Origin of the sequence: Pseudactinotalea suaedae (assembly GCF_009733815.1) — a bacterium.
Taxonomy (GTDB): Bacteria; Actinomycetota; Actinomycetes; order Actinomycetales; family Beutenbergiaceae; genus Pseudactinotalea; species Pseudactinotalea suaedae.
The window spans coordinates 57,672-104,459 of record NZ_WNXY01000014.1 but is presented as its reverse complement, the minus strand read 5'-3'; the positions used below and the strand labels follow the sequence as shown (position 1 = coordinate 104,459).

Below are 46,788 nucleotides of genomic sequence, written 5' to 3'. Positions count from 1 at the left end.
CGGGGCGTTAGCGTGAGACATCGAGGGGTAGGTCCTTCAAGCAGAACGGTCGTAGAGGTACTTCCATCCTGCCGCCGGGACCTACCCCTCGCTCACACCCCCGTCACCAACCTCATGAGACGCAACACCTAGGACGCCTGAGGGGCCGGGCTGACCCGACCGGCAGCGAACTTGCGTCGGTTTGCCCAACTCAGGTCGCGGAGGTCGACGTCCTGAATGGGTTCGGCATACCAGGGGTCATCGCCGGGCGGTGCGAGTTGGTTGAACGTCTCCTGATCGAAGTCGGGCGATAGTTGCCAGTCGGGCTTGGTCCCAGTGATCGTTCGAGCCGATACCAGTCTCGAAGCAAGGATCGAGAAGTTCACTTCCTTCGACTCAAAGAGCTCTTTGACGGCGGAACGAAGGTGTTCCGCCCGATGGCGCAGAACGAAGTGGACCTGGTATCCGACGCCGGAACGGGCCTCGGCGTCGTCACCCTGCTTGAGGTGATCCAGGAAGTCGGTAAGAGAATCATCGACCAGGATAGTTGTCACCTCGTCGGACCAAACGGGCCTATCGGACCGATACACGTGGTCGATCTTGTTCTCCAACCTCATCCACGTCCGGATGCGGAGAGCTGGACTGTCGAGTCTCCAGATCACGGCTCGAACCGTCGCCGAGGGCGTCCCTCTGTCGAGCCCGACGAGCAGTTCACCTATCCAGGTGAGGAGCTGGTCCTGGACACTGAACGGTGCGTTGTCGTCCGATGGGAGGGCGTTGGCGATCTGGCCGAGAACTTCGGCCAGCTGAATCCTCTCTGCATCGGTGGTTGGTTGGTTTGTCGGGCTGAGGCACTTGCTAAGGACCAGGCCTCGAAATGCCTCCGGCCTTCCAACGAGAAGGCTCGCCAACGGTCCCCCGTCCCCACCGGTCGCCGATGTGACCGCGTCCTCGACCGTCGCGTCGCTGACATCGTGGTCGAGGATGCCCATTGCGAAGTATCGGTCAAAGTACTCCTTGTGCTGGACGCTCTGGCGCCGGCGGCTAGCGTGAACTGAGAGCTGCCCCTTCTTGTGGACCTTCGGGAACAGCGAGACCAACAGCTCCCGGGCGGTGGCCCGTCGCTCTGCAGGGACGACCCCGAGCAGTGGCTCGATGTCGAACGGCTCGTACTCGAATCTCGTGGTTCCGGTCTTCATTTCACCGGTGTGGCCGGAGACGAGCTCGGTGCGGTACCGCGGTATCGAGTTGAACATGGCCGGGAAGCTGACCCGGATGAGGGTCAGCAGCATGACGTCCTCGTCATCGATCTCGTCCGGAGGCAGGAGCGGGATGTGGTGCTGCAGTTGGCCGATGTATCGGTCGATCGCGCGCGGCGTCGTCAACAGGTCTGTGAAGCAGTCGACCAGTCCGCTGAGACGGCGGTCGGCCGAACCCTCGTCGTCTGCTTCCCTAGAGGCGTACGTAAGCCCAGTGTTCAGGCGCGAGATCTGCTGGTGTCGCAGCAGCGGAGGCACGAAGAGGGGGTACTGGACGATCTTCTCCATGAACCGCTCGGCCGAACCGTCGTGGGGACTGACCGCACCTGATGCAGTCATGCTCCGATATAGGGTCTCGTCGTCGTAAGCGAGTAGATACTGAACTCCGTCGAACCTACCCAAGAGTCGGACCACCTTCAGGAGAGTCAGCAGTTCCTCTCCGTGGAGCCGGTCGATATCGTCGACCACGACGAGGATCGGCTTCTTGAGTTCCTTCAGTTCCTCCGATGCCTTGTTGAACGCGACCTGCCACGACGGTGACTTTGCCAACGCCTCCCCTGCGAGCCGGATCGCTCCGGCGGCCGCGCCGCCGGCGACCGGAATCATGTTTGCCGCGGGCGCGGCGACCGAGGCTGTCAGCGCGAGCGCCTGTCGGACCTGCTTGCCCCTTTTCCTGGGAAGTGTCTCGGCGAGAGAGGAGTAGAACTCACCCAACAGCCCGGAGACGTCACTCGTCGCCCACGGGGTGAACCTAGCGGTGGCCCACTTGGGGTGCTCTCGTTGTAGTTCCTCGACGATCATGTTCACCAGTGAAGTCTTGCCGCTACCCCAGGGTCCGCTGAGGCCGAACACTGCGCTCGACTCGAACGAGTGGGTCGTGTGGATCAGCTCGGCGGCGCGCTGTGCGTACGCCAGACGCCCAAGGGTGTCGTGCTTCCCGGAACGGAGCGGTTCGTCGGTCCAGGTGGAGTCTGTCATGTGCATATAGTGCTCGACCGGAGCTTGGCCCGCTTTCGCGGACACGTTCGGTTGGTTGATCATGCCGCGGGGTTCGCGGCGGTGTTTTGGGCTTCGCACTCGGCCGGGGATCGGTTGCCCCGGGTGCTGTGGCGGCGGCGAGGGTTGTAGAAGCCTTCGATCCGCTCGAAGGTCGCCGAGGCCAGCTCTCTGCGCCTCTGCGAGGCGTGGCGGTCGAGCAGCTCGCGTTGCATGGTCGACCAGAACGACTCGATGAGCGTTGTCGATCGAGGACGCGACTCGGCCAACCGGGCCGAGCAGCCCGGCTTGGCGCAGCCGGTGCCCGAAGGCCCAGGAGGTGTACTGGCTCCGCGATCGGCGTGCACGGTCGTGCCGGGCGCTGAGCGGCGCGCCCCGCGGGCCATCTGCAGCGCGTCGACGACACGTCGGTGCGCAGGTGGTCCGCGATCGACCAGCCCACCATGCGGTGGGAGAAGGCATTGATGACCGCGCAGTAGTAGATCGAGCCTCGCGGGCGCGGTGCTCGGTGATTGTCGTGAGCCACAACCGGTCCGGGGCGTCAGCGGTGAACCCGCGACGCATAAGAGTCAGCATGGGTGGCCGGCGCTGGGCGCCAGTCAGGCCGCTTGCGTCGGTGGCAGATCCGCGCATCTGCGCCGCGCATCAGCCGGGCCACGGGTTTGCGGCCGCACCGCATCCCACTTCCCAGCACCAGCTCGGCCTGTACCCGCGGCGCCCTGTAGGTGCCGCGAGAGCCCAGATCGATCGCCGCGCTGGCGCGGCTCAGGTCGGCGTCGGCGTCGGCGACCGCTCGAACGCTGGACCGGCGATGCTGCCAGCCGTAGCCCGAGCGGGAGAGCCGCACGAACCGGCAGGTCCAGCCATGTCGAGGCCGTCGGCGGCGAGCTCGCGGGGGAGCCGAAACCTCATTCTAAGAGCACGTCCTCCCACGCGAAGTACGCGCTGGTCCGTTCCAGGATCTCGATCCTGGTCTCCAGCACCCGGTTGCGGCGGCGCAGCTCGATCAGCTCGCGATGCTCCGCAGTGGTCAGCCCCCCACGGCGGCGGGAATCGACCTCGTCTCGGTCCGTCCAGCAACGCCAGACACGACCCGCTGATCCCGAGATTGCGCGCTATCGCCGCGACCGGCTCCAGCCGCAACCAAATCCAGAGCACGACGCTGAAACTCCGGCGACATGGCAGCAGGCATCTTGACTCCTCTCCGGGGCGATCGTCGCCCAGGCAAGGCGTCCACGGAAGTGGGTCAGGCACCGCTATGGGTGCTCAACTGAGTACCTTGGTCGGCGCTTGGGACTTCGGCCATCACCACTGCCCAGTAGTCGAAGAATGGGCGGAACCCGTCACCGGGTTCGCTGGTAATTCCAGATGGCATGATCAAGTTCTCGCGTGTCGACGCGCAGGCGGTCGGCGACGCCGGTCAGCAGTGCAGCGGCCGCGTCACTGTCTCCAACCGCTGGCACCGCTTCCCTGACGAACTTCATCACCCATGTGTCTGGCTTGATGTCGCTCTGACCTAGGAGCATCCGAAGGTAGCGCCAGGTCACCGGCCCACAGCCCTTGACGCTGAGATACGCCGACCGAAGCCCTTCGGGAGCGGCGCGGAAGTCAGCGGCGGTCTTGACGTCCATGTCGAGGAGCGCTCGCGCGGCATCGACGACAACCTCCGCCTTGTAGCGCCGGGCCAATCGGCCATTGTTGGATACGACGCTCCGAAGATCGCTTGCTGAGGTCGTAGCCAACACGCTCAGGTCGTCGGTACTCCCTGCTCGCCAGGTGCGCCAGCGGTAGACAACGCCAACCACGCCGGTCTTGCGCTCTCGGTCACCGTATCGAGCACGGACCGAATAGATGGCATCGATCAACGCGAGCTCGATTGCGTCTGGATAGCCGCCTGGCCACTCGCCAAGATCTGTGTCGAGGGTCTCGATGACGTGCTGGTAGAGCAGGTCTTCTCGTGTGCCGACCATGTGAGTCTCCTTGCCAATCAGGGAAGCGAACCTGCCGCTCAAGCCAATGACGCGGGGTCCGTAAACCTGACGTCGCCGATGGAAAGCCGGCCGGCTGTGCAATCAGGCACCGCCTTCAGATCGAGATTGCTTCGCTGAGACGATCCGTCAAAGCCCGGTCTCGTTCGACAGTTGCGTGCTGGTACCTCAAGGCGACACTCACATCGCTGTGGCCGCCCCGGTGCAGCAGCTCGGCTAGCGTCGCGCCCTGCTGGGCATAGATGGTCAGGCCAGTGTGGCGCAGGTCGTGGAAGCGGAACGTCGGGCGCACGTCCTTACGGGCCTGCCGCCAGGAGTTGTCGAAGGCCGTCTGGGAGACCCGCTCGTCTCGCCGCCGGCCCCTCAGCACCGTGCTGGTTGGCATCGCTGACGTGAACGCATCCAAATGGGTCACCAGATCCGGCAGCAGGAACCTCGGGATCGCGATCGATCTCGCTGAGTCGGCTTTGGGGTCGGTGATCGCGTGCGCCTTGGCGTTCCACTGCCGCCGCACGTGCAGCTTTGCGCGCGCTGGGTCGTCCAGGTGTTCCAGATCGCGACGCTCCAGACCTAGCACCTCGCCCAGCCGCAACGCGCACCACGCCGCCAGCGGCACGGCGATCCGCAGGTGCGCGGGCATCGCCTCGGCCATCGCGGCCACCTCAGCCGGTGTCGCGACGTCGCCGTCTTCCTCGGCTGGCCGCACCCTGACGTGACCGACGGCCTCCGGGAAGCGGAACGCGGTCAGACCTCCGATCTCACGCTTGACCGCCGAGTTGATCATCGATCGCAGCACGATCGTGGTCGTGTGCGTCACACCGTTCGCCTTCGCCCCAGGGTGCCGTGCCGATGGCCGCACCCGGAGCTCGCTCAACAGCTCTGCGACCTGGTGCGTCGTCAGATCCACCAGCCGCACCTCACCCAGCGTCGGCAGCACGTGGTTGCGGAGCACCGAGGTGTAGCTGACCACGGTGGCGTGGGATCGCTTCGGGTTGGCGTCCATCTCGGCGAGCCAGGACTGCGCCCACTCCCCCACGGTCAACGACTCCACTGCCTCGCGCTCGGCGACAGCTCGCCGCTGCGCCCGAATCGCCGACGGCGGCACGAAAGCGCCGCGGACTGCCTCACCCTTGGCGATCGCTAGCGCCGCCTTCGCGTCTCCCAGCGCGTCGAACATCCCGAGCGCATGCGTCTCGCCGTCGACCGTGAGGCGGGCGCGATAGCGTCCGCGGTAGAGCGAGATCCCCCTGGGCAAGGTCCCCGGACGCGCCATCTGCGATCTCCACTCGCTCCGCTGTGACAGCTGTGTGACAACTTTGGTGCCATTTCGGGCCCATCTGTGCCAACTCCTGCGTACGGCGCCGATCGCTGCAAACGTTGTGATTGCAACGAAAAGCGCCGTGTACCAAGGGTACACGGCGCTTCGTCGTGGAGGTGGCGGGAATCGAACCCGCGTCCGATAGCTCTGAACCAGGACTTCTCCGGGTGCAGTCTGCTATTGAGTTTCTCGGCCCCAGCGATCACGCAGACAAGTCGCTGACAGGCTCAGTCATCTGAGTGTCCCCGCAGCCCCGATGACGAGGACTGCGAGCAGTGGCTTCCTAGATGACGCCAGGACCCGGGACGGAAGCTAGCCCGGACTGGCGGAGTCACACTCGCTCAGGCGGCGAGGGCGAACTCGGTGCGCTTGGAATCGGCACCTATGGGTTTGCATGGAGCGTTTACGAGATAACCATGCATCCTCGACCCGCTTCTACTGGTACGACAGCCATCGTCGAAACCGATCACCCCCCTGTTCAGTTATCAAGCACCGCTGGTCCGTGAACCCGCGACCCAGCCATGCTATCCCTTCAACAGCCCAGGCCCCCACCTCATTCCCGACGGCGACCGGTCGCCGTCGGGCGATCGCTCGCCGGGGGCGCGGCTCACCAGCCGCCGCCACCTCCGCCGCCGACACCACCGCCGGAGAAGCCGCCCCCGCTCGAGAACCCGGACCCGCCCGAGGAGGCCGGCGTCGCGCTCGCGACCGCGATGTCAGCGGCCGAGGCGAAGGAGTTGACCGTCTCCCCGAACCCCGAGGACCACAGCATCATCGCCGGGGTGTGACCGACGTACCAGGCCGGCGTGGGCAGGTCGGCCCCCTGCTTGGCGAGCTCGGCGAAGATCCCCACCCAGCGGTCCTCGAGCCCGAACGTCATGGCGTACGGCAGGTACTTCGAGAAAATGTCCTCGCCGGCCTCGAACCGGAGCGTGCGCGCCTCGGCGGTCTCGATGTAGAGCTTGAAGCCGAGCGCCTGCGCCAGCACCGCGCTGCCGTCGGCGGTGCGCGCGGGTGCGGTGGGCGCCGCGACCATGATCGCGATGCCCGCGAGGATCACCGGCACGCCGAGCAAGCCCCAGCCCACCAGGAACGAGAGCAGCAGCGTGGCCAGGATGCCGCCGGCCAGCACCAGGAACCCCATCCCCGCCCAGGACCGGCGCACCGTCTGGGGCGAGTGCTTGAACCAGCCGCGTTCGACCATCTCCTCGTACAGCTGCTCCTGGGTGTCGCTCACCCCCTCGGCGAACCGCTCTCCCAGCTTGCTCAGCCGCTTCTTCTCACCGCTGGTGCTGAAGATGCTCCGGAGCAGGGTGCGCTCGTACGGTCGCAGCTCGTCCCAGTCGGCGTCCAGGTTCCGGATCAGCCGCCAGTCCGGCTTCTTCGAGCCCTCGATCTCCTCGATGCGCAGGAACCCCCGGACCGCGAGGTCGAAGATGGTGGCGGTGACGTCACGCCGGTCGGCGCGCTCGTCGGTCAGCGTGCCCAGCTCGCCGGGCAGCACGTCGGCCGGCGGCGTGAACTGCACGGTGACAGGCGTCTTCCTGCGCGGGCCCACGGCAGCGGCACCCTCCGCCGTGGTCGGCTGCAGACCGGGCGTCAGCCCCTGGTAGGCGATGTCGCGTCCGCGGCGGCGCGCGAACGCGGCCACACCGCCGACCGCGACCAGCGCCAGCGCTCCCGAGACCGGGACGGCGGGCGTGCCCAGCCCGATGCCGTTGGCGAACGTGCGCCGCGGCGCCAGGATCGGCTCCACTCCCCCGAACGTCCCACCTGGGTAGGACGCCACGACGCTCATGCCCTGGCCCTCGCGCAACCGGTCCTGCTCGAAGGTCGCCACGTCGTCGGACACCCGGTACGAGGCGCACTGGTTGATCGACCCGACGCCGCCGGTGAAGCAGGCGATCTCCTCGGGCATCACCGGTCCGCGCAGGGCCACGGACACGTTGGAGATCGGCAGCTCGAAGCCCGAGCCGATGACGTTCCAGTAGATCTCGTCCTCGCCGGCCTCGCCGACCCCGGAGTTCGGCACGCCCGCCACCGTGTAGGTGACCACGTAGGTCTGCACACCCGAGACGTCGTCGATGTCCTCGTCGCCGATCCGGATCACCAGACCCGTGTCGCTCTCGTCGAGCTCGAGCTCGGTCGGCGCTCCGGTGGGTGAGGTCACCTCGACGCCGCTCACCTCCAGCACCCGGTAGTGGTCGGGGTCGCCGTCGATCTCCTGCCGGGTCACCAGCGTGAGGAACAGCCCGTGCCCGGGGGTACTCGCGAAGTCGAGGTCGATCTCCTGCCGCACGTCGAGCGTGCCGTCGGCCTGTGCGGTCGCCTCCACGGCGTACCGGGTGATCTCGCGGTCGCCCTGGTCGTCGGCGCTGGCGGTGGAGGCCGGCAGCACCAGCGCCACGGCCAGGAGCGCCAGCACCAGGGACAGCAGCAACGTCAGAGGCGCCCGTCGAGTCATGCCTGCCAGGCTAATCGGCCGCCGGTGGCCGGACCTCAGCCGTCCGACGGACAGAACTCCCCGAGCCGGCGGAGTCAGCCGTGGCGGCGCGCGCTCATCTCGCGCTGCGCCTCACGCTCGTCCTGCTGGCGCCGCAGCGTCTCCCGCTTGTCCCACTCCTGCTTGCCTCGCGCCGTCGCGATCTCGACCTTGGCGCGGCCGCCGATGAAGTAGAGCTCCAGGGGCACGATCGTGCGGCCCTTCTCGCGCGTCGTCTGGGCGAGCTTGTCGATCTCGAGCCGGTGCAGGAGCAGCTTGCGCCTGCGTCGCACCGGGTGGTTGGTCCAGGTCCCCTGCGTGTACTCGGGGATGTGGACACCCTCCAGCCAGGCCTCGCCGTTCTCGACCGAGACCCAGCCGTCCACCAGCGACGCCCGCCCCGCACGGAGGCTCTTGACCTCGGTGCCGGTCAGCGACAGCCCAGCCTCGTAGGTGTCGTCGACGTGGTAGTCGTGACGGGCCTTCTTGTTGCGCGCGACCACGTTCTTCACGGTGCGCGGATCGACCCCCGCGGGCACCTTCTTCTTCTTGGCACCGCCCTTGACGTTGCTCACAGCTCCCTCTCCTGCCCCGCCCCTGACGCGTGGCCGAACCAGCGTAGGTCAGGCCCGACGGCGGAACCCCACCTTTTCGCCGTCAGCGGCACGATGGTCTCGCCCTGCCTGGGTCAGGAGATGTACGGCATCGGGTTGACGGTCGCGCCGTTGCGCCACAGCTCCAGGTGCACGTGGCACCCGGTGACGTTGCCGGTGGCACCGGTGTAGCCGATCGCCTGCCCCTGCGAGACGCTCTGCCCCACGCTGACCGCGAACCGCGACAGGTGGTTGTACACGCTCACCCAGGAGTTGCCGCCGATGACCCCGTGGTTGACCAGCACCTGGTTGCCGTGGGTGCCGTTGCCCGCCGCGGGGCGCACCCCGACGACCGTGCCCGAGGCCACCGACATCTGCGACTCGCCGCAGCCCGACCGCAGGTCAACACCCTGGTGGAACCAGTAACCACCGGTGATCGGGTACCAACGCATGCCGTACGGCGAGGTCACGTGCAGCGATCGGCTCACCGGGGAGATGAACCCGCTCGACGACCCGCCGCCGCCTCCGCCTCCGCCACCGCCTCCGGAACCGCCGCCGCCAGCGCCGCCACCGGACCCGCCACCGCCGCCGCCGGAGCTCTGCTGTTGCTGCTGCTGACGCTCGATCTCAGCCTGCCGCTGCCGCTCCCGCTCGGCTGCCTCACGGGCAGCGATCGCGGCGATCTCGTCGGCGATCTCCTGCGAGAGACGCTCGTTCTCGGCCTCGAGCTCGGCCTGCTTGGCCGCGTAGTCCTCACGCGCCTGCTCGAGCTCGGCGGCCTTGGTCTCCTGCTCCGACTTCAGCTGGGTGATCTCCACGACCAGGTCGGATGCGCGCTGCCGGGCGACCTCGGCCACCTCGACGGCGGTCTGTGCCTCGATCTCGAGCTCGACGATGCGCTCCTCGACGGCGTCCAGACGCACCTGCCGGTTCCGGTTCACCGCCTGCAGGTTCTCCAGGTCGGTCAGCGTCTGGTTCTGCGTGCGGAGCGCCGAGCTCATCGCCGAGTAGTCCGACGCGAACTCCTCGGCCGAGCCGGCACCGAAGATCAGGGACAGCGTGCCCATCCCGTCGCCGCCCCGGTAGGCGGTACGCGCGACCTCGCCCATCGCGTACTCGGTGTCGTCGATCTCGGCCTCGCCCGCCGCGATCTCCACCTCGAGGTCGGTCTGCTGCTGGCGCGCGACCTCGAGCCGACCCTGGACCTCGTCCAGGTGGCGCTCGGACGCGGCGAGCTCCTCGTTGGCGACCACCAGCTCCTGCTGGGCCACCGGCAGCCGCCGGTTGATGTCGTCCAGCTCGAGGTAGGTCTCCGCGAGCGCGGTGTCGGTGCCCTCGAGCGCCGCAACCACCTCTTCGCGCTCCTGCTCGACCTGCTCCTGCTGCTCCTCGAGCTCGTCGAGGTCCGCCGCGGCGGGCCCGATCGTCGCCCCCAGGAGCAGGAGCGCGACGGCGGCGCTGGCCGTCGTGCGCATCCAGTGCCCGCGCTGCCTACGTGTCGCGGTCATGAGTTCAGCCCTACACCTTCGTATAACGGCTCAGGGTGACCAGCGAGCTGATCACGGCCAGACCGATCCCGACAGCGACCAGGATCGGTGCCACCGTGAGCACGTCCGCCGTGTCGACGAACGGCATGAACCGCACGGACTCGGCCAACCAGTCCTCGATGATGTAGCGCACGCCCAGCCACAGCCCGCCCACGGCCAGCACGGCACCCAGGAGCGCAGCGATCGCGCCCTCCAGCATGAACGGCAGCTGGATGAACAGGTTCGAGGCGCCCACCAGGCGCATGATCTCGGTCTCACGGCGCCGGCTCATCGCCGAGAGCCGGATGGTCGTGGTGATCAGCAGGACCGCCGTCACCGTCATCAGCACGGCGAGACCGACCGAGATCAACGTCGCACGGTTGAGCACGAGGAACAGCGGTTCCAGGATGCTGCGCTGGTCGATGACCTGCTGCACCCCCGGTCGGCCCGAGAGCTCGTCGTAGATCAGCTGGTACTGCTCGGGGTCCACCAGCTTCACCCGGAACGAGTACTGCATCTGGTCCTCGGTGATCCGCTGCGCCCACTCCTGGTCGCCGAACCGTTCCTGGAAGGCCTCCCAGGCCTGCGCCTTGGTCTCCAGGTAGACGGTCTGGACGTAGTCGGACAGCGCCTCGGACTCCAGCAGCGCCTGGATCTCGGCTCGCTGGTCCTCGGTGACCTCGCCGTCAGGGCACGCCACGGACGGCTCACCGGCCGGGCACAGGTAGACGTTGACCTCGACGCGGTCGTACCAGTCGTCCTTGGCCTTGTCGACCTGCATCTGCAGGAGCGCGGCGGCCCCCACGAAGGTGAGGGAGATGAACGTGACCAGCACGACCGAGACCGCCATCGCGACGTTGCGTCGCAGGCCGTTGCCGATCTGGGCGAGGACGAACCGCGCCCTCATGCGTCCGCCCGCGCCCCGTAGACACCGCGAGCCTGGTCGCGCACGACCTGGCCGTCGACGAGCTCGATGACCCGCTTGCGCATCTGGTCGACGATCTCGTCGTCGTGCGTGGCCATGGCCACCGTGGTGCCGGTGCGGTTGATGCGCTCCAGCAGCCGCATGATCCCGACCGACGTGGTCGGGTCGAGGTTGCCGGTGGGCTCGTCGGCCAGGATGATCGCGGGCCGGTTGACGAACGCGCGGGCGATCGCGACCCGCTGCTGCTCGCCGCCGGAGAGCTCGTTCGGCATGCGCCTCTCCTTGCCGGCCAGGCCGACCATCTCGATGGTCTCCGGCACGGCGCTCATCACCTGGTGGCGCGGCTTGCCGATGACCTGCATCGCGATGGCCACGTTGTCGAACACGTTCTTGTTGTTGAGCAGCCGGAAGTCCTGGAAGACCACGCCGATCTGGCGGCGCAGCTGCGGGACCTTCCACGAGGAGATGCGCGAGAGGTCGCGTCCTGCCACGAACACCCCACCGGAGGTGGGGCGCTCTTCGCGGTGCACGAGGCGGAGGAACGTGGACTTGCCGGAGCCGGAGGCTCCGACGAGGAACACGAACTCGCCGCGCTCGACCTCGACCGACACCTGGTCGAGTGCCGGTCGGTGCCCGCGGGCGTAGACCTTGGAGACGTTGTCGAACCGGATCACTGGGCTTCTCGGCCGGGATCGATGACGGGGAAGTGCGGGTGACCGGCCATCGCCCACGGTAGGCAGCAAACCTCGGGATGCTCGGCTGACACGCCGGGGTGAGGCACACCACTCAGGTGCCATGCGCCGTCGTCGAGATCGGACCTCCGGCTCGAGGTCGGACCGCCGGGGGTCCGATCTCGACCCGCGGGTCCGATCTCGTGGAGGAGCCGCGGGTCAGCAGCCCCGCCCAAGTCAGCTGGGTCAGCTGGGGTCGTCGGCGTGCTGGCGACGCCAGCGGATCCCGGCGTTGATGAAGTCGTCGATGTCGCCGTCGAACACGGCGGCGGGGTTGCCGGACTCGTGCTCGGTGCGCAGGTCCTTGACCATCTGGTACGGCTGCAGCACGTAGGAGCGCATCTGGTCGCCCCACGAGGCCTTGACGTCGCCCGCGAGCTCCTTCTTCTGCGCCTGCTCCTCTTCGCGGCGGCGCAGCAGCAGCCGGCCCTGGAGCACGCGCAGCGCGGCGGCGCGGTTCTGGATCTGGGACTTCTCGTTCTGCATCGAGACGACGATGCCGGTGGGGATGTGCGTCATCCGGACGGCGGAGTCGGTGGTGTTGACGCTCTGCCCGCCGGGGCCGGAGGAGCGGAACACGTCGACCTTGATCTCCGACTCGGGGATCTCGATGTGATCGGTCTGCTCGATGAGCGGGATCACCTCGACGGCGGCGAACGAGGTCTGCCGCCGGCCCTGGTTGTCGAACGGGCTGATCCGCACCAGGCGGTGGGTGCCCGCCTCGACCGAGAGCGTGCCGAACGCGTACGGGGCGTTGACCTCGAAGGTGGCCGACTTCAGGCCCGCCTCCTCGGCGTACGCGGTGTCCATGACCTTGGTGGGGTGACCCTTGCGCTCGGCCCAGCGCAGGTACATGCGCATGAGCATCTCGGCGAAGTCCGCGGCGTCCACGCCGCCGGCGCCCGCCCGGATGGTGACCACGGCGGCGCGTGCATCGAACTCACCCGCCAGCAGCGTGCGCACCTCGAGCTCCGACATGGCCGCGCGCAGCGACGCGAGCTCGGCGTCGGCCTCGGCGAGGACCTCCTCGTCGCCCTCTTCCTGCGCCATCTCCACCAGCGCGCCCAGGTCCTCGATCCGGTTGCCGATGTCGTTCAGCCGGTCGCGCTCGGACTGGGCATGGCTCAGCTCGCTCGTGACGAGCTGCGCGGCATCGGTGTCGTCCCAGAGGTCGGGTGCGGACGCCTGCTCGGAGAGCTCGGCGATCCGCCGCTCCAGCTCCTCCGGCTTGGACACGGCGAGGATCTGGCCGAGCGTTCCCCGAAGGGCCGCGATCTCGGCAGGAAAGTCGGTAGCCACGATTCGTTAGGTTACGCGAGCCTCCCCCACCAGCCCGCCACCGGCGCCCGCCCGAAGCGTTTCGACCGGCGGCGCCCGGACGCTTACGCTCCTGATCCGTGGCCCGACTGCTCGCCGATCTGACGCCGCTGCGCCGCAGCCCGGCGTTCCGGCGGCTGTGGTGAGGGCTGGGGATCTCGAACGTCGGCACGCAGCTGACGGCGGTCGCGGTGGGGCTGCAGGTGTACGCGCTCACGCAGGACACGTTCGCCGTGGGCGTGCTCGGGCTGTTCGCGCTGGTCCCGCTGGTGGTGCTCGGGCTGTACGGCGGCGCCCTCGTGGACGCGTTCGACCGGCGCCGCGTCGCGCTCATCGCCTCGAGCGTGCTGCTCGTGGTGACCGCCGGCATCGCGCTGCAGGCCTGGCTCGACCTGAGGTCGGTGTGGTTGCTCTACATCCTGGTCGGCCTGCAGTCGGCCGACTCTGCCGTGAACAACCCCGCGCGCATGGCGATCATCCCGCGGCTGGTGCCGCGCGAGCAGCTGCCCGCCGCGCTCGCGCTGCAGACGGTCGGCTGGAACATCGCGCTCACCGGCGGCCCGCTCCTCGGCGCCGCGCTGGTCGCGTGGCACTCCTTCGAGGCGGCGTACACGCTCGACGTCGCCCTCTTCGGGGCCTCCCTCTACGCGTTGTGGCGGCTGCCCGACCTGCCGCCCGAGCCGAGCGACGACGCCGCTCCCCCGCGCAAGGTCGTCGGGCTCGCCTCGGTGATCGAAGGACTGCGGTACCTGGGCACCCGGCCCAACCTGCGCATGACGTTCCTGCTCGACCTGAGCGCCATGATCCTGGCCATGCCCCGGGTGCTGTTCCCCGCCGTCGGGGTGCTGGTGCTGGGCGGCGGCGAGACCACCACGGGCTACCTGACCGCGGCGATCGCCGTCGGGGCCGTGCTGGCCGGGGTGCTCTCGGGCGGCCTGGTGCACCTGCGGCGCCAGGGCGTGGTGATCGTGATCGCGATCCTCGGTTTCGCCGCCTCGGTGATCGGGCTGGGGGTGCTGCTGACCTCCGTCGGCGCGCACCGCCCCGAGCACACGATCGGGTGGGCGCTGGCCGTCGCTGTGGGGCTGCTCGCGGTCGCTGGTGCGGCCGACTCGATCTCCTCGATCTTCCGGCAGTCGGTGCTCCAGGCAGCGACCCCGGACGCGCTGCGCGGCCGCCTGCAGGGCGTGTTCATCGTGGTCGTCGCCGGCGGGCCGCGCCTCGGCGACATCACCGTGGGCGCGCTGGCCTCACGATTCGGTGAGGGGCCGGCGGCGATCATCGGCGGGGTGGCGTGCGCCGTGGTCGTGATCGCCCTCGCCGCCACGGCGGGGCGGCGCCTGCTCCGCTACGACGCCGCCGACCCCCAGCCCTGAGCTCCGCTTTCACCGCACTTCGCCCAGTTCCGGATTTCAACGCACTTTCGACCAGTTCCCGATTTCAACGCACTTTCGACCCGTCTTGGATTTCACCGCACTCTTGACCGGTCGCCGGTCGGAAGTGCGGTGAAATCTCGACCGTGCCGAAAGTGCGGTGAAACTTGGACCGTGCCGAAAGTGCGGTGAAATCGGGACAGTGCCGAAAGTGCGTTGAAATCGGGCCCTCGGTGCTAGCCGCGGAGGCGGGTGCGCAGGAGGCGGCGGTAGGCGTCGACGCCGGAGCGCAGGGCGTCCTGGAACCGGGCGTCGACCAGGGGGCCGGTGAACTGCGTGATCGAGACCGGCAGGTTCGAGCCGACGACCGACCGCTGGTGCGTGAACCGGTCGAAGCCGTAGCGGCCGTGGTAGCTGCCCATGCCGGAGCGGCCCACGCCCCCGAACGGGACGCCTGGGGTGAAGGAGCTCAGCGCCCAGTCGTTGCGGGCCACACTGCCGGATCGGGTGCTCGCCACGAACGTGCGGAAGTCGACGTCGTCGGGGCCGTACCAGCTCGCGACCAGCGGCGCCGGACGCGCAGCGAGGCGGTCCAGCACCTCCGGCAGCGCCTCGTAGGTGTGCACGGCCAGGACCGGCCCGAAGACCTCCTCGTGGTCGATCCGCATCTCCTCGGTGACGCCGAGCACCACCACGGGCGGCATCACGCGGTCACGGCGCATCGCGTCCTCGCCTGCGGCGTCCGAGGAGACGGCCCGGATCACCTGGGCGCCCTTGGCGGCGGCGTCCTCGAGCAGTGCGTGAATGCGCTCGAACGCGGCGTCGTCGATCAGCGTGGTGGTCTGGCCGGTCTCGATCGCGTCCGGGACCGACTCGCCCCAGGCCGAGAAGATGTCCTGCACGAACAGCCGCGCTGCGGACGCCGGCACGTACACCTCGTCCGGGTTGATGCATGCCTGGCCGCTGTTCTGCAGCCGCGCGGCAGCCACCCGGGCCGCCGCCGACCGCATCGACTCGCGCTGGCGCGCGACCGTCTCGGAGATGACGACCGGGTTCTTGCCACCGAGCTCGAGCGTGACCGGGGTCAGGTTCGCCGCGGCGGCCGCCATCACCTTGCTGCCCACCTCCGCCGACCCGGTGAAGAACAGGTGGTCGAGGTCGAGCGCGGCGAACTCCTGGCTGACCTCGGCGTCACCGGTCACGACCGCGACCTCGTCGACGTCGAACGCGTCGTGCCAGGCGTTGGCCAGCACCTCAGCGGTGCGCGGCACCTTCTCCGACATCTTGATCATCACGCGGTTGCCCGCGCCGAGCGCCGTCAGCGCGGGGACCGCCGTGAGGGTCAGCGGGAAGTTCCACATCCCCATCACGCCGACCACGCCCAGCGGGCTCGGCACGACCTGGGCGCGCAGCCCACCGAGCCGCATCGCGGTCCCCAGCACGCGGCCGCCCGCGGGCCGGGGCCGCATCCAGCGGCCGAGCCCCGCGCGCTGGATCTCCGCTTCGGCCATGAAGGCGAGGACGTCGTTGACCAGCGTGGTGATCTCGCCCCGGAACCCGAAGTCGGCGGAGATGGCGTCCACCAGCGCGTCGGTGTTGTCGAGCACCGCGTGCGCGAAGCGGTCGATCCGATCGCGTCTCACGGCGGCCGACGGCGGCCCGTCACGGTGGAAGGCAGCCCGCTGCAGGGCGAGCACTTCCGACATCGGGGTGGACGTGGCAGTCGCACTCATGAAGACACCTTAGGCACGCTCGCTGGGAGTCGGCACCACGACGCCGAGCAAGCCGGCGTCAGCGCTGGTCAACGCTGGTCAGCGCTGGTCCTCGCGTCGATACCGCGAGCCGTCCACCGTGCGCCAGAGCAGCCCGGAGTCCACCAGCGCGCGGCGCAGCCCCACCGGGTCGTCACCGAGCACGCTCAGCGCCGTCGTGACCTCGCGCTCGCTCATCTCGGTCGTCGGCAGCTGGGCGGCGACGATCGCGAACAGCTCCTCGGCGTGCTCGCCGGAGGGAACACCGTGCAGGTACCCGTGGTGCGCCTCGGCGGAGAGCTCAGGTCGGTCCGCGATGACCGCACCCAACGGGGTCATGGCCACCAGAGCCTCGACGGCGTCGCTCGGGCCGGTCTGGTCGAGACCGATCTCGTCACCCACCAGGGCCAGCACACCCGCGTCCCGGCCACGGGCGATCGCCCTGCCCAGGGCGCGCATCTCCAGACCCGACGCCTCGGCGAGGGCGGTGAGCGTCGCCGTCGAGCCTGGCCGGCGCGGCAGCGCCGCCACCACGGCCGCGACATCCGGCTGGGCGAGCGCCGCGAGCTGACCGGCGGCACGTGACAGGGTTCGAACCTGGATCGGGGTCACCCGAGCACGGTACGGGCGCGCCCGGGCGCACGGCCAGCCGATTCGAGCCCGTCAGGCGACCGAGCTCTCCCAGCCGCCGCGGCGGTACGCGCCGGTCGTCAGGAGCACGAGGAACCCGACCACGGCCGAACCCAGGATCACGGTGCCCATCGCCGCGGTGCTCCCGCCCAGCACCACGACCAGCGGCGCCACCAGCGCGGCGACCCCGGACTGCGAGACGCCGATCAGGGCAGCTGCCGAGCCGGCGCGCTCGCCGTGACGCTGGAGGGCGAGCGTCGAGGCGTTCGGCGAGACCATCGAGGCGACCGCGAACATCAGCCAGAGCGGCACGATCAGACCGACCAGGCCACCGAACCCGGTCAGCGTCACGACGAACAGCGCGACCGCCAGCATGACCATCACGGGCGTCGCCAGCCGCAGCAGCCGGATCGGTGAGAACCGCCGCACCAGGGCCGCGTTGAGCTGGGCGCCCAGCACCAGGCCGAGACCCACGACGGCGAACAGCAGCGCGAACTGGCTCTCGGTGAGGCCGTAACCCACGCGGATGACGAACGGGGAGGCCGCGACGTAGGAGAAGACCGCGGCCATCGTCAGGCCGGGCAGCAGCGCGAACGCGAGGAACTGGCGGTCACGCGCGAGCACCTTGTACGACGTCGCGACCTGGCGGGTGCTCCGCAGACGCTGCGTGGGGGGCAGCGTCTCCGGCATGAACTTCCAGACGATGACGAGCAGCACGACGCCGAAGAGAGCGAGGAACGCGAACACCGCGCGCCAGCCCCAGACCTGGGCGATCGCGCCGCCGATCGTCGGGGCGAGCATCGGCGCGACACCGATCACGAGCATCAGGCGCGACAGCACCGCGGACGCCTCGGAGCCGGTGAGCCGGTCCCGGATGATGGCGATCGCGGTGACGCCTGCGGCGGCGTTGCCGAAGCCCTGGATGATGCGGAGCGCGATCAGCGGCACCACGTCCATGACGGCGATGCACAGCAGCGACGACACGATGTGCACGAGCAGGCCGATCAGCACCGGGGCGCGGCGGCCGAACCGGTCCGAGAGCGGCCCGATGATGAACTGCCCGAACGCCGCACCGATCAAGGTGGCGGTGATCGTGAACTGCGCGCTCGCCTCCGTGGTCGCGAGGTCGGCGGCGACCTCGGGCAGCGACGGCAGGTAGGTGTCCGTGGTGAAGGCACCGATCGCGCACATCGAGCCGAGCAGGAGGACCAGCTTGAAGGTCCACATGCGACTGCGGGGTGCGACGACGGCGACCGCGTCGACGGGGGCGACGGGAGTGGGGTCGGTCGGGCGGGCGGAGATCGTCGTCATTCGGCGCAACTTCGTGATCGAAACGTTTCGTGTCGTCCGCGATTGTGACAGGCCGGAGCCCGCCGGGTCGAATCGTTACGGTCCGACGCGCCGTGGGTTCACATGATGTTCACGAGCGGTGTGTCGGTGGTCTCGTTCCGACCACCGCGTCGGCTACTCCCCGGCGCGTGCGGCGGCCTTGGCAGCCTTCTTGTGGTCGCGGACCTTGGCGAGCGAGTCGGCGTCGGTCACGTCCGCGACGGAGCGGTATCCGGGCCGGGCGTAGTCACCTGCGGCCAGCTCCCATCCCTCCGGGTGCACACCGAGCTGCTTGGCGAGGAGGGCGACGAAGATCTGCGCCTTCTGCTTGCCGAACCCGGGAAGCTCCTGGACCCGCGCGAGCAGCTCCTTGCCGCTGGTGGGTTCCATCCAGAGGCGGGTGACGTCGCCGTCGTAGCGCTCCTCCACGAGCGCGGCCAGCTCCTGCAGCCGGGCCGCCATCGACCCGGGGAACCGGTGGATCGCGGGCGGCACGCTGCACAGCGCCTTGAACTCCTCCGGGTCGGCTGCCGCGATCGCCGCGGGGTCGAGGGTGCCGAACCTGCTCAGCACCTTCCAACCGCCGCGGAACGCGTGCTCCATGCCGTACTGCTGGTCGAGCATCATGCCCACGACGAGCGCGAACGGGTGCTCGTCCAGCACCGCGTCCGCTTCAGGAAGGTTGGCGATCTGGAAGCCCATACCGGCATCGTGCCACGAGGGGCGACCACCCAGCCCGCTACCGGAGGACGAGCTCGGTCGCTTCGGTGACGGCGAGCGCCGTGACGGTCTCGGAGCCGGTGATCGCCGCTGCCACCACAGCGACCTGGTAGGCGCCTGCCGGGAGCGGTGCCGGGTCGGTGGGGTCGGAGGAGCAGGAGTGCATGTCGCTGATGAACTGCAGCGGCACGCTCGTGCCCGGGGACACCGCGGCGCTGGTGTAGACGTCACCACCGGGGAGCGTGCTGACGACCACCCCGTCCTGGAGCACGACGACGGCAGTCCACAGCTGCTCGTTCATGGGCTGAGGGGTCTGCAGCGTGGCGTCGCCGTCGATGTTGTCCGTCGCTGCGCGCGGCGTGCGGATCGGATCGATCAGCTCCAGACTCATGTCGGTGCCCAGCTCGGGCATGTCCCACGGGGCGCCGCAGGCCAGGTCCATCTCGGCGGTCCCTACCGGCGGGTTGTCCCCGGGATGGCTCTCGCCGGAGCCGACCTCGATAGGCCACGGACCACCCTGAGCCTGCTCGAGGGTGCCGTCGTCGGCGACGAACGTCACCATCGCGTACGCCTGGTAGCTGCCGTTCGCCGGCTCGCCGCAGCTGCTCGGCATGTTCAACGGGACCGGCATCGACTCCCCGGGTGCGATCCCGACATAGCTGGGGCCCTCCGCGCCCATGAAGTCGGTGTCGATCGTCCCGACGACCCGGCCCTCGCCGTCGACCACCACGACGTCCTCGTACGTGACATACCCCTGGACGAGCTGGTCGGCGCTGCTGGTCACGGTCGCGTTCCAGCCACCGCCGGACGCGGGCAGGCCTTCGGACGGGCCACCCTCGACCACGAGCGCCGACGTCCGATCCGGGAGCGCGAAGATGTCCCCGCACTCGGGGATCACGGCGTCGGAGAAGTCAGGCAGGGTGCCGTCGTACATCGAGAGATCTGACGGGTCGCCGCCCACGGTCGGATCGTCAGTCGGCGACCCCGTCGGGTCGTCGCTCTTGTCCTCGGTGCTCTCTGACGTGGTCGGCTCTGGCCCCGTCGTCGTGTGCGGCTCACCGGTGCCGCCCGCCCCAGGGGCTGCGGCCGGTGCCTGGCATGCCGCGATCGCGCAAATCAGCGCGACCGCGACACCTCCCGCCAACATCGCGACACGACTGCGGCCTGTTCTCCGCACGGCGTCCCCCTTCGCGTCTTCGACTGGCTGAATCATGAACGATCAGGCTCCTCGGTGGGGGTGTTGACGGAAGGACGCCCGCCCCCTGCGGGCGCCCTTCATCCTTCTCCACGAATGGGCGACCAGTGTGGTTGGGTCGGTCGGTCCGCCTCCTCAGCGGAGGACAGGTCGACCAGTCCGGGTCGCACCAGACTGCTGAAGGCTGCCCCGCACGGTGGCCAGGGCGAGCACGACCGGCCGCCAAGGGCCAGCCGACAAAGTTCGACGCAGTGCGCTCGCGGTCCGACAGTCGACAAAGACGCTCCGGACGTCTACGGGACGCGCTCGTGCCCGGCGGTGCGACCAGCGCGTCCCTTGATCGGGTTTCCCTCGTAGCCACGTGGTCTGGAGCTGATCGAGCGAACCAGCCGCGAAGCCCGTGGCCACACACCGATGGCCCGACCAGTTGCTTCGCACGTCAGGTCGATCCGGCAACGTGTCGGGCGGCAGTACGCCCTGTCGTCACGTGTGCTCGCCGGCCGCCGCGCATCGACGCAGCTCCGTCGGCGATCTCCAGTTACTCGATGACAAGCGGCATGAGCTCGGAACGCGCTACCACCTGTGGCGTGGTGCCGTCGCTGCCGAGAAGGAGGACGGCGGCCTCGTACTCGCCCGCGGGCAACAAGGCACCATCGCAACCCGTGAGCCCGCTGTAGATGCGGGCGGTGAGACTGGCCGATGGCGACATGAACACACGCATGACGTTGTCGTTGGCCGGGACGGGCGCACTGACCTGCACGCCGTCCTGCAGGATGAGGATGTGGGTGTACAGCACGACGTCAGTCATCGCTTTCGTGGTGGTGATGCGGACATCGCCCTCGATGTCGTCACTCGCCGACCGTGGTGATCGGACGTCGTGAACGAGCTCGAGCTCCATGCCTGTGCTCGGCTCACCGAGATCCCAGCTGTCGCCGCAGACGTCGGGAAACGGCACACCACCCACGGGCAGTGTGCGAGACCAATCTTGGCCGTCGCTGCCGTCGTCAGCGATGTCCAGGGCCCACGGCCCGCCCGCACCCATCATGACCGATCCGTCGGTGTTGGCGGAGCCCAGTGCCACCAGCACGAAGGTCTCGTAGCGACCGGGACTCAGCTCGCCGCCGTCGCAGCCGGGCGGGATCACGACTGGGAGCTGCGACTCGCCGCCGGAAGAGAGAGCGAGAATCGGGGTGCCCTCACCACCCTGAAGGACGAAGTTTGTCTGGGTGGCGACGACCACACCGTCGTTGACGACCACGGCGAAAGGGCTAGCAGCGCTCCCCGAGACAGCGGTGGCAGTGGGATTCTCCACCGCCGACTGGAACACACCACCCGGTGCGACCGGACCGTCTGGTCCCGTCTCCACCGTCAGGGCTAGGTCAGCGTCCGGCAACGCGAACGGCTCACCGCACACAGGGAGCTGATCGGGAGACCAGGCCATGGGGGGCGTCTCCGTCTCGGTCTCAGGAGGGGTGCTCGGTTCACTGCCATCCGTAGCGTCACCGGTCGGCGTCTCGGACTCGCTATTCGTCGGCGTTTCTGTCGGCTGCTCAGTCGGGTCGCTCGGGCCGGTCGTCGGCTCGTCGGTCACCGTGGTCTGCGTCGGGGTCGCCGGCGGGTTGGGGTCGGTGCTGAACCCGCCGACCTGCCAGACCACGGCCGCGACCAGCCCGATCGATGCCATGCCGGCCAGCCCCGATGCGGCGGCGCGTCGCCGTCGGGCACCGCGCACGCGCTCGGCGAGCAACCCGGCGTCCGGCCCCGGAGCGCTGTCCATGCCGCCCTCGTGCAGGGACCGCTCCAGCACCCGCTTGATGTCGTCGGCCCTCATGGCTTTCCTCCTGCGCTCGTGTCGGCGTCGTCGGCGAGGTGGACCGCGAGCATGGCGCGCCCGTCGCTGAGGTAGCGCTTGACCGAGCCGTCGGCGATGCCGAGCTCGGCTGCCACCTGTGAGACCGGGAGGTCGCCGTAGTAGTGCAGCACCACGCACGCGCGCACCTGCGGCGGCAGCTGCGCGAGCGCCTGGGTGGCATCGACCCGCTGGTCCACGGCGGTGGTGGCGGACTCGGACCGGTCGGGCCGGGCCACGAGATGCTGGATGCCGCCCCACCGACGCCGCCGCCGGTAGGAGTCGAGGTAGAGGTTGAGGATCGTGCGGCGCAGGTACGCCTCCGCCTCGTAGGTCTCGATGCCGTGCGCGACCTGTGCCGCCGTCCGACGCCTGCCCAACGCACGCACGAACGCCTCCTGCACGAGATCCTCGGCACCGGGCCGGTCACCGCACAGCAGGTACGCCGTGCGCTGCAGACGCGGACCGTGCTCACGCACCACCGTGGCCAGGGTCTCTTCCCACGTGCTCACGCCCACCCGCTCTCCTCGGCTCCTTCATCGTGTCTCACGAACGAGCGGCTGTCCTGGTTGGGTCGGGCGCGTCGCGACCTTTCGAGAAGCGGCTGGGGTGAGGCTCAGCCGGCCGGCTCCGCCTCGGCGCGGGCGGTCACCGACACCACGAACCCCTCTCGCCAGGGCGAGATCGCCCAGGTCACCACAGGCGGGCGCACGACGGCGGACAAGGTGACCTCCGCCGTCGTGCCGTCGGGTGTCCCGGTCGGTGCGGAGATCGCCAGGTCCTCGAAGTCGACGACGCCCAGCGGCGCCGCCGCCAGGTAGTCGACCACCTCCTGGCGCACCGAGGAGTCGGTGAGCGGCAGCGCCGGGTCGCCCGGACGATCGGCGCCGAAGTAGGAGTCCTCGTCGATGGCGTCGGCGGCATCGGCAGCGACCGCGTCGGCGAGCGCGAGCAGGCTCTTGCGCTCGAGGTAGATCGCCGACACCGAGACGACCACGAGCACCAGGGCCAGCGCGATCAGCCCGTAGAAGATCGACAGCAGCATGATCTGGCCGTCGTCCTCGCGGAGCCTGCGCCACCGGTCAGTCATCACGGAACCCGCTGACGGCGGTCATCGCGTCCGCGGACACGGCGACCGTGGTGGGCATCGCACCGGCGAGGAAGTCGGGCGCGAGCGGCAGCGAGACCTCGGTGCGGACCTCGATCAGCACGTACTCCCCCGCCGTCAGGCACTCGGGCACCGAGCAGGTCACCTGCAGCACCGCTGCCGGGTCGACGTCGAGGCCCTGATCGGCGAACGCCAGCTCCACACCGAGCTGCGCCGCGTCGATGCCCTCGGCCATCGTCTCGGCCTGCGCGATCAGACGACCCGCCTCACGGGCCGCACCCTCGGCGGCGAAGCTGGCCGCCTGGATCCGGGCCAGCGTGAGGATCAGGTAGACCAGCGGGACCAGCAGCACCAGCGAGACCCCGAGGAACTCGACGACGGCGCTCCCCCGCTCGGGCTCGCCCAGCCGGTCCCGTGCCCAGGTGAGGGCGCGGCGCCAACGCGTCGACGTCGGCGGGCTCACTCGTCGACCGCCCGGCCGGTCACCACGATCGTCCCGCCCGGTCCCAGCAGACCCAGCACCGGCAACGGCGCGCTCACCGTCACCGTGACCAACGAGACCTGCCCGTAGGTGTCGTAGCCGGCGGCCACGTCCTGGGCGTAGCTGGCGGGGAGCGTCATCGCGATCAGCTCCGCCGCGCGTTCCTCGCCGGCCGCCAGATCGCTCCCGTGCAGCGCGGCGTACCGGGCACCCTCGGCCGCGGCGTCGGTCAGCATCGTGCGCACGTGCAGCGCGAGCGCCAGCTGGACCACGCCGAGCACCAGCACGGTCAGCAGCAACGAGACCAGCAGGAAGTCGACGACCGCCGAGCCCTCGTCGGTCAGCCGCCGCCGAGGATCCGTTCGATCGCCTCGTTGAACACGCGCGTCAGCGCGTCTCCCGCGAGCGCCCAGATCAGGACGACCAGTCCCGCCGTCATCAGCGTGACTGGTGTCTTCGGTCACCCAGCGTGACCTCAGGTGCGCGCGATGGACCTTAGTAGCTCTGCCGCGTCGCTGGTCGGAGCACTAGCATGCGTCGATGGTACGGAAGCAGCATTCGCCGCCCAGTGGGCTCGTGCGCGGGGACTACTCCGTTTCGGTCGCTCAACTGGCGTCCTTCTTGCGTGACGCTGCTCGGCACCACGCGCGTCGGGCTGTTGAGTGTCCCCACGATGCTGACGAGTTTGTACTCCTCGATGCTGCGATCAGCGTCGGCACCGCGGTCGAACTGATTGCTAAGGCGCTGATCGCCACCGTACATCCGGCGCTGCTTGTGAAGCCGAGTCCGCGTGACACGGTGCACGGGATCTTGCGTTTGACAGAGGGGCGCGGACTAGCCGGCCGTGGGCCTTATGACTTCAAGACACTCGATGCTGCTGTAGCCGTGGAGCTGGCGAAGACCCTGGATGTCGGCCCGGGCATGTCCGTTGCGAACGCACTGAATGTGAGAAACGCCGCTGCCCACTTCGGCGTGGCCATCCAGGCGGACTTCAGCGTGGCGGTAGGTGAGATGACCGCCTACGTGGACGCGAGTCTCACGAAACTGAACGTGTCACGCAACGAGTTCTGGCAGCTAGCAACAGATGCAGCCCAGCAGGCGCTCCTGTTGCGGCGCACCCGTGACCGCGAGAGGGTTGAGGCGCTGGTCGATGCCGCACGAGCGCGATATGAAGCCGGCATTGGGAATCTGCCCGACGATGAGGCGCGCGAGAAGGTCATTGAGCAGCTCGTCGAGGGAAGCCACCCTGGGACGGATGATTCGACCGAGGTCGAGTGCCCCGGTTGCGGGACGGACCTACAGGTCGGGATCGAATTCGAGTGGGACGTCGGTCGGGACCGAGGCGGCTGGGACGCCATTCCACTAGGCCCTGCACTCCATGATCTCGACTGTCCCGTGTGCGGCCTCGTGCTTTCTCAGAGCGAGATGGAGCATGCCGGGCTGCCCGTCGCTGACATGCTCGGCTATGTGGACGAGAACTACTGAGGGTCGGGTCCTGACCACAGGGGAACAACGCGAACGACGCTCCGCGGTCGTCCGGGTGCTACTTGGACGTTCGAGATCAGGTCGCGCAGCGCGCCGCGGCGGTGCTCGACGGGCAGGATGTCCCAGTCCGCGAGTAGTGACGCGGCCACCTTCGGTGCGGTGTCCCGGCGGGAGGCAACGGCGGACTGACGCTGCCGTTCCTCCAGCGCGGCGATCTGCTGCTCGAGCTCGTCTCGCACGACGAGGTAGGCGGCTTCCGGGATGACACCGGTGACGTGGGACCGCGTGGCGTGCACGAGCTGCTCCCGGGCAGTGGCGATCTGCTTGCTCACGGTTGAAGCCGTCGTGCGCTCGCGGCGTGCGTGTGCTCGTGAAGCGAGCGAGGCTGCGCTGTCGACGTCGTGGGCGATCTCGTGCAGCCAGTCCTTCACGGCGCCCTCGACGAGCGTCGCTGTGACGTAACCGGAGTGCAGCCCTGTCTCGTGGCCCTTGCACCGGTACTTCGGGGTCCGGGCGTGCCCGAACTGCCCGGCTGTCATGGAGGCCCCGCAGATGCATCGCACGAGCCCGGAGAGCAGGTACTGCGACCGCTCTGAGGACCTAGTGACTCGGCGGCCGACTCGGGCCGCCTGGTAGGCCTCCCAGAGGTCGGCGTCGATGAGTGCGTCGTGGGCTCCGGTGAGCCGTTCGCCGCGGTGGGTGATGAGCCCGGCGGCGAAACCCGAGTCGAGCACGCGTCGCAACGTGCGGTCGGACCAGCGGTTGCCGTTCCCAGAGACGCCGTACCCGTCGAGGGTGTGGTGGCCGTTGGCGTTGAGCCACCGCACGAGTAAGTAGACCGACTCCCCCGCGACGTAGCGGCGGTAGAGCTCGGCGAGCACCGGGCCGGTTTCCGGGTCAGGTAGGTGGATCTTCCGGCTGGTGTCGTAGGTGTAGCCCCAGCGCGGCTTGCCGTTGGCGGGGCGACCGGAGGCGACGCGACGGGCGTGGACTTCCTGCCAGGTCTCGCCGATGCGCTCGGATTCGAAGGCAGCCATCTCGGCCATGACGCCGCGCGAGAACCGTCCGGCTGCGGTGGCGACGTCGATCGGTTCGGTGGCCGACTCGATCCGCCCGCCGGCGACGTCGACCAGGTCGACGGCGATCGCCCAGTCGCGTCGCTGCCGAGACAGCCTCGACCACTTCCACAGCACGATGACGTCAGCGCGGCCTTCTTCGATCCACGCCATGGTCCGCTGCACCGCCGGCCGCTTCCACGTCCGCCCCGTGATGCCGGGGTCGGCTTCGACGGCGACGACGTCGTAACCGTGCCGGGCGCAGTGCTCGCGCCCGGCGGACTCCTGGATCTCGAGCGAGATCGACTCCTCACGGTGCGCCGACTGCCGCAGGTACAACACGGCGCGCAGCGGTGCGGCCGGGACGCTCCTCAGTTTGGCCCGGCTCTCACGCGCCACGTTCGATCTCCTGGTTCAACGCCACCACCTGCTCCCGCTCGTCGTCCGTCAACCAGTCCAACCGGTCCTGCAAGGTCGCCACATCCACCCAGAGCTCGTCAGCGAGCTCCTCCCAGTCCCGGGTCCACCGCAACGCATCGAGCAATGCCTCGATCGGGATCAACCATCGCGCCGCGAGATCTCTGGCTTGCGCATCTTCGACCGGCCCGCACGACCCCGTGTGCCCGAGCTTCACATGCGCGAGCTCGTGAGCCAGCGTGCACCGCCGCTGCCGCTGCGACTGCTCCGGGTGCAGCACCACCACCCCCTCGCCGTCCGTCGCCCCCAACAGACCCGGCCGCAACCGAGACCATTCCAGCCGGACCCCCTCCAGCGCTCGGAGGCGCCGCCACGGATGAAACATGGTCCTGGACCGTAGGACAGACATCCGACACGCTCGAACGCATGTATCAACCGCCTGGTGGGAAGCGCGCCGAGTACAGTCGCCCGCATGGCGAAGTCGTCGATCGAGTGGACCGAGGAAACCTGGAACCCTGTCACCGGCTGCGATCGGATCTCGCCCGGCTGTGACAATTGCTACGCCCTGACCCTGTCGAAGCGGCTCAAGGCCATGGGCGCCGAGAAGTACCAGAACGACGGCAACCCGGTCACCTCCGGCCCGGGCTTCGCCGTGACGGTGCATCCGAAGGCGCTGTACCAGCCGCTGACGTGGCGAACGCCGCGCACCGTATTCGTGAACTCGATGTCGGATCTGTTCCACGCGAAGGTGCCTCTCGACTTCATCCAGAAAGTGGTGGAGGTGATCGCGGCGACGCCGCAGCACACCTACCAGGTACTCACCAAGCGCGCTCGCCGCGCCCGGCTCCTAGCCGATCAGATCGACTGGCCGCCGAACCTGTGGCTCGGCGTCTCGGTCGAGAGCAAGGGACTCCTGCACCGCGTCGACGAGCTTCGCCGCGTCCCAGCGGCTGTCCGGTTCCTGTCGTGCGAACCGTTGCTCGGTCCGCTCGACGGGATCAACCTCGACGGGATCGGTTGGGTGATCGCCGGCGGCGAGTCGGGCCATGGTTACCGGCCGATGCACGTCGACTGGGCCCGCGGCATTCGGGATGCGTGCAAGCACGCGGAGGTGCCGTTCTTCTTCAAGCAGTGGGGCGGCCGGACCCCAAAGGCTCTGGGTCGCGAGCTCGACGGCGAGATCTGGGACGAGTATCCCGCAACAGTGGCGTCATGATCTTGGTCTGATGAGCAACTTCCAAACCTCACCCTTGGGCTCGGTCGCGATTGCACGCTGGTCGTAGAGCTGTTTGAGCGCCTTCCGCACGTGCAGGCCGCGAGCGTAACCGAGCGCATTGCCCATAACGTCGGCATATTTCGCGCCGGTGAGGAACGGGCCGGACTGGAGGAGGATCATCACATTGGCAGCGATCTCCTTGACCCATCTGTTCGCGAGTTCCTCTTCGTCCCAGTCGGCCAGCAGGTCATCAGGGGTGATGGTCTTTCGCCACTCAGCCTGCGAGATGGAGACGGCCTCGCCGAAGAGTTCGACTCCGTCGTCGTGACGAGTCAGGAAAATGAGGTGGTAGTCCGGCTTCCGGGTAGGCGACTTCCGAGCTTCGATGGTCCAATATGACGCCGAGGTTGCGCGCGACAGGCGCGCGGCGTAGCCGCTCACGATCCGCTCGGATGCATCCTCCGGGCTATCCGCATTCTCCCACTCCTGTCGCCACCAGGTGCCACCGCAGGCTCGATCAAGGCCCTCCAGAGTCTTGGTTCGACCCGTGGCGTCCGACGGCTCCTTCAATCGCCCACCAATGCGGCGGACTGCGTTCGCTGAGAAGTTGAGGCATACCTCCGTCTTGGGAGAACCTCCGCGGTTCATGATGGAGACCACATCATCGAACGAGATGCCGAGACCATACGGGTCGAGGAAAAAGAAGGTGGGCGACTCACCAGCGATCTCCAAGACCATCGGTAGCACGTCTTCAAAGGTTGCGTGCATCGGCGGAGGGTCCAAGCGGTGGCCGTCGCTGGCGAGAGCTTGCAGGAGCGCGGCGTGGTGACTGGCGTTCTTTTCACAGAGCAGCAGCGTCACGTTCCGGCTCGATCCGCGGGCAGCTTGCGCAAGTAACAGCGCACTTCCTGGAGTTCCATCCGTGTAGCTACCGGCACCGGCGAAGCCATCGACGAGAACAACGCGATTGCCCTCGGACGTCGAGCCGACCTTCGCGATGAAGGGCGTGACGTAGCGACGGATGATGCCGTGCTTGAGAACTGCCGGAGCCTGCTTTGCGAGATGGAAGTCGTCTCGTTTCGGCGTCACAGCGACCGGTGTCGGGTCGTTCACGGGATCTCCCATTCCCACCCACCCGAGCTGAGCGCGGGATCGCTGAAACCCACGGCCGCGGCATCGGCGGGTAGGTCGAGCACGATCAGACCGCTCACGAGCTCGGCCGGTCCGATGATGCTCGGCAGGTACTCGGCACTGGTGGCACAGCCGATCGCATTGCCGAGCGAGTCGTTCACGCGCTGGCCGGTTTCGGTCCAGGCGCGGAAGTCGCCCGCGTGCATCCAGAACTCGCCGTCTCCGAGCGCAGCGAAGGTCTCGATCTCGAACTCGAGTGCGACGAACTGGTCGTTGGCCGGCTCCGCGTCGGGATCGTTCGGGCAGCCGTAGTCGGTGACGATGTCGACGACGCGGAAGTCGACGGTCTGTTCCCCTTCCTGCGTCGCCATACCTGCCCATTGCCCGATGGTCTTGAGGAGGTTCCCGCGTTCCGTCTCCACGGGGTCGCCGTAGTCGCGTTCGCCCTCATCCACATCCTCAGCCTCAGTTGCAGGCGTCGGCCCCTCGGTCGTCTCAAGCTCGTCAGAGGCAACGTCGGTCGTAGACTCCTCGACCGCGGCGGGCGGCTCGTCGACAGTCGTCATTGCCGGTTCGGGATCCTGCCCGCCGGAGGAACACCCGGCCAACAGCGCCAGAATCAGTGCTCCAGCGGCCGCCGCGCCAGTGCGGTGGTTCATTGTTGCCCCCTGCGTTGTGTGATCAGGCGGGGTCGTTCCCGCCCGGATCTTGGTTGTGCTCGCCCGTCGTTGTGTCGGGCGGGTTGTCTGCGTCGCCCTCGCGGGCGGCGAGCTCATCGAGGTTGCGCTGGACGCCGTCGGTCCACTGCGTCTCGGGTGGGTGCTTGAACGTGATGTCGTCGCGCGCCGTTTGCACACCCGGGCCTGAATCGCCAGCGTCAGGCCCGGGCTCCGGCACCACCGTTAGGTGCGGGCCTTGCGGCCCTTGATTCATGGGGGCGGGACGCTTTTCATGCCCCTCACCGTCCTCTCGTCCTCGCAACCGCTGGGCGAGCACGCGCAACAACTCCTCGTCAGAGATCTGGTCGGCGTCGTAGACGACGACCCGCTCCCCCGCCGGCAAGCCCATGGCCTCAGCGACCGCGGACAGGATCACGTCCGGCGTGATGCCGAACGCCTTCGCCAAGCCCGCGATGGTTGAGTCCTTGGGTCGCTGCATCAGCTGTTCTCGACCGTCGGAGAGGACGTTGCTCACCGTCTGCTTGGTGAGCCCGGAGTGACGGACGAGCTCAGCTGCGGTCCAGCTTCGCTTGTCCATCTCCGCCTGAATGAGGCGCCGGTATGCGTGCACGCGGTGAACTCTCTGAGGGTCGGATCGTCGCGGTCAAGCGGTGCGAGACCGAGGTGTCAACCAAGGGTAGGGCTGGCACGCCGTATTCGCGTCAACCAGGGCATGCGCTGCGCGTGGCGACTTTGGCCCCACCGCACCACAAATGTGGAGCGTCAGGGGTTGACAGCATGTCAACCAGTGTGGGACGTTGTGTCCCACGATGCTTGACAACCAGTCAATCGGAGGCTTTGATGAGTCCCATCGCCATTCGGCGTCGACGTCGATCGAAGGGAAAGTGGATGCGACTGCGCGACCGCAACCTTCTCGCTGACTACATGCGCGCCAGCGACTTCTCACAAGCCCGTCTCGGCCGGTATGTCGGCTGCTCGCGACAGTTCATCCACGCTCTCCTGCAGGGCGAGAAGAACAGCTGCACGAGCGAAGTTGGCTCCCGCATTGAGGAGGCCCTGCGCGTGCTGCCAGGCACTCTCTTCGTGCGCTCCGAGTCCACTGCTACCGGACAGTCAGTCAAGCGACGCACGCCAGTGCGGGCAGCGTGATGAGTACACAGGTCACGCGCGCCCAGGCGGTCGCCGCGGCTGGAGCTGCGCTCGCGGCTGGGTACGAGCAGCTCGACTCGCTCCCGCTGGCTGAGGCAGTGGACCGCGCATGGACACCGACGGGTCCCTCTCGCGAGGAGCTGGCAGACCGGATCCGCGCTCGCCGTCTCGCGCTCGGGCTCATGGATGCCCCGCAGGGCCGCAGGTCGGCCTGACCACTCACACAAGAAAGCGGCGGCCCCCATCCGGACAAGACCGGGGCCGCCACCGACCTAGGAGAACGATAGCAATGAGCACCATCGAAACCCCTGACAGCGCCGTCGATGTCGGCGAGGTCGAGCTGGCGATATACCGGGAGGCGGAGGCCGCCGCGGCGGCTCGTCGGGCCGAGGACGCCATGGACGGCATGTGGGCGGCCCGCCCCGAGGAGCGCGAGCCGACCGCGGCCCGCATGCTCGGCAGGGTGGTCGCCGCGATCGTCGTGGCGTTCCTGCTCGTGCTGGGTGGCGTCATCGCAGCCTCTCGCGCGGACGCTTCACGGGCGCCGGCGACGCGCGACGATCGCGCCGTCGAGGTGTTCTGGGCGCTGCCCGATGGCGGCACCCCGGAGAGCGTGACCTGGCCACAGACCTACTCCCCCGCTGGCGCCGTTGAGTGCGGCGTCTGGTACCAGGTCGACACCTACAAGGTTGCCGACGTCGAGGATCTGATCGCCGACGGGATCCTCACGCATGGCGAGGACCACGGCGTCGCGATCTCGTGGCGGTTCGTCTACGGCGGCGACTGCACGCCTCCCTTCGTGCCTGAGCGGTTCGAGGAGGAGCGCACGAACGGTCCGCTCGAGCCGAACTGCGAGGCGCCGAGTGTGACGTGGGAGACGTGGACCGTCGAGTGGTTCAGCAACGAGGACGGCACCTTCACCGAGCCGGTCGAGCTGGCCGAGTCGCGCACGCCGCACGAGGACACGCTGACAGCTGAGGAGGAGTTGGCCTGCAACCCGCCGACCGATCCCCCGACGACGCCAGAGGAGCCCACGGACCCGCCTGCGGTCCCGGAGGAGCCGACCACACCCGTCGAGCCGCCGGACATGACGACGCAGCGGGTCGTCACCCCGGACGTGCCAGTGCTGGCCGAGACCGGCGCCGGCGACACCTCCGCCGCACTCGCGGTCGGTGGGCTGGCTCTGATCCTCCTCGGCGCTGGCTTGGTCGCGGTGCGCCGGATCCGAGGCCGACGATGACCGCGGCCGGGTTCGGGCGGGGCGACCAGGCACTGGTCGGCGTGGTCTCGGGCTGGGTCACCGGCATCGAGACGGCGTCGACGATGCAGGCGGCCGACCGCGCGGTGCTCTCCGCGATGGACTCCCTGCTCAGCACCCCGCTCGCCGCGGTGACCGACGCCGAGCTGCTCGAGCACGCCCGGGCACTCATACAGGCGAACCGGGCCGCGCACACCGCGACCCGGACGAGGCTGCTCGCGCAGGTCGACGCCGCCACCTGGCCGCAGGGTCGACCATCCCGGGCACCGGCCCGCGCCGAGCACCTGAGGGTGGTCCCGTCATGACCGTCGTCGGTGAGGCACTGAAGGTCGACGGGCAGGAGCGGTCCGTCGCAGGGTTGGACCCGGAGGTCATTAACGCGTTCATGGACCTGGTGGCGCGTGTGCCCGCGGGTGAGCGGGTCTCGGTGAACGACCTGCGCGGCGCGCTGGACGAGATCGGGGTACCTGAGCGTTCCCGTGGTGGCCTGTTCGCCAAGGCCGTGAAGGAGGGCCTCCTCGTCCCGCTCGAGGTGCAGGTCGCAGGCCGCATCTTCCCGGCGCGGATCCCGTCCACGGGCGTGTCAGCGCACAACGCGACCGTGCGGGTGTACGAGCGGCCAACGGCAGGTGTGCTGTGGTGACCCGATCCCTTCCGCGCTCCCGGGCGGCAGCGGCCCGTCACGTGCTCGCCGTGGTGCTGGTCGCCGCGGTGCTCGAGCTCGCGATCGTCTGCTCGTTCGTGTGGTCGTGGCCGCCGGCGGCCGGTGATGGGCGGACCGTCCTCGCCGTCGCCGTGGCAGTGGTCGCTCTGGTCGTATGGTGCCGCTCTGAGCGTTCCCCAGCTGGGGGCCGACCATGAGCCTGCCCGGCGTCTACTGCGCGAAGTGGCCGGTCCTAGATCTGGACCGCACCATGACGGAGTTGGTGGTTGAGGCGACGCCGCTGCTGTTGGAGATGCTCGAGCGTGCCGGGGTGGACGTCCTTACCGCGCCCGTCTGGGATATCCGGGAGTCCGCGACGGGAGCGGTGTTCCTGCTGGCGAACTGCGATGTGGTCTCCAGGGGCCACCACGCTCGGGAGCTCGCAGCATGACCGCGAACCTGACCATGACGGACCTGTTCTGCGGGGCGGGTGGCTCCTCGACCGGCGCCGCCGGCGTCCCCGGGGTCTCTGTCCGTCTGGCAGCGAACCACTGGGCGCTCGCGATCGAGACCCACAACGCCAACCACCCCGACACCGACCACCTCCAGGCCGACATCTCCCAGACCGACCCCCGGTACGTCCCGCGCACGGACATGCTCTGGGCCTCACCGGAGTGCACCAACCACTCCCGGGCGAAGGGCCGCAAGGCACACCGCCAGCCGGACCTGTTCGGCGACGTCCTGCCCGACGAAGCCGCCGAGCGCTCGCGCGCAACGATGTGGGACGTCGTCAGGTTCACCGAGGCACACGGGTACCGGGCGATCCTGGTGGAGAACGTCGTCGAGGTCGTGGACTGGGCCTCCGAGTGGGGCGTCCGCGGCGGCCTGTTTGAGGCGTGGCTGGCCGCGATGCGGTCGATGGGATACGACCACAAGATCATCAGTCTGAACTCGATGCACGCCCAGGCTCACGGGCTCCCGGCACCACAGTCTCGGGACCGGGTCTACATCTCGTTCTGGCGAACGGGCGAACGGGCGCCGGACTTCGACCGTATGCAGCGACCACCATCGTGGTGCCCCAGCTGCGAGGAGGTCGTCTCTCCGATCCAGACCTGGAAGAAGCCAGGGACCCCGACGGGCCGCTACCGGCAGCAGTACTTCTACCGGTGCCCGAAGCACTCCTGCAAGGGCCAGAAGGTCGAGCCGGGGTGGCTGCCAGCCGCGAGCATCATCGACTGGTCGAACCCGGGCACGCGGATCGGCGACCGGGACAAGCCTCTCGCCGAGAAGACGATGCTCCGGATCCAGGCTGGCATCGACCGGTACTGGTCGCCGCTGCTGATCGAGGCCGCAGGCAACACCTACGACGCGATGAACCCTCGCCACCCGGGTCACGGGAGCGCCGATGGCTACATCCGGGCATGGCCCGTAGACGAGGCCATGAAGACCGTGCACACGACGATTTCGAAGGGCATGGCCTGGTCACCGCTGATGGTCCCCGTCGAGGGACGCGACGGCAAGGTCGCGATGTCGGCCGAGCTCGCGGCACGCACGATGACGACACGGAACGAGACCGGCCTCGCCTTCATCGCCGAGCTCCGCGGCGGTGGCTCTGACGCCCGCCACGTCGACGACCCGCTCGCCACGGTGACGGCGTCGGGCAATCACCACGCACTCGTGATGCCGTACTACGGACACGGCCAGGCCTCACCCGCCGACCGATCGCTCCCGACGGTGACCACGGTCGACCGTCACGCCCTGGTGGTCCCGTCCGGCGGTACCTGGAACGAGGACGCCCGACCCGCCTCGGATCCGACGCGCACCCTCTCGACCCGTGAGGCCTACGCGCTTGTCACCCGCATGAACGGCACCCGGGGCTCCGGCGCCGAGATGACGACGCCAGCAGGCGAGCCGGTGCGCACCATCACGACGGCTGGGCATCAGGCGGTGTTGCGCTCGCAGGCTCCGACGGTCGACGTCGAGGACGTGTACTTCCGGATGCTGGAGCCGTCGGAGATCAAGCAGGCGATGGCCTTCGGTGCGGACTACCAGATGCTCGGGAACCGTCGCGAGCAGGTGAAGCTCGCTGGGAACGCTGTGACCCCGCCTGCAGCTCGTGACCTCATCGCAACCGTCGCGGCGGCGATCACCGGTGAGGACGCGGCGGCATGAGCGCCCCAACGGTGGACGAGGTGACCGACGTCGTGCTCGACGTGGACCTGGAGCGGGTCCCGGCGTGTGAGGGCTTCACCGACCAGACGAAGACGGCGCCGTGCCTGACGCCGGCGCAGTACCTGGCCCGGATGTTCCACCGCGGCAACGGCGATACGTGCCGGACGGCGCTGATGTGCGAGCAGCACCTCCTGGAGCAGTTGCACGTGTTGGCCCGGATCGAGGCCAGCCCGTTCCACAGGGCGGTGTGCGAGGAGCACCTGTTGCCGGTGAACGTGAAGGCGGTGCGGCTGTGACCCGTGCGACGTGTGACCGCGTGTACCCGAAGGGCGGCCCTGAGGGCGGCGTCCCTGGGTGTGGTGAGCCGATCGAGTGGGCTCGCACGATCCCTGGTCAGCGGCGGATGCCTCTGGACCTGGACCGTTACCCCGACGAGGACGAGCGGGCGAACGTCGCGGTGATGCCTCACCACACCGGCCCGTACTGCCGGGTCGTCACGAAGGACGAGCCGCTGCGCGACGGGGAGCGGCGTCGGATGCCGCACTTCGCGACGTGCCCGGTGTTGAACCCGCCACCACCGCCTGACCTGTTCACGGACACCGACCACATGATGGAGCGCTGAGCCATGCCGAAGCTGTCATCGGGACTGCCCAAGGAAGCCGACCGGAACGGCCTGTACGCGCTCGCGGCTGCGCTGCTGAACAACCCGCACGAGCGGCACGTGGTGCTCGCCGTCGTGGACTGCTCGAAGATCACAACGAGCACCGACACCGGTGAACGTGAGGCCACGGTCCGCGTGCTGCGTATCGAGGCGGTCGCACCGCAAGACGTGCACGAGGCGGAGCGGCTCGTGCGTCGGGCGTTGGAGCACCGCACCCGCAAGGACGTGCTCCCCATCGAGCTCGAGCGCGACCTCGAGGAGTGGTTCGGCGAGTTCACGTTCGACCCGAACACCGGCGAGATCATCACCGCCCCCGACGAGGACGAGGACGAGGACCAGGAGGAGGACGACGTCGCCGGCGGCGTCACCGACACCACGAACCGCATCGAGACCGATTCGGAGCTGCTCGTGGAGGCCGCCGAGCTGGTGATCTCGACCCAGTTCGGCTCGGTGTCGATGCTGCAGCGGAAGATGCGCGTCGGGTTCGCTCGAGCGGGCCGGCTGCTGGACTCACTGGAGTCACACGGGATCGTCGGTCCGCAGGAGGGTACGAAGGCCCGCGATGTTCTGGTGCAACCGCCGGACCTGGACGCCACGCTCGCCCGTCTCCGCGCCGAAACCGGCGAGGGCGCCTGATGTTCGACTCCCCACCAGCGCCACCACCCGGCGTGCCTGCACCCCCACCAGGAGCTCACGTGCTCGTGGTGGAGGTGCCGGACGCCGCGTGGATGTCCGCGAACCACCGAGTCCACTGGGCCCAGCGCAAGCGCCGCACCCAGTGGCTCCGCAAGCTCGCATGGGCGCTCGCGAACAACCAGCACGTCCCGACCGAGCTCGCGACACCTGTGACGGTGGTGGCCTACGTGTCGATGCCGTCACGGCGCGCGTTCGACCCGAACAACGCCAACCCGACCACGAAGGCGATGATCGACGGCCTGACCGACCACGGGTGCTGGCCCGACGACAAGGCCGAGCACGTCCTCGGACCTGACCACCGCCTCGGCCCAGTCACACCCGGCTGCCGGGTCATCACCCTCCACCTCATCCCCGCCGAGGAGGTGGCGGCGTGATCACCATCGACGGCCCGATCGAGGCTGTCCCGACCAGCGCCACCGTCCGCTGCGACGCCCCGGGCTGCGACGAGTCGGTCACGACGACTGTCCGCCCGGAGCCCAACGGCGTCCCCGTGGTCCCTGTCACCCAAGCGGCGTGGTGGGCCGCATCCGACAACGGATGGCGCAACCGGCACGCTGGCGACCTCGGCGCCGTCGACCTCTGCCCCTACCACGCTGCCCGCACAGCCCGAGGACCCCGATGAGCATCTTCCACGGACAGCAAGGCCCCGGCGCCATGCGCCGACACCGCGCCAAGAAGCGGCAGGAAGCCGTGCAGCGCTCCGAGCGGGCCGCCATCGCTCGCAACCTCACCTGCCTCGCCGATGAAGCCCGACAGCGCTCGCAGCCGGCGGGACAGGTGCTCATCACGATCACGGCTGTCACGGCCGGGTTCGCCGCCGAGATGGACCGCGTCGTCCGCGCCCTCAGCCCGGAAGGGACAAACCCATGACCGTCACCGACCTGCGCGGAAGCGGCCTCCGGAGCGGGACGATGCCGGACCGATCAGCCCGGAATGTTGCGCGGGTCGTTACCCGGAGCAACGGTGTCCTTGTTGCGGACCTTGCCGTCGCGGCCATGGATCGAGACTTCGCCGCCACCGGAGTTGCCCGAGTAGCGCTTCGCGGCCTTTTCCGCCTCCGCTTGGGTGCCGTGGCTGGAGGATGCGCGCGACGCATCATCGCGCTTCGCCTTCCAGTCACCGTCCTCGCCCTTGAACACCGAGTAGTTCGCCAAGGCACTCACTCCTTCGTCGACTCAGGGGAACGTCGTGCCACGCATCTTCGCAAGATCCATCACGGTCGTCCAGGTCTCGCGGCCTCGCGTGCAGGCTCGGAATGGAGGTTCGCGATGAGAGCTCTAGAGCTGGCGTATGCGCGTGGCGAGGGCGTCCTGCCAACGAGGAGCGTCGATAGGGTCCGGATCGTCGTCGACGTCTATCCAGGTGATTCGCCAACCATTATCGAAGCATCGGATTGCAGCGAACGGAGGGCGCCCTACCCGGAGTACGAGCGCTCCGCTGGAGTCGGGCACAAGCCAGTAGTCGGACACTCCCTCGAAGGCGAAGGCTGTCTTGTTCTTGACTTCGTCGTCGTCGAGCTCAGTCAGGTGGCGGACGCTCATGGGTCGCAGGCTACCGCCCGGCCGTCACGACGACTTCGTGGTACGCGGCCCGACGCACTCCACGACTGGCCCTGCCGCGTGGGTACATCGAGGCGTCCGACGCCGCACGCACGACTCAGGCGCGGCTGGTCGAGCCGCGCGGTTCCGATGTTTGAGCGCATGATCTCGGATCTATCTGTCGCGGCGGCGAGCCCGTCGGCCTTTGCGACGGCGTCGCACGCTCTCCTCTACGGCTCGCTTGAGGAGCGCCTCGTCGTATTCCTTGCGCGCATCTGGTGTGAAGCCATCGGGATCGCGACCACGAACGAAGTAGATAGTCGACACCAGGCCGGTCAACCAGGCGGTGCCCGCGATCAGGTAGTCACCGACGCCCAACGACGGACTGGTCCACGGCGGCCAAATCACGGCGGCAACCGTTGCGAGCACCCACAAGACCGTACCCAGCCCAGCTACCCAATACATGGGCGACGAGACAAAGTCCTCCCGGTATCTACGGAGTTGGTACGCAGTTTCGATCACGCGGTCCATGTACCAGTTCTTGTCCGCTCCGTCCGGGAGCGCGGCGGAGATCTCTGCGTCTGCCCGGATCTGGCGCCGATAGCGCACGGCCGGCAGGAGATAGCCGAGCAGGAGCGTCATGACCGGCAACGCGAGGGCAAATCGGATCCATTCCGCCACATCCGGACTCTAGCCGTGGCTTCACCTCTGCTGGAGCGCCGGGGGTGCATCACGATTCCGATGAAGACGCAGAAGGCGCTCCTTCGTCTCACGCGCATGAAGGCGGGTGCTGACGAATGACCGCGTTGACAATCCCGAAGCTGGCGATCACCTACGTCGTGGTGTGGGACCACCTGCGGGTGATCAAGGTCGGGCGTGCCTGGAAGATGTCCCGGCTCCGGCGGCTGACGTCCACCGGTGCCCGGGTGGTGATGCTGTGGCGGGACAGCCCAGCGGGGTTCGAGCGGTACGCGCTCCGTGAGCTCGCCCGGTACTTCCCTCGTGCCTTCACCAGCGCCGAGGACTCAGAGGTGGCCCTGCCCAACGGGCGCGGCTGGACCGAGTGTTACCGCGTGACCGCCGAGAACGTGCGGGATGCGATGCGAACGATTCTGCGAGGGGTGGCTAGGTATGAGCGTGACCAGACGGCAGCGGAGCGTCCCTCCGTCGATGTTCTCCGACGAGGCGCTGATGGAGCTGCCGCCGGCGGTGCGCCTGACCGGGCTCGGCCTGCGGTTCTACGCCGACGACGAGGGGCGCGGGTCAGCGAACCCGACCCTGATCAAGGCCAGCCTGTGGCCCCTCGACCAGGACACGAGCGAGACGGACATCGAGGAGCACCTGGTGGCTCTGGAGGACGCCGGGTACATCCACCTGTACAGCGTCGACGGCCGAACCTACATCGCCCTGGACGAGTGGCCAGCCACCGACCGCGGTGCGGCGTCCCGGCTGCCACCGCCACCGGACCCACCAGACCCGCCAGCGCTCGCGAGTCCTTCGCGAGGACCTCGCGAAGTCCTCGCGGTAGTGGAGGAGGGGGAAGGGAGAGAGGGAGGAGGAGCCGGGGAGGAGGCGCCGGGAGGAGGCGGTGGGCCGAGGGAGGCGCCCGCACGTCTGCCCACCGGAGAACCGTCACCGTTCTGCTCCAAGCACCAGCCCTACGGGACCGAGAGACCGTGCGGTGGTTGCGCTGCAGCACGCACCAAGCACCGCATGTGGCTGAGGGATCAGACCGACGATGCAACCACCGACCTCGACGTGCCGGCGTGAGGAGCGACCCGTGACCGAGTTCGACCAGACCCCTGACCGCTCCACCCACGACGTCGACGAGCTCACCAAGGCGGCCCGCTCGCTTCCGCCGATCGAGGATCTCTACCTGGCGGCCCGAGAGGTCAAGGAGCTGCTGCCCCGCCTGTGGGACCTGATCCCTCACCGTGGCACCCCAGTAGGGCTGACCGGCGGCGCGAGCGAGCAACAGCGTCGGCGGACGCAGGCGCCGGCCCCGTGGTCGGACCCGCATGCGCTGCTGTACTACGAGATCGTGCACGAGGTGCAGAAGCGCACCCGTGAGCTGCGACTGCTGCTGTTCGGCCGCGCGGCACCCGTGTCGGCCCGAGCCGGGGCGATCGACCGGGCGTTGAGCGACCTCCCAGTCCTGATCGCGCACGCCCAGGAGAAGGGACTCGGCGCGAACCTCTACCGCCACCAGGACCTCCTGCGCATCGGCGGCGACCTGAAGCGGTGGCCGGTGCAGGTGCGTGCGCTGCTCGGTGAGCCGCGGCCCGATGAGATCCCGTGGACAAAGGCACCCGGCGACCTGGTGTGCCCGTTCTGCGACCAGCGGCTCGAACTGCCGCCGGGCTGGGCGACCGAGACTGACGTGCGGGCGACGGACCTGGTGTGCCGACGGTGCCGGGACGCGCACGGCAAGTACCTGCGGTTCGAGCCGACGTCGTGGCTCGGCCTGGTGCTCGACGACTCCGACGAGCTCACGGTCGCCCAGGCGGAGGAGCAGCTCGGCGTGTCGGGATGGACGATCCGGTCCTGGCATCGCCGCGGCCGCCTCCGCCCGGTCGGGCAGCGTGCTGGCCGACGCGTGTACCGACGGGCAGACCTCCAAGCCTTGGCGAGCGATGAAGACTGATCCCCGGATCGCCCCGCCGGCGCTCTCTGATCCTGCAGAATGCGGCCTGTGGACACTCTCTCGATAGCCGTCGCTGCCGTTGCCGGGCTACTTGCAGTAGTGGCCGCAGTTTTCTCCAACTGGGTCCGACGACGCACATCCCGCTTGGTGGAGCAGCGCGAAATCGAAGAACAGATCCTTCGTGGACTCGACTTCGAGGACCGCGCGCAGATCGCGCTCGCGCTCGCGTCAGAGCACGATGTCGATCGCCGTATCGAGTTGCTCGAGGAGCGACTTGCAACCGCTCTGTACAAGCCCAAGCCTTCTGAAACGACGCCGCCATCGACCGGCAAGACCCAGCGACCGAGCTCGAACGAGGCGGACGACCTCAAGAAGTTGGAGGCGCGGATTGCCGATCTTGAGTCCAGACTTCCCAGCCGAGCCACCTTGCCGACATCGATGAGCGCCTCGGAGGCTCGCATAGGGGTCTTGATCGAGCACCTCGAGCGCGACCTCAAGACGCTTGAAAGCCGCACTCTTAGCCGCGGTGATGTCATCATGGTCGTGTTCGCCGCCCTCAGCGCTATCGCAGCTCTCCTCGCGGTGATTCCCTGGATTCTCGAACGCCTGGCCGCGTAGAGGAAGATTCGTTAGCCACTTCACGCCACGCCGACTGCAGGACGAGGTGCGCACTGGCGTCTGATGGTGCACAATGTGTGCCGGGAGAGGTGTCTCCACAGGCCGGTCGCAGATGATGCGCCGGCCTTCGTGTTGAGATCCTCACCGATGAGCCTCCCGCTGCAGAGCCGGATCGGTCCGACAACGCAGCTACTGGATGCAGGGACGAGCACCGTTCGCAGCTGGAGGCAAACCTGATGGCCGTCACCAACGACGAGACCACCGGCCGGACGGGCACCTGCGTGCACTGCGGGCACGCCCTCGAGGAGGCCCTGCTCCTGAAGGGTCTGATGGTTCGGGATCGACCAGGCCAGCCGGAGTACCCGAGCCCGGGGCGACCGACGTGGCGTCGGCTGGACCGGGGGCCAGGGTCGGCTCGGTGCCCTGCCTCTCCCACGCAGTGGCATGACCCAGGCCCGCAGCCTGGTGCGGCGTTCGGACTCTGATGCCGTGCATGGACTGCGGTCGCCCGGGTGTGCGCAGCCGCTGCGATGCCTGCGCCCGCGGCCGGTCCCGGGCCAGGGGCACCACCACCCAGCGTGGCTACGGCTCGACGCATCGCCGTCTGCGTGAGGAGTGGCGACCGCTCGTCGAGGCGGGCGAAGTGAGATGCGCACGCTGCGATGAATACATTCTCCCTGATGAAGAATGGGACCTCGGCCATTCGGATAACCGAATGGAATACAACGGTCCTGAACATTCCCGAGTGTGCAACCGGGCCGAAGCGGGACGCAAGGCACACCTGAACCGTTGAGCGAGTTGGCGGGGCGCTGACCTGCGGAAACGTTCAGCCTTCCGCACCCAGGGGGCGGTCGAAAGTTCGGAAGAATGCGCCCTCCGCGACCCGTTCCCCCGCGACCGCACACGCGCTCACTACCGAACGATTTTTTGTCCGATTCCGCTTTTCGGCCGGTGAGGTGAGCGATGCCCCGCACCAAGGCCCCGCTGGAGGAGCGCCGCCGCCGCGGACGGTCCGCGAACCGGGACTCCGGCGGCCGTGAGCTGCCCGATCAGTCGAACGTCGTCCACCTCGAAGGCGTGAAGGGCGGGATCCCCGATCTGCCGCCGACCGTGGGCGAGGAGGGGCCTGGCGCCGAGCGGTGGACGCGGATCTGGCGTGAGGCGAAGTGGCTCTCCCCCGCGACCGACATCGACATCGTCGAGCGGATCTGCATCGGCGAGGACCTGGTCGCCGGGATGCGCAACGCGCTCGCCGAGGAGGGCTTCTACGTCACCGGCTCGCAGGGCCAGGTGCGCCCGAACCCGCTGCTCGCTCAGGTCCGTGCACAGCTCGGGCAGATGCTGCAGATGGAGCGAGAGTGCGGTCTGACGCCGTCGGCGCGCGGCGACCTGGGTGTTGCCGAGGTCACCGACAAGACGAACCCGCTCGAGCAGATCCTGCAGCAAGCGGCAGCCAGGAACGCCGCACGTGGGTCGTAGCCCGTGGGCGCCCTCGCTCCCGCCCCGGTGGCTGACACCCGTCCCGGTCGCTGACCAGCGCCGCGGCGACGGCGACCTCTACACCGACCTGATCGGTGCGACCTGCCGCATCACGAAGGACTCGGTCGCTGGTGCCGTTGGCAAGTTGCTCGAACCGCGGCCGTTCCAGCGCCAGCTGATGCGCCGCACGCTCGCCCGTCGCGCCGATGGCCTGTTCCGGCACCGCATCGCGCTGTGGGGCATGGCGCGGAAGAACGGCAAGTCGGAGATCACCGCCGGCGTCGGCATCTCCGGGATGCTGCTCGGGCCGATGGGCGGCGAGGTGTACTCCTGCGCCGGCGACAAGGAGCAGGCCTCGATCATCTTCAAGACCGCGAAGCGGATGATCGAGATGGACCCGCACCTCTCGCAGGTGATCAAGACCTACCGCAACGTGATCGAGGTTCCCTCCACCGGGACCACGTACCGGGCGCTGTCGGCCGAGGCGTACACCAAGGAGGGTCTGAACCCGACCCTGGTGCTGTTCGACGAGCTCCACGTGCAGCCGACGCGCGAGCTGTGGGACGTCATGGCCCAGGCCCAGGGAGCGCGGGTTGAGCCGCTGATGCTCGCGATCACCACCGCGGGTGTGCAGACGGACCGCACAGGCCAGGACTCGATCTGCTACACGCTGTACAAGTACGGCGTCCAGGTCGCACGCGGCGAAATCGACGACCCCACGTTCTTCATGGCGTGGTGGGAGCCGCTGCGTGGGATCGAGGCACCGCACGACGACATCCGAACCTGGCGCGAGGGATCGCCCGGCTTCGGTGACCTGGTCTCCGAGGCTGACTTCCGATCCGTGGTGCGACGCACCCCGGAGAACGAGTTCCGGATCAAGCGCACGAACCAGTGGGTCACCTCCGGCCGCGTGTGGCTGCCGCACGGCGCCTGGGACGCGCTCGCGGACCCCGAGCGGTACCCCGGTGGCCCTCCTGCCGGCACACGGGTCGTGGTCGGGTTCGACGGCTCCTACTCCGGCGACTCGACGGCGCTGATCGGCGTGACGGTCGAGGAGCGGCCGCACATCTTCGTGGTCGGCATCTGGGAGCGGGACCCCTACGACCCGAACTGGCGGGTGCCCCGCCCGGAGGTAAAGGCAGCACTGCGTGAGGCGTGCGACCGGTGGGACGTGCCGGAGAGCCCCTGGGATGAGCACCTCTGGCAGGACGCGTTCGACGAGCTCGCCGAGGAGGGCGTGCCCGTCGAGGCCTACCCGCAGAGCCCGGAGCGCATGGGCCGCGCGACGCAGGGCTTCTACGAGTCCGTAGTCGACAAGGCGCTCACCCACGACGGCGACCCCCGACTCGCGCGGCACGTTCGCGACGCCACCCCTAAGCCGACCTCGCGAGGCATGGCACGCATCGCCAAGGAGTCACCCGACTCCCCCAAGCGCATTGACGGTGCAGTGACCGCGGTGTTCACCCTCGAGCGCGCGAAGTACTACGCGTCCATCCCGGTCGATGACGGCCCGAACATCTGGTGAGGCGGTGACCGTGGCTGCGTTCCTCACCGTCCTAGGACTGCTGGTGCTCGGCGCCGGCGTGCTCATGCTCGCCGGCCCCGGGTGGGCGCTCGTGTACGGCGGCATCGTGCTGACCGCTGGCGGCGTCCTGACGCACCTGGGCACCACCCCCGCGCCCGCTCCCCCTGAGCAGGAGACCCCGTGAAGGCGCTGGACGGGCTCTCGACGCTGCTACGAGGCAACATGATCCTCGCGAGTTCGCTGGAGAACCCTGCTACTCCGCTGACCGGCGGCCGGCTGCTGTCGCAGCTCGACGACCCGGGCGAGCTGTGGTCCGACGGCGACACGACTCGCGACTCGAACCCGATGAAGGTCGGCACCGCGCTGCGGTGCGTGCAGATCATCTCCTCCAGTGTGGCCGGCTGCCCGCTGCACGTCACCGCCAAGGGCTCCTACGAGCACCTCCACATCCCGGCGTTGGCCCACGAGTACGACGGCGGCCAGACCACGCCGTTCGAGACGTGGGAGACGGTCGTCGCGCACCTGGCGCTGTGGGGCAACGCCTACGTGCGCAAGATCCGGGCACGTGACGGCCGAATCATCGCGCTGCAGCCGATCCACCCGGCGCGGGTGAAGGTGGAGATCGACGACGACGAGACCGCGCTGCGGATCGCGGTCGGTCTGCCCTACGTGCGGCGGTTCAAGATCGACGGCGGCTTCCAGTCCGGCGGCGACGAGCTCACCGCCTACGAGGTCATGCACATCCCCAACCTGTCACTCGACGGAGTCAAGGGCTACTCGGTGATCGGCAACATGCGCCGCACCTTCGGTCTCGCGACCAAGGCCGAGAAGCTCGCCGAGAAGATGTTCGGCCAGGGCCTGCTGATGCAGGGCTACCTCTCGACCGAGAACGAGCTCGGTCAGGAGAAGGTCGAGATCCTGAAGGATCGCTGGCGCGCGAAGGTCGCCGGCATCGACAACGCGTTCGACGTCCCGGTCTTCGACAAGGGCCTGAAGTTCACCCAGCTCACGATGAGCCCGGAGGACGCGCAGTTCCTGGAGAGCCGCAAGTTCCAGACCACCGAGATCGCCCGCCTGTTCGGTGTGCCCGGGTGGATGGTCAACGACCAGGAGAAGTCGACCTCTTGGGGTTCGGGCATGGAGCAGCAGTTCATCGCCTTCGTTGTGGTGACGCTGAAGCACTACTTCCACCGCATCGAGCAGCGCGTCACACGCGAGATCGTCGATCCCAAGACCGAGCGCGCGAAGTTCGCCCTCGAGGGTCTGCTGCGCGGCGACACGAAGTCGCGGGCCGCGTTCTACGCCTCCGGGATCGTCAACGGCTGGCTGACCCCGAACGACGTCCGCGACCTCGAAGACAAGCCCCGCGTCGAGTGGGGCGACGAGCCGTACCGCCCCTACACGGGCTCCGAGCAGCCCATGGACGACGACACAGCAGCAGGAGACGAGGACGAAGATGACGACGCTCAGTGAGCCCGTCCGCGCTGCGGGCGGCTCCCAGGTCACGGAAGTGCGCACCCGGCCGCTCGACGAGACCGACGCCCGGATCGTGCGCGCGGCCGACGAGGAGGCTGCCCCGCGGTTCGTCGGGCACGCGGCCGTCTTCGACTCACGCACCGCGATCGGGAACCCGCTCCGGTGGGGTTGGTACGAGGAGATCGCCCGCGGTGCGTTCGACAAGACCCTCGCCGAGGGCGACGCGCGGTTCCTCGTCGACCACGACACACGGATGCTCGTCGGCCGGGTCACCGCCGGCGACCTGCGGCTGTCCACAGACGACATCGGCCTCGCCGTCGACGCCGACCTCGACCAGGAGGTCTCCTACGTCCGCGATTTCGCGCGCAACCTGGAGAAGCGGCGCATCACCGGGATGTCGTTCGGCTTCATCGTCGTCCGAGACGAGTGGTCGAGCATCGACGTCGAGGTCACCGGCCCCGACGGCAAGACCGAGACCCACGCCGCCGAGCTGCGCCGCATCATCGAGGTCAAGCTGCTCGAGGTCTCCGGCGTCACGTTCCCCGCCTACGAGGACACCGACGCCGGCCTCCGAGCGATGGTCGACGAGGTTCGCGTCGCACGCGGCCGCACCACCGACTCCCCCGCCACTGGCGGGGACCGTCCCGCGCCGGCTGACGCCACCCGGGACACCAGCACCGAGCCCGCGCCGGCTGATGCCACCCGGGTTCTCGCGATGCAGGACGAGCGCGCCAAGGCGCTCAACGCCCGCTACCCCAGCCTCGGCCGGTAGCACCCGCGTTCTCGCGGAACCCCCAACACCACACGTCCCGGAAGGACAGCATCATGACCAGCGCACGCATGCGCACCTTGCTCGACAAGCGGGCGACCGCCTGGCAGCAGGTGCAGGACATCCAGGCCCGCCGCGCCGCGGACGGCTACGAGCCGACCAAGGAGGACGGCGAGAGCTACACCCGCTCGCTCGACGACGTCGAGAAGCTCTCCCGCGACATCGAGGAGGAGGAGCGCTCCGAGCGCCTCGCCGCCGCGATGAACACCCCGGCGAGCGACCAGCGCGGCACCAGCCCGCGCCCCGGCGCCGGCGAGGGCGACCCGGAGGACGACCTGCCCGCCGCCTACCGGTCGGCGTTCAGCTCGTTCCTGCGCCGCGGTATCGGCCGCCTCAACCCCGACGAGCAGCGCATGCTCGAGCAGGGCTTCGTCGAGGACCGGGCCCTCGCGACCACGACCGGCTCCGCGGGCGGGTACACCGTGCCCAAGGAGTTCCTCGACAAGATGACCGAGGTGCAGAAGGCCTACGGCGGCCTCATGCAGCACGCCGAGGTCATCGACACCGACTCCGGTCAGGAGATGCTGTGGCCGACCAACGACGACACCGGCAACGTCGGTGCCATC

Annotated in this window: 50 protein-coding genes, 1 other RNA gene and 2 pseudogenes (1 of these 53 cut by a window edge); 23 read left to right on the top strand and 30 right to left on the bottom strand. The window is 68.7% G+C overall.

From position 1 onward, the window contains the following. Positions 1-128 precede the first annotated feature (128 nt). The 12 genes from GPA04_RS20445 to prfB all read right to left on the bottom strand — a co-directional run bounded on the left by GPA04_RS20445 (position 129) and on the right by prfB (position 13,099). A complete protein-coding gene (locus GPA04_RS20445) occupies positions 129-2,216 on the bottom strand; it encodes a KAP family NTPase (RefSeq protein ID WP_162458684.1) in 2,088 nt (695 codons plus the stop codon). A gap of 59 nt (positions 2,217-2,275) precedes the next feature. Next, entirely contained in the window at positions 2,276-2,620 is a 345-nt protein-coding gene (locus GPA04_RS21575; RefSeq protein WP_156226069.1) for an integrase core domain-containing protein, read from the bottom strand. Between the two features lie 155 nt (positions 2,621-2,775). Continuing rightward, positions 2,776-3,081, bottom strand: coding sequence for an IS3 family transposase (locus tag GPA04_RS21570; protein WP_366465058.1), 306 nt, complete (start codon positions 3,079-3,081; stop codon positions 2,776-2,778). A gap of 496 nt (positions 3,082-3,577) precedes the next feature. Then, entirely contained in the window at positions 3,578-4,204 is a 627-nt protein-coding gene (locus GPA04_RS20435; protein WP_156226068.1) for a DUF8548 family protein, read from the bottom strand. Between the two features lie 115 nt (positions 4,205-4,319). After that, the gene (locus tag GPA04_RS20430) at positions 4,320-5,639 is read right to left on the bottom strand and encodes a tyrosine-type recombinase/integrase (protein WP_156226067.1); all 1,320 of its coding nucleotides are present in this window, start codon (positions 5,637-5,639) and stop codon (positions 4,320-4,322) included. Between the two features lie 9 nt (positions 5,640-5,648). Continuing rightward, positions 5,649-6,014: a transfer-messenger RNA gene (ssrA, locus tag GPA04_RS20425) on the bottom strand. A gap of 133 nt (positions 6,015-6,147) precedes the next feature. Further along, on the bottom strand, positions 6,148-8,004 hold the full coding sequence (locus tag GPA04_RS20420) for a DUF2207 domain-containing protein (protein ID WP_156226066.1): 1,857 nt from the start codon (positions 8,002-8,004) through the stop codon (positions 6,148-6,150). 74 nt (positions 8,005-8,078) lie between these two features. Beyond that, on the bottom strand, positions 8,079-8,561 hold the full coding sequence (gene smpB, locus GPA04_RS20415) for an SsrA-binding protein SmpB (protein ID WP_156226079.1): 483 nt from the start codon (positions 8,559-8,561) through the stop codon (positions 8,079-8,081). A gap of 149 nt (positions 8,562-8,710) precedes the next feature. Then, positions 8,711-10,123 (bottom strand): M23 family metallopeptidase, encoded by a 1,413-nt coding sequence (locus GPA04_RS21170; RefSeq protein ID WP_156226065.1) that lies wholly within the window; start codon positions 10,121-10,123, stop codon positions 8,711-8,713. Between the two features lie 10 nt (positions 10,124-10,133). Beyond that, complete coding sequence (gene ftsX / locus GPA04_RS20405) at positions 10,134-11,048, bottom strand: permease-like cell division protein FtsX (protein WP_156226064.1); 915 nt, start codon at positions 11,046-11,048, stop codon at positions 10,134-10,136. Continuing rightward, positions 11,045-11,740, bottom strand: coding sequence for a cell division ATP-binding protein FtsE (gene ftsE, locus GPA04_RS20400; protein ID WP_156226063.1), 696 nt, complete (start codon positions 11,738-11,740; stop codon positions 11,045-11,047). The genes ftsX and ftsE overlap by 4 nt, the downstream gene beginning before the upstream one ends. Before the next feature lie 243 nt (positions 11,741-11,983). Further along, on the bottom strand, positions 11,984-13,099 hold the full coding sequence (prfB, locus tag GPA04_RS20395) for a peptide chain release factor 2 (protein ID WP_206674300.1): 1,116 nt from the start codon (positions 13,097-13,099) through the stop codon (positions 11,984-11,986). Positions 13,100-13,194: 95 nt separating this feature from the next. On the opposite strand from prfB, the pseudogene GPA04_RS20390 reads away from it, so the two are divergent. Further along, positions 13,195-14,490, top strand: a pseudogene (locus tag GPA04_RS20390) (MFS transporter). A gap of 233 nt (positions 14,491-14,723) precedes the next feature. On the opposite strand, the gene GPA04_RS20385 reads toward GPA04_RS20390, so the two are convergent. From GPA04_RS20385 to GPA04_RS20340, 10 genes are all read right to left on the bottom strand, one after another. Continuing rightward, positions 14,724-16,220: an aldehyde dehydrogenase family protein gene (locus tag GPA04_RS20385; RefSeq protein ID WP_156226061.1), complete on the bottom strand. Its 1,497-nt coding sequence runs from the start codon at positions 16,218-16,220 to the stop codon at positions 14,724-14,726. Positions 16,221-16,298: 78 nt separating this feature from the next. Next, positions 16,299-16,850: a DUF2087 domain-containing protein gene (locus GPA04_RS20380; RefSeq protein WP_156226060.1), complete on the bottom strand. Its 552-nt coding sequence runs from the start codon at positions 16,848-16,850 to the stop codon at positions 16,299-16,301. 51 nt (positions 16,851-16,901) lie between these two features. Next, the gene (locus GPA04_RS20375) at positions 16,902-18,179 is read right to left on the bottom strand and encodes a multidrug effflux MFS transporter (RefSeq protein WP_241680950.1); all 1,278 of its coding nucleotides are present in this window, start codon (positions 18,177-18,179) and stop codon (positions 16,902-16,904) included. A gap of 153 nt (positions 18,180-18,332) precedes the next feature. After that, positions 18,333-18,899, bottom strand: coding sequence for an HhH-GPD-type base excision DNA repair protein (locus GPA04_RS20370; protein ID WP_156226059.1), 567 nt, complete (start codon positions 18,897-18,899; stop codon positions 18,333-18,335). 37 nt (positions 18,900-18,936) lie between these two features. Continuing rightward, positions 18,937-19,851, bottom strand: coding sequence for a hypothetical protein (locus GPA04_RS20365; protein ID WP_156226058.1), 915 nt, complete (start codon positions 19,849-19,851; stop codon positions 18,937-18,939). Positions 19,852-20,650: 799 nt separating this feature from the next. Next, the gene (locus GPA04_RS20360) at positions 20,651-21,796 is read right to left on the bottom strand and encodes a hypothetical protein (protein WP_156226057.1); all 1,146 of its coding nucleotides are present in this window, start codon (positions 21,794-21,796) and stop codon (positions 20,651-20,653) included. A 143-nt stretch (positions 21,797-21,939) separates the two neighbouring features. After that, a complete protein-coding gene (locus tag GPA04_RS20355) occupies positions 21,940-22,473 on the bottom strand; it encodes an RNA polymerase sigma factor (protein WP_241680949.1) in 534 nt (177 codons plus the stop codon). Positions 22,474-22,577: 104 nt separating this feature from the next. Then, positions 22,578-23,051: a hypothetical protein gene (locus GPA04_RS20350; RefSeq protein ID WP_156226056.1), complete on the bottom strand. Its 474-nt coding sequence runs from the start codon at positions 23,049-23,051 to the stop codon at positions 22,578-22,580. Further along, complete coding sequence (locus GPA04_RS20345) at positions 23,044-23,532, bottom strand: pilus assembly protein (RefSeq protein ID WP_241680948.1); 489 nt, start codon at positions 23,530-23,532, stop codon at positions 23,044-23,046. Before GPA04_RS20345 ends, GPA04_RS20350 begins: the two co-directional genes overlap by 8 nt. Further along, positions 23,529-23,894, bottom strand: a complete 366-nt coding sequence (locus tag GPA04_RS20340; RefSeq protein WP_156226075.1) for a TadE/TadG family type IV pilus assembly protein — start codon at positions 23,892-23,894, stop codon at positions 23,529-23,531. The genes GPA04_RS20345 and GPA04_RS20340 overlap by 4 nt, the downstream gene beginning before the upstream one ends. Positions 23,895-24,090: 196 nt before the next feature. Between GPA04_RS20340 and GPA04_RS20335 the strand changes: the two genes are divergently transcribed. Further along, positions 24,091-25,035, top strand: a complete 945-nt coding sequence (locus GPA04_RS20335) for a hypothetical protein (protein WP_156226055.1) — start codon at positions 24,091-24,093, stop codon at positions 25,033-25,035. Here the strand turns inward: GPA04_RS20335 and GPA04_RS20330 are convergent. Both GPA04_RS20330 and GPA04_RS20325 read right to left on the bottom strand, forming a co-directional pair. Further along, a complete protein-coding gene (locus tag GPA04_RS20330; protein ID WP_156226054.1) occupies positions 25,029-26,489 on the bottom strand; it encodes a recombinase family protein in 1,461 nt (486 codons plus the stop codon). The genes GPA04_RS20335 and GPA04_RS20330 overlap by 7 nt on opposite strands. Continuing rightward, positions 26,479-26,793 (bottom strand): ImmA/IrrE family metallo-endopeptidase, encoded by a 315-nt coding sequence (locus GPA04_RS20325; RefSeq protein WP_162458681.1) that lies wholly within the window; start codon positions 26,791-26,793, stop codon positions 26,479-26,481. The genes GPA04_RS20330 and GPA04_RS20325 overlap by 11 nt, the downstream gene beginning before the upstream one ends. 186 nt (positions 26,794-26,979) lie before the next feature. Between GPA04_RS20325 and GPA04_RS20320 the strand changes: the two genes are divergently transcribed. Next, positions 26,980-27,723 carry a DUF5131 family protein gene (locus GPA04_RS20320; RefSeq protein WP_156226052.1) on the top strand — a complete coding sequence of 248 codons (744 nt, stop codon included), beginning with the start codon at positions 26,980-26,982 and terminating at the stop codon, positions 27,721-27,723. Here the strand turns inward: GPA04_RS20320 and tcmP are convergent. The 3 genes from tcmP to GPA04_RS20310 are packed head-to-tail and all read right to left on the bottom strand — an operon-like array spanning position 27,718 to position 30,111. Then, the gene (tcmP, locus tag GPA04_RS20315; protein WP_162458680.1) at positions 27,718-28,836 is read right to left on the bottom strand and encodes a three-Cys-motif partner protein TcmP; all 1,119 of its coding nucleotides are present in this window, start codon (positions 28,834-28,836) and stop codon (positions 27,718-27,720) included. The genes GPA04_RS20320 and tcmP overlap by 6 nt on opposite strands. After that, positions 28,833-29,513, bottom strand: coding sequence for a hypothetical protein (locus GPA04_RS21060; protein WP_162458679.1), 681 nt, complete (start codon positions 29,511-29,513; stop codon positions 28,833-28,835). Before GPA04_RS21060 ends, tcmP begins: the two co-directional genes overlap by 4 nt. Before the next feature lie 22 nt (positions 29,514-29,535). Then, on the bottom strand, positions 29,536-30,111 hold the full coding sequence (locus GPA04_RS20310; protein WP_241680951.1) for a helix-turn-helix domain-containing protein: 576 nt from the start codon (positions 30,109-30,111) through the stop codon (positions 29,536-29,538). Positions 30,112-30,682: 571 nt separating this feature from the next. Here GPA04_RS20310 and GPA04_RS20305 point away from each other — a divergent pair. The 11 genes and pseudogenes from GPA04_RS20305 to GPA04_RS20255 all read left to right on the top strand — a co-directional run bounded on the left by GPA04_RS20305 (position 30,683) and on the right by GPA04_RS20255 (position 36,983). Then, complete coding sequence (locus GPA04_RS20305) at positions 30,683-30,898, top strand: hypothetical protein (protein ID WP_156226049.1); 216 nt, start codon at positions 30,683-30,685, stop codon at positions 30,896-30,898. A gap of 74 nt (positions 30,899-30,972) precedes the next feature. Next, positions 30,973-31,923, top strand: coding sequence for an LPXTG cell wall anchor domain-containing protein (locus tag GPA04_RS20300; RefSeq protein WP_156226048.1), 951 nt, complete (start codon positions 30,973-30,975; stop codon positions 31,921-31,923). Continuing rightward, a complete protein-coding gene (locus tag GPA04_RS20295; protein WP_156226047.1) occupies positions 31,920-32,246 on the top strand; it encodes a hypothetical protein in 327 nt (108 codons plus the stop codon). Before GPA04_RS20300 ends, GPA04_RS20295 begins: the two co-directional genes overlap by 4 nt. Beyond that, on the top strand, positions 32,243-32,584 hold the full coding sequence (locus GPA04_RS20290) for a hypothetical protein (RefSeq protein WP_156226046.1): 342 nt from the start codon (positions 32,243-32,245) through the stop codon (positions 32,582-32,584). The genes GPA04_RS20295 and GPA04_RS20290 overlap by 4 nt, the downstream gene beginning before the upstream one ends. A gap of 214 nt (positions 32,585-32,798) precedes the next feature. Further along, the gene (locus GPA04_RS20285) at positions 32,799-33,035 is read left to right on the top strand and encodes a hypothetical protein (RefSeq protein WP_156226045.1); all 237 of its coding nucleotides are present in this window, start codon (positions 32,799-32,801) and stop codon (positions 33,033-33,035) included. Further along, complete coding sequence (locus tag GPA04_RS20280; protein WP_156226044.1) at positions 33,032-34,756, top strand: DNA cytosine methyltransferase; 1,725 nt, start codon at positions 33,032-33,034, stop codon at positions 34,754-34,756. Before GPA04_RS20285 ends, GPA04_RS20280 begins: the two co-directional genes overlap by 4 nt. Before the next feature lie 20 nt (positions 34,757-34,776). Next, a complete protein-coding gene (locus GPA04_RS20275; RefSeq protein ID WP_156226043.1) occupies positions 34,777-35,052 on the top strand; it encodes a hypothetical protein in 276 nt (91 codons plus the stop codon). A gap of 107 nt (positions 35,053-35,159) precedes the next feature. Then, entirely contained in the window at positions 35,160-35,378 is a 219-nt protein-coding gene (locus GPA04_RS20270; RefSeq protein ID WP_156226042.1) for a hypothetical protein, read from the top strand. Positions 35,379-35,810: 432 nt separating this feature from the next. Beyond that, positions 35,811-36,053 (top strand): annotated as a pseudogene (locus tag GPA04_RS21415) (DNA translocase FtsK); the annotation flags it as partial. 59 nt (positions 36,054-36,112) lie between these two features. Continuing rightward, positions 36,113-36,487 carry a RusA family crossover junction endodeoxyribonuclease gene (locus tag GPA04_RS20260; RefSeq protein ID WP_156226041.1) on the top strand — a complete coding sequence of 125 codons (375 nt, stop codon included), beginning with the start codon at positions 36,113-36,115 and terminating at the stop codon, positions 36,485-36,487. Positions 36,488-36,731: 244 nt separating this feature from the next. Then, positions 36,732-36,983, top strand: a complete 252-nt coding sequence (locus GPA04_RS20255) for a hypothetical protein (RefSeq protein ID WP_156226040.1) — start codon at positions 36,732-36,734, stop codon at positions 36,981-36,983. A 53-nt stretch (positions 36,984-37,036) separates the two neighbouring features. On the opposite strand, the gene GPA04_RS20250 is transcribed toward GPA04_RS20255, so the two are convergent. The 3 genes from GPA04_RS20250 to GPA04_RS20240 all read right to left on the bottom strand — a co-directional run bounded on the left by GPA04_RS20250 (position 37,037) and on the right by GPA04_RS20240 (position 38,332). After that, the gene (locus GPA04_RS20250; RefSeq protein ID WP_206674299.1) at positions 37,037-37,267 is read right to left on the bottom strand and encodes a DUF2188 domain-containing protein; all 231 of its coding nucleotides are present in this window, start codon (positions 37,265-37,267) and stop codon (positions 37,037-37,039) included. 123 nt (positions 37,268-37,390) lie between these two features. Further along, positions 37,391-37,654 carry a hypothetical protein gene (locus GPA04_RS20245; protein ID WP_156226038.1) on the bottom strand — a complete coding sequence of 88 codons (264 nt, stop codon included), beginning with the start codon at positions 37,652-37,654 and terminating at the stop codon, positions 37,391-37,393. 171 nt (positions 37,655-37,825) lie between these two features. Then, positions 37,826-38,332 (bottom strand): hypothetical protein, encoded by a 507-nt coding sequence (locus tag GPA04_RS20240; protein ID WP_156226037.1) that lies wholly within the window; start codon positions 38,330-38,332, stop codon positions 37,826-37,828. A 489-nt stretch (positions 38,333-38,821) separates the two neighbouring features. Between GPA04_RS20240 and GPA04_RS20235 the strand changes: the two genes are divergently transcribed. The 9 genes from GPA04_RS20235 to GPA04_RS20195 form a co-directional block, all read left to right on the top strand. Beyond that, positions 38,822-39,421: a hypothetical protein gene (locus tag GPA04_RS20235; protein WP_156226036.1), complete on the top strand. Its 600-nt coding sequence runs from the start codon at positions 38,822-38,824 to the stop codon at positions 39,419-39,421. Positions 39,422-39,431: 10 nt separating this feature from the next. After that, the gene (locus GPA04_RS20230; protein ID WP_206674298.1) at positions 39,432-40,295 is read left to right on the top strand and encodes a helix-turn-helix domain-containing protein; all 864 of its coding nucleotides are present in this window, start codon (positions 39,432-39,434) and stop codon (positions 40,293-40,295) included. Positions 40,296-40,343: 48 nt separating this feature from the next. Then, entirely contained in the window at positions 40,344-40,913 is a 570-nt protein-coding gene (locus tag GPA04_RS20225) for a hypothetical protein (RefSeq protein WP_156226034.1), read from the top strand. 963 nt (positions 40,914-41,876) lie between these two features. Then, positions 41,877-42,392 carry a phage terminase small subunit P27 family gene (locus GPA04_RS20220; protein WP_156226033.1) on the top strand — a complete coding sequence of 172 codons (516 nt, stop codon included), beginning with the start codon at positions 41,877-41,879 and terminating at the stop codon, positions 42,390-42,392. After that, positions 42,382-43,917, top strand: a complete 1,536-nt coding sequence (locus tag GPA04_RS20215) for a terminase large subunit domain-containing protein (RefSeq protein WP_156226032.1) — start codon at positions 42,382-42,384, stop codon at positions 43,915-43,917. The genes GPA04_RS20220 and GPA04_RS20215 overlap by 11 nt, the downstream gene beginning before the upstream one ends. Positions 43,918-43,921: 4 nt before the next feature. Then, a complete protein-coding gene (locus GPA04_RS20210) occupies positions 43,922-44,101 on the top strand; it encodes a hypothetical protein (RefSeq protein ID WP_156226031.1) in 180 nt (59 codons plus the stop codon). Next, a complete protein-coding gene (locus GPA04_RS20205) occupies positions 44,098-45,390 on the top strand; it encodes a phage portal protein (protein ID WP_156226030.1) in 1,293 nt (430 codons plus the stop codon). The genes GPA04_RS20210 and GPA04_RS20205 overlap by 4 nt, the downstream gene beginning before the upstream one ends. After that, positions 45,374-46,165 carry an HK97 family phage prohead protease gene (locus tag GPA04_RS20200; protein ID WP_156226029.1) on the top strand — a complete coding sequence of 264 codons (792 nt, stop codon included), beginning with the start codon at positions 45,374-45,376 and terminating at the stop codon, positions 46,163-46,165. The genes GPA04_RS20205 and GPA04_RS20200 overlap by 17 nt, the downstream gene beginning before the upstream one ends. A 53-nt stretch (positions 46,166-46,218) precedes the next feature. Then, positions 46,219-46,788: the beginning of a phage major capsid protein gene (locus GPA04_RS20195; protein ID WP_156226028.1), read on the top strand. Its footprint extends 687 nt past the window's final position; only the first 570 of its 1,257 coding nucleotides appear in the window; its start codon is at positions 46,219-46,221; its stop codon lies off the right edge, out of view.

Bases quoted from the DNA above. Each gene is read 5' to 3' on its own strand.
- GPA04_RS20335 (WP_156226055.1), top strand. From the start codon at position 24,091: ATGGTACGGAAGCAGCATTCGCCGCCCAGTGGGCTCGTGCGCGGGGAC.
- GPA04_RS20295 (WP_156226047.1), top strand. From the start codon at position 31,920: ATGACCGCGGCCGGGTTCGGGCGGGGCGACCAGGCACTGGTCGGCGTG.
- GPA04_RS21060 (WP_162458679.1), bottom strand. From the start codon at position 29,513: ATGAACCACCGCACTGGCGCGGCGGCCGCTGGAGCACTGATTCTGGCG.
- GPA04_RS20290 (WP_156226046.1), top strand. From the start codon at position 32,243: ATGACCGTCGTCGGTGAGGCACTGAAGGTCGACGGGCAGGAGCGGTCC.
- GPA04_RS21170 (WP_156226065.1), bottom strand. From the start codon at position 10,123: ATGACCGCGACACGTAGGCAGCGCGGGCACTGGATGCGCACGACGGCC.
- GPA04_RS20385 (WP_156226061.1), bottom strand. From the start codon at position 16,220: ATGAGTGCGACTGCCACGTCCACCCCGATGTCGGAAGTGCTCGCCCTG.
- GPA04_RS20370 (WP_156226059.1), bottom strand. From the start codon at position 18,899: ATGGGCTTCCAGATCGCCAACCTTCCTGAAGCGGACGCGGTGCTGGAC.
- GPA04_RS20255 (WP_156226040.1), top strand. From the start codon at position 36,732: ATGAGCATCTTCCACGGACAGCAAGGCCCCGGCGCCATGCGCCGACAC.
- GPA04_RS20375 (WP_241680950.1), bottom strand. From the start codon at position 18,179: ATGACGACGATCTCCGCCCGCCCGACCGACCCCACTCCCGTCGCCCCC.
- GPA04_RS20245 (WP_156226038.1), bottom strand. From the start codon at position 37,654: ATGAGCGTCCGCCACCTGACTGAGCTCGACGACGACGAAGTCAAGAAC.
- GPA04_RS20365 (WP_156226058.1), bottom strand. From the start codon at position 19,851: ATGTACGACGGCACCCTGCCTGACTTCTCCGACGCCGTGATCCCCGAG.
- GPA04_RS21575 (WP_156226069.1), bottom strand. From the start codon at position 2,620: ATGGCCCGCGGGGCGCGCCGCTCAGCGCCCGGCACGACCGTGCACGCC.
- GPA04_RS20220 (WP_156226033.1), top strand. From the start codon at position 41,877: ATGCCCCGCACCAAGGCCCCGCTGGAGGAGCGCCGCCGCCGCGGACGG.
- ftsX (WP_156226064.1), bottom strand. From the start codon at position 11,048: ATGAGGGCGCGGTTCGTCCTCGCCCAGATCGGCAACGGCCTGCGACGC.
- GPA04_RS20280 (WP_156226044.1), top strand. From the start codon at position 33,032: ATGACCGCGAACCTGACCATGACGGACCTGTTCTGCGGGGCGGGTGGC.
- GPA04_RS20420 (WP_156226066.1), bottom strand. From the start codon at position 8,004: ATGACTCGACGGGCGCCTCTGACGTTGCTGCTGTCCCTGGTGCTGGCG.
- GPA04_RS20300 (WP_156226048.1), top strand. From the start codon at position 30,973: ATGAGCACCATCGAAACCCCTGACAGCGCCGTCGATGTCGGCGAGGTC.
- GPA04_RS20200 (WP_156226029.1), top strand. From the start codon at position 45,374: ATGACGACGCTCAGTGAGCCCGTCCGCGCTGCGGGCGGCTCCCAGGTC.
- GPA04_RS20235 (WP_156226036.1), top strand. From the start codon at position 38,822: ATGTTCTCCGACGAGGCGCTGATGGAGCTGCCGCCGGCGGTGCGCCTG.
- GPA04_RS20445 (WP_162458684.1), bottom strand. From the start codon at position 2,216: ATGACAGACTCCACCTGGACCGACGAACCGCTCCGTTCCGGGAAGCAC.
- GPA04_RS20310 (WP_241680951.1), bottom strand. From the start codon at position 30,111: ATGGACAAGCGAAGCTGGACCGCAGCTGAGCTCGTCCGTCACTCCGGG.
- GPA04_RS20350 (WP_156226056.1), bottom strand. From the start codon at position 23,051: ATGACTGACCGGTGGCGCAGGCTCCGCGAGGACGACGGCCAGATCATG.
- GPA04_RS20360 (WP_156226057.1), bottom strand. From the start codon at position 21,796: ATGGCATCGATCGGGCTGGTCGCGGCCGTGGTCTGGCAGGTCGGCGGG.
- GPA04_RS20285 (WP_156226045.1), top strand. From the start codon at position 32,799: ATGAGCCTGCCCGGCGTCTACTGCGCGAAGTGGCCGGTCCTAGATCTG.
- GPA04_RS20305 (WP_156226049.1), top strand. From the start codon at position 30,683: ATGAGTACACAGGTCACGCGCGCCCAGGCGGTCGCCGCGGCTGGAGCT.
- GPA04_RS20270 (WP_156226042.1), top strand. From the start codon at position 35,160: ATGCCTCTGGACCTGGACCGTTACCCCGACGAGGACGAGCGGGCGAAC.
- GPA04_RS20320 (WP_156226052.1), top strand. From the start codon at position 26,980: ATGGCGAAGTCGTCGATCGAGTGGACCGAGGAAACCTGGAACCCTGTC.
- GPA04_RS20435 (WP_156226068.1), bottom strand. From the start codon at position 4,204: ATGGTCGGCACACGAGAAGACCTGCTCTACCAGCACGTCATCGAGACC.